This is a genomic window from Brenneria goodwinii (assembly GCF_002291445.1).
GTDB classification, from domain to species: Bacteria; Pseudomonadota; Gammaproteobacteria; order Enterobacterales; family Enterobacteriaceae; genus Brenneria; species Brenneria goodwinii.
In genome coordinates, this window is the sequence record NZ_CP014137.1 from 807,273 (window position 1) to 864,943 (window position 57,671).

At 54.0% G+C, this 57,671-nt stretch carries 46 protein-coding genes (2 of these 46 cut by a window edge); 37 read left to right on the forward strand and 9 right to left on the reverse strand.

Annotated features, from left to right (window positions below; all coding sequences use genetic code 11):
- Positions 1–287, reverse strand: the 5' portion of a protein-coding gene (locus ACN28R_RS03620; protein ID WP_145957956.1) for a hypothetical protein. The gene continues 190 nt to the left of window position 1, outside the view; only the first 287 of its 477 coding nucleotides appear in the window; its start codon is at positions 285–287; its stop codon lies off the left edge, out of view.
- A gap of 52 nt (positions 288–339) precedes the next feature.
- Here ACN28R_RS03620 and ACN28R_RS03625 point away from each other — a divergent pair, with 52 nt between their 5' ends.
- Positions 340–1,203 carry a MurR/RpiR family transcriptional regulator gene (locus ACN28R_RS03625; protein WP_048638180.1) on the forward strand — a complete coding sequence of 288 codons (864 nt, stop codon included), beginning with the start codon at positions 340–342 and terminating at the stop codon, positions 1,201–1,203.
- Between the two features lie 231 nt (positions 1,204–1,434).
- On the opposite strand, the gene iolB is transcribed toward ACN28R_RS03625, so the two are convergent.
- Both iolB and ACN28R_RS03635 read right to left on the reverse strand, forming a co-directional pair.
- A complete protein-coding gene (gene iolB / locus ACN28R_RS03630; RefSeq protein ID WP_095833607.1) occupies positions 1,435–2,256 on the reverse strand; it encodes a 5-deoxy-glucuronate isomerase in 822 nt (273 codons plus the stop codon).
- A 300-nt stretch (positions 2,257–2,556) separates the two neighbouring features.
- Positions 2,557–4,068, reverse strand: coding sequence for a CoA-acylating methylmalonate-semialdehyde dehydrogenase (locus tag ACN28R_RS03635; protein WP_095835716.1), 1,512 nt, complete (start codon positions 4,066–4,068; stop codon positions 2,557–2,559).
- Positions 4,069–4,121: 53 nt separating this feature from the next.
- Between ACN28R_RS03635 and ACN28R_RS03640 the strand changes: the two genes are divergently transcribed.
- The 12 genes from ACN28R_RS03640 to ACN28R_RS03695 all read left to right on the forward strand — a co-directional run bounded on the left by ACN28R_RS03640 (position 4,122) and on the right by ACN28R_RS03695 (position 26,842).
- Positions 4,122–4,349 (forward strand): hypothetical protein, encoded by a 228-nt coding sequence (locus ACN28R_RS03640; RefSeq protein ID WP_048638182.1) that lies wholly within the window; start codon positions 4,122–4,124, stop codon positions 4,347–4,349.
- Positions 4,350–4,708: 359 nt separating this feature from the next.
- Positions 4,709–6,637, forward strand: coding sequence for a bifunctional 5-dehydro-2-deoxygluconokinase/5-dehydro-2-deoxyphosphogluconate aldolase (locus ACN28R_RS03645; protein WP_048638183.1), 1,929 nt, complete (start codon positions 4,709–4,711; stop codon positions 6,635–6,637).
- A gap of 822 nt (positions 6,638–7,459) precedes the next feature.
- Positions 7,460–8,464 (forward strand): inositol 2-dehydrogenase, encoded by a 1,005-nt coding sequence (gene iolG, locus ACN28R_RS03650; RefSeq protein WP_095833608.1) that lies wholly within the window; start codon positions 7,460–7,462, stop codon positions 8,462–8,464.
- 1 nt (position 8,465) lies between these two features.
- Positions 8,466–9,425: a sugar phosphate isomerase/epimerase family protein gene (locus ACN28R_RS03655; RefSeq protein ID WP_048638185.1), complete on the forward strand. Its 960-nt coding sequence runs from the start codon at positions 8,466–8,468 to the stop codon at positions 9,423–9,425.
- A 452-nt stretch (positions 9,426–9,877) separates the two neighbouring features.
- On the forward strand, positions 9,878–10,540 hold the full coding sequence (locus tag ACN28R_RS03660; protein ID WP_048638186.1) for a GntR family transcriptional regulator: 663 nt from the start codon (positions 9,878–9,880) through the stop codon (positions 10,538–10,540).
- 131 nt (positions 10,541–10,671) lie between these two features.
- Complete coding sequence (locus ACN28R_RS03665) at positions 10,672–11,544, forward strand: ABC transporter substrate-binding protein (RefSeq protein ID WP_095833609.1); 873 nt, start codon at positions 10,672–10,674, stop codon at positions 11,542–11,544.
- A gap of 179 nt (positions 11,545–11,723) precedes the next feature.
- Entirely contained in the window at positions 11,724–13,241 is a 1,518-nt protein-coding gene (locus ACN28R_RS03670; RefSeq protein WP_095833610.1) for an amino acid ABC transporter permease/ATP-binding protein, read from the forward strand.
- A gap of 18 nt (positions 13,242–13,259) precedes the next feature.
- Entirely contained in the window at positions 13,260–13,652 is a 393-nt protein-coding gene (locus ACN28R_RS03675; RefSeq protein ID WP_095833611.1) for a RidA family protein, read from the forward strand.
- A gap of 22 nt (positions 13,653–13,674) precedes the next feature.
- Positions 13,675–14,757: an acetamidase/formamidase family protein gene (locus ACN28R_RS03680; RefSeq protein ID WP_095833612.1), complete on the forward strand. Its 1,083-nt coding sequence runs from the start codon at positions 13,675–13,677 to the stop codon at positions 14,755–14,757.
- Between the two features lie 424 nt (positions 14,758–15,181).
- On the forward strand, positions 15,182–16,105 hold the full coding sequence (lpxL, locus tag ACN28R_RS03685) for an LpxL/LpxP family Kdo(2)-lipid IV(A) lauroyl/palmitoleoyl acyltransferase (RefSeq protein ID WP_095833613.1): 924 nt from the start codon (positions 15,182–15,184) through the stop codon (positions 16,103–16,105).
- 273 nt (positions 16,106–16,378) lie between these two features.
- Positions 16,379–24,970 (forward strand): glycoside hydrolase family 94 protein, encoded by an 8,592-nt coding sequence (locus ACN28R_RS03690; protein WP_095833614.1) that lies wholly within the window; start codon positions 16,379–16,381, stop codon positions 24,968–24,970.
- Between the two features lie 147 nt (positions 24,971–25,117).
- Positions 25,118–26,842, forward strand: coding sequence for a tannase/feruloyl esterase family alpha/beta hydrolase (locus ACN28R_RS03695; RefSeq protein ID WP_095833615.1), 1,725 nt, complete (start codon positions 25,118–25,120; stop codon positions 26,840–26,842).
- Between the two features lie 82 nt (positions 26,843–26,924).
- Here the strand turns inward: ACN28R_RS03695 and ftrA are convergent, their stop codons facing one another.
- Positions 26,925–27,884 carry a transcriptional regulator FtrA gene (gene ftrA / locus ACN28R_RS03700; protein WP_095833616.1) on the reverse strand — a complete coding sequence of 320 codons (960 nt, stop codon included), beginning with the start codon at positions 27,882–27,884 and terminating at the stop codon, positions 26,925–26,927.
- 143 nt (positions 27,885–28,027) lie between these two features.
- On the opposite strand from ftrA, the gene ACN28R_RS03705 reads away from it, so the two are divergent.
- Positions 28,028–29,032, forward strand: coding sequence for a DMT family transporter (locus ACN28R_RS03705; RefSeq protein ID WP_183096809.1), 1,005 nt, complete (start codon positions 28,028–28,030; stop codon positions 29,030–29,032).
- A 13-nt stretch (positions 29,033–29,045) separates the two neighbouring features.
- Here ACN28R_RS03705 and ACN28R_RS03710 read toward each other — a convergent pair whose 3' ends face one another.
- A complete protein-coding gene (locus ACN28R_RS03710; protein WP_095833618.1) occupies positions 29,046–30,017 on the reverse strand; it encodes a D-2-hydroxyacid dehydrogenase family protein in 972 nt (323 codons plus the stop codon).
- Positions 30,018–30,318: 301 nt separating this feature from the next.
- On the opposite strand from ACN28R_RS03710, the gene ACN28R_RS03715 reads away from it, so the two are divergent.
- The 3 genes from ACN28R_RS03715 (at position 30,319) to cybB (ending at position 32,482) form a co-directional block, all read left to right on the forward strand.
- Entirely contained in the window at positions 30,319–31,113 is a 795-nt protein-coding gene (locus tag ACN28R_RS03715; protein ID WP_095833619.1) for a siderophore-interacting protein, read from the forward strand.
- A gap of 101 nt (positions 31,114–31,214) precedes the next feature.
- Positions 31,215–31,760: a PadR family transcriptional regulator gene (locus ACN28R_RS03720; RefSeq protein WP_095833620.1), complete on the forward strand. Its 546-nt coding sequence runs from the start codon at positions 31,215–31,217 to the stop codon at positions 31,758–31,760.
- 167 nt (positions 31,761–31,927) lie between these two features.
- Entirely contained in the window at positions 31,928–32,482 is a 555-nt protein-coding gene (cybB, locus tag ACN28R_RS03725; RefSeq protein ID WP_095833621.1) for a cytochrome b561, read from the forward strand.
- Between the two features lie 37 nt (positions 32,483–32,519).
- Here the strand turns inward: cybB and ACN28R_RS03730 are convergent, their stop codons facing one another.
- Entirely contained in the window at positions 32,520–33,923 is a 1,404-nt protein-coding gene (locus ACN28R_RS03730) for an aminotransferase-like domain-containing protein (protein ID WP_095833622.1), read from the reverse strand.
- A gap of 440 nt (positions 33,924–34,363) precedes the next feature.
- Between ACN28R_RS03730 and ACN28R_RS03735 the strand changes: the two genes are divergently transcribed.
- From ACN28R_RS03735 to ACN28R_RS03795, 13 genes are all read left to right on the forward strand, one after another.
- Positions 34,364–34,846, forward strand: coding sequence for an MSMEG_0572/Sll0783 family nitrogen starvation response protein (locus ACN28R_RS03735; protein WP_048638200.1), 483 nt, complete (start codon positions 34,364–34,366; stop codon positions 34,844–34,846).
- 13 nt (positions 34,847–34,859) lie between these two features.
- Complete coding sequence (locus tag ACN28R_RS03740; RefSeq protein ID WP_095833623.1) at positions 34,860–35,867, forward strand: Nit6803 family nitrilase; 1,008 nt, start codon at positions 34,860–34,862, stop codon at positions 35,865–35,867.
- Positions 35,827–36,996: an MSMEG_0568 family radical SAM protein gene (locus ACN28R_RS03745; RefSeq protein ID WP_095833624.1), complete on the forward strand. Its 1,170-nt coding sequence runs from the start codon at positions 35,827–35,829 to the stop codon at positions 36,994–36,996. Before ACN28R_RS03740 ends, ACN28R_RS03745 begins: the two co-directional genes overlap by 41 nt.
- A gap of 12 nt (positions 36,997–37,008) precedes the next feature.
- Entirely contained in the window at positions 37,009–37,572 is a 564-nt protein-coding gene (locus ACN28R_RS03750; protein WP_095833625.1) for an MSMEG_0567/Sll0786 family nitrogen starvation N-acetyltransferase, read from the forward strand.
- Complete coding sequence (locus ACN28R_RS03755) at positions 37,569–38,531, forward strand: sll0787 family AIR synthase-like protein (RefSeq protein ID WP_095833626.1); 963 nt, start codon at positions 37,569–37,571, stop codon at positions 38,529–38,531. Before ACN28R_RS03750 ends, ACN28R_RS03755 begins: the two co-directional genes overlap by 4 nt.
- 16 nt (positions 38,532–38,547) lie before the next feature.
- Complete coding sequence (locus tag ACN28R_RS03760) at positions 38,548–38,838, forward strand: MSMEG_0570 family nitrogen starvation response protein (RefSeq protein ID WP_048638204.1); 291 nt, start codon at positions 38,548–38,550, stop codon at positions 38,836–38,838.
- Positions 38,839–38,855: 17 nt separating this feature from the next.
- Positions 38,856–40,130, forward strand: a complete 1,275-nt coding sequence (locus tag ACN28R_RS03765) for an MSMEG_0569 family flavin-dependent oxidoreductase (protein ID WP_095835717.1) — start codon at positions 38,856–38,858, stop codon at positions 40,128–40,130.
- Positions 40,131–40,532: 402 nt separating this feature from the next.
- A complete protein-coding gene (locus tag ACN28R_RS03770) occupies positions 40,533–41,009 on the forward strand; it encodes a MarR family winged helix-turn-helix transcriptional regulator (protein WP_095833627.1) in 477 nt (158 codons plus the stop codon).
- Positions 41,010–41,187: 178 nt separating this feature from the next.
- Positions 41,188–42,774: an ABC transporter substrate-binding protein gene (locus ACN28R_RS03775; RefSeq protein ID WP_220701774.1), complete on the forward strand. Its 1,587-nt coding sequence runs from the start codon at positions 41,188–41,190 to the stop codon at positions 42,772–42,774.
- 19 nt (positions 42,775–42,793) lie between these two features.
- Positions 42,794–43,735 carry an ABC transporter permease gene (locus ACN28R_RS03780; RefSeq protein WP_048638207.1) on the forward strand — a complete coding sequence of 314 codons (942 nt, stop codon included), beginning with the start codon at positions 42,794–42,796 and terminating at the stop codon, positions 43,733–43,735.
- Between the two features lie 31 nt (positions 43,736–43,766).
- The gene (locus ACN28R_RS03785; protein WP_095833629.1) at positions 43,767–44,693 is read left to right on the forward strand and encodes an ABC transporter permease; all 927 of its coding nucleotides are present in this window, start codon (positions 43,767–43,769) and stop codon (positions 44,691–44,693) included.
- 3 nt (positions 44,694–44,696) lie between these two features.
- On the forward strand, positions 44,697–46,334 hold the full coding sequence (locus ACN28R_RS03790; RefSeq protein ID WP_095833630.1) for a dipeptide ABC transporter ATP-binding protein: 1,638 nt from the start codon (positions 44,697–44,699) through the stop codon (positions 46,332–46,334).
- Between the two features lie 79 nt (positions 46,335–46,413).
- Complete coding sequence (locus ACN28R_RS03795; RefSeq protein WP_220701773.1) at positions 46,414–47,886, forward strand: amidase; 1,473 nt, start codon at positions 46,414–46,416, stop codon at positions 47,884–47,886.
- A 166-nt stretch (positions 47,887–48,052) separates the two neighbouring features.
- On the opposite strand, the gene modD is transcribed toward ACN28R_RS03795, so the two are convergent.
- Positions 48,053–48,901, reverse strand: coding sequence for a ModD protein (modD, locus tag ACN28R_RS03800; RefSeq protein ID WP_048638210.1), 849 nt, complete (start codon positions 48,899–48,901; stop codon positions 48,053–48,055).
- Between the two features lie 415 nt (positions 48,902–49,316).
- Here modD and ACN28R_RS03805 point away from each other — a divergent pair, with 415 nt between their 5' ends.
- The 3 genes from ACN28R_RS03805 (at position 49,317) to argC (ending at position 51,975) form a co-directional block, all read left to right on the forward strand.
- Positions 49,317–50,216, forward strand: coding sequence for a hypothetical protein (locus ACN28R_RS03805; protein WP_145957957.1), 900 nt, complete (start codon positions 49,317–49,319; stop codon positions 50,214–50,216).
- 263 nt (positions 50,217–50,479) lie between these two features.
- A complete protein-coding gene (locus ACN28R_RS03810) occupies positions 50,480–50,827 on the forward strand; it encodes an ArsR/SmtB family transcription factor (protein ID WP_048639868.1) in 348 nt (115 codons plus the stop codon).
- A 206-nt stretch (positions 50,828–51,033) separates the two neighbouring features.
- A complete protein-coding gene (gene argC / locus ACN28R_RS03815) occupies positions 51,034–51,975 on the forward strand; it encodes an N-acetyl-gamma-glutamyl-phosphate reductase (protein ID WP_095833632.1) in 942 nt (313 codons plus the stop codon).
- A gap of 92 nt (positions 51,976–52,067) precedes the next feature.
- On the opposite strand, the gene ACN28R_RS03820 is transcribed toward argC, so the two are convergent.
- Both ACN28R_RS03820 and ACN28R_RS03825 read right to left on the reverse strand, forming a co-directional pair.
- On the reverse strand, positions 52,068–53,225 hold the full coding sequence (locus ACN28R_RS03820; RefSeq protein WP_095833633.1) for a M20 aminoacylase family protein: 1,158 nt from the start codon (positions 53,223–53,225) through the stop codon (positions 52,068–52,070).
- A 411-nt stretch (positions 53,226–53,636) separates the two neighbouring features.
- On the reverse strand, positions 53,637–54,638 hold the full coding sequence (locus ACN28R_RS03825; protein WP_095833634.1) for a uroporphyrinogen decarboxylase/cobalamine-independent methonine synthase family protein: 1,002 nt from the start codon (positions 54,636–54,638) through the stop codon (positions 53,637–53,639).
- Positions 54,639–54,932: 294 nt separating this feature from the next.
- Here ACN28R_RS03825 and ACN28R_RS03830 point away from each other — a divergent pair, with 294 nt between their 5' ends.
- The 4 genes in view from ACN28R_RS03830 to ACN28R_RS03845 are tightly spaced (at most 35 nt apart) and all read left to right on the forward strand, a layout consistent with a single transcriptional unit that may run on beyond the window.
- Positions 54,933–55,673, forward strand: a complete 741-nt coding sequence (locus ACN28R_RS03830; RefSeq protein WP_095833635.1) for an amino acid ABC transporter ATP-binding protein — start codon at positions 54,933–54,935, stop codon at positions 55,671–55,673.
- 23 nt (positions 55,674–55,696) lie between these two features.
- A complete protein-coding gene (locus tag ACN28R_RS03835; RefSeq protein WP_048638225.1) occupies positions 55,697–56,392 on the forward strand; it encodes an ABC transporter permease subunit in 696 nt (231 codons plus the stop codon).
- Positions 56,393–56,404: 12 nt separating this feature from the next.
- Positions 56,405–57,097 carry an amino acid ABC transporter permease gene (locus ACN28R_RS03840; protein WP_048638226.1) on the forward strand — a complete coding sequence of 231 codons (693 nt, stop codon included), beginning with the start codon at positions 56,405–56,407 and terminating at the stop codon, positions 57,095–57,097.
- 35 nt (positions 57,098–57,132) lie between these two features.
- A protein-coding gene (locus tag ACN28R_RS03845; protein ID WP_095835719.1) for a transporter substrate-binding domain-containing protein crosses the window boundary here: on the forward strand, positions 57,133–57,671 show its 5' portion. The gene runs 343 nt beyond the window's last position; 539 of the gene's 882 nt are visible here — the first part of the coding sequence; its start codon is at positions 57,133–57,135; the stop codon falls past the right edge of the window.

Here is a 57,671-nt window from a genome sequence, read left to right on the forward strand (position 1 = left end):
TGTTTTTGTTTTTTAATGCGTAGAGAATAAATATTTCCATTTTTCACTTGAAATGAAATTTTATTTCTTAAGTTAGGCGATGCCTGATAGATTCCGCGTGTCGGTTTACTCGCGCGGTTGGGGGTTCTTGGTGAATGAAGGGGAATAAGGGCCGCCAAGGTTGGAGAGAAGCGGACCATGCCTATGGTAGACGCTTTTAGCCAAAACGCATCTTTCGCGCGTACAGTCTGATGTATGTAATAAAATGACGAGATATTTTCAATAATAGGTTGATTTGAATTTTTCAATCGTAATAATCAGAGTCAGCGCTTTTGCTGAAATTGATGGTGTGCCGTTTTCATGACAACTTCTTCTTCCCAACTTTCATCACTGCAGGATGATATACGTAACCGCTACGATACGCTCAGTAAGCGTTTGAAGCAGGTGGCGCGTTATATGCTGGATAATAGCACCAGTATCCCTTTCGATACGATTGCTTCCATTGCTGAAAAAGCTAATGTCCCGCCCTCGACGCTGATTCGTTTCGCCAATGCGTTCGGGTTTGACGGTTTCAATGAAATGAAACAGGTATTTCGCCAACATATCATGGAAGATACGGTCAGCTATACCGAACGCGCCCGGTTATTCCGCCAGGGCGCCGGCAAAGAGGCCGATGCGGCGGAAACGCCGATGGAAATACTGAATATGTTCAGCATGGTCAACAGCCTGGCGCTGCAGCAATTGCCGGGGCAGATCAAAGAAGAAGATTTGTCACGGGCGGTGCAACTCCTGGCTAATGCCAACACCATCTATGTTATCGGGCTGCGCCGCTCTTTTAGTCTCGCCTCTTACTTGACCTACGCCTTGCGGCATCTGGAGCGTCGCGCTTTTCTTATCGACGGGCTGGGCGGTATGTTTACCGAACAGCTGAGCATGGTGCAGCCCGATGACGTGGTGATCGCCATCAGCTATTCGCCGTATGCCCAGGAAGTGGTGGAGCTGGTTTCCATGGGGGCAAAAAGCGGCGCCAAGCAAATTGCCATTACCGATAGCCTGGTTAGCCCGCTGGCCGCGTTCAGCGAAGTCTGCTTTGTGGTGCGCGAAGCGCAGGTGGATGGGTTTCGCTCCCAGATCTCTTCCATGTGCCTGTCCCAGACGCTGATGCTGTCCCTGGCGATGCAAAGCGCCACCCATCTGTCCGACGATAGGCAAACAGCCGGCTGATGCCCCGTATAATAGCGTCGGGCGCGTGCTACGACATAGCATAGAAATAGCGGCATGGTGGCGCCCGAAACTGTCTCTGAGCCCGCATAAAAATGTGACCAAGAGACAGCCCTTGCTAGGGGGATAACCTATTAAATACGCGGGATTTTCACCCTCCCCTGGGAAGGGGAGAGTGGGGGTAGAACCAGAAGGTTTGCCATCAAACCATGCCGTTTTAGTCTTCAGAGGGAACTAAGGCTTCCTGGGATACTCCGCTGAGTTGATCCAGGCATGATCCTTTTCCCAGGTGAACTGCCATTTCCGTACCGGACCGGCCATAACATTAAGATAATAGCTGTCGTAACCTGCGATAGCGGCCACCGGATGATAACCGCGCGGGACTTTTACCACATCGCGATCGTACACCGGCAAACATTCGTCAAGAGATCGGTCATCGGTGTAAACCCGTTGCAGACAAAATCCCTGGGCTGGGTCGAGACGATGATAATAGGTCTCTTCCAGATAGGTTTCATGCGCCGAATTTTCCGTATCATGCTTATGACTGGGGTAGGAGCTGGTATCGCCTTCCGCGGTAAATACCTCTACCACCAGCAGGCTATCCGCCGGGTCGCTTTCCGGCAGGATATTATGAACCAGCCGTTGATTGCGTCCCTTACCCCGTTGTTCTACCCCGATATCATCCGGTGCGATAAGACGCGCCGGTAAATCGCCTTTGCCGGGCGCCCGGCAAACCGCGAGTTCCAAATCGGTTTTTGCGATGATATGCGCCTGGTCGTGATGAGGTACGTAAACCGAATAGGGCGGTATGCGCTCAAAAGGGCTCATGCGTTTGCCGATATCGCTGAATTCGGCATGGCGGGTGGTAATGGAGGCCACCCCAGCCACCAGTACCAGACAAAGCTCCTGATCGCCGCTGTCGAGATCCAACGTCTGCCCTTTTTTCAGCTGGTAGGCGTCAAAACCGACATAACGCCAGCCGGCATTGGCCGGGGTAATGTGCTGGATACGCCCGCTGGCGTCGCCGGCATGGTACTTTGATAATAATGTGGTCACACAATCCTCCTGTTCAAATCAACGCCACCGCCCCGACGTCCTGATTACGGCCGGCTAAGGCGAATAAGGGATCGTGGCGAACGTTGCCGAAAGTTTTATTACCATAGCTTTTTGGAATAAATATTTCAAATTTATTGTTATGAAATTTTAATTTAATGAGAGGCGCCGCACAATTTTGTTGGATAACCGGAAGTGAAGGAAAAAGGGGACGGCGCGGCTATCGCCATTCTCCAGCCGTTTCGCAAACGGGACAGCCACATGGCTGCCCCGTAACGTTGAACCCAACGTCAATAATGCCGATTAAATCGTGCCGTCCCAGGAGTCCACTTTTTCACGTTTACGCTCTTCCTCGTCAAACCAGCGGCTGGTGACGCATTTGGTTTCGGTATAAAAGCGCATGCCGTCTTTACCCAGACAATGAAGGTCGCCAAAGAATGAGTTCTTATGGCCCGAGAAAGGGAATACGCCGACCGGTACCGGAATACCCACATTGATGCCCACCATGCCGCCGTGAGTCCGTTTCTGAAATTCCCGGGCATAATGACCGTTCTGCGTGAAGATCACCGAACCATTGGCGAGCGGATTCCGGTTCATGACGCGCAGGCCTTCCTCAAAGTCTTTCACCCGTTTGAAACAGAGAACCGGTCCGAAAATTTCCTCGGTGCCGATGCTCATCTCCTCGGTTACACGATCGAATAGCGTCGGGCCGACATAATAACCGTTCTCAAAACCTTCCACTTTATAGTCGCGGCCGTCCAGCGCCAGCTCGGCGCCTTCTTCGATCCCTTTGGTTATCCAATTTTCCACCGACTTTTTATGTTCGGCGGAGATAACCGGCCCCATATCCGTCTCTTTGCGGTAACCCGGTCCTACCTTCAGCGTCTGCGCTTTTTGCAAAACGGCCGCAATCAGCCGATCGGCGATCTCTTCCTGGACCACCACCACCGGCAACGCCATGCAACGTTCTCCCGCGCAGCCGAAGGCGGCATTGATAATGCCTGCCGCGGTACGGGCGATGGGGGCGTCCGCCAGCACCAATGCGTGGTTTTTGGCCTCGCACAGCGCCTGGACGCGTTTACCGTGCGCCGCCGCTTTGGAATAGACTTGCAGACCCACCGAGGTCGAACCGACAAAAGAGACGCCGTTGACATCGGGGTGCGTCAGGAACAGGTCGGCCTCGTTGCGCGAACAGGTCACAATATTAATGACGCCGTCGGGCACGCCGGCTTCCTGGTAGAGCTTGGCGATTTCCATACAGGTTATCGGCGTCATGCTGGCCGCTTTAATCACCATGGTGTTGCCGGAAGCGATACACAACGGAGCCATCCAGCCCATGGGGATCATGGCGGGGAAATTGAACGGCACGATACCGGCGAATACGCCGATCGGCTCACGATACAGGGTGGTGTCAATTCCCGCCGAGGCGTCCATCAGGCTTTCACCGGCTAATAATGTCGGAATGGAACAGGCCAGTTCGGTTCCCTCTTTGGCCTTCAGCACGTCTCCCTGGGCATCGCCCCAGGCTTTGCCGTTTTCCGTGGCGACCAGTTCCGTCAGGCGCTCTTCATGTTTAATCAGCAGTTCGCGAACCTGGAACATGATCTGCGCGCGTTTAATCGCCGGGGTATTCGACCAGGCCGGGAACGCTTTACGGGCGGCGGCGATAGCGGCGTTAACTTCATCCTCGGTGCAGCAGGGCGCCTTGGCGATAATTTCGCCGGTGCTGGGGTTATGCACGTCCATAAAGCGGGTCGTTTTGGAATCGAGCCAGCGACCGTCAACCAAATACTGTAATGTTTTTACTGTAGACATATCCATTCACTCCATAATTTATTAAAGCTCTCTTTCGTTTGCCAGGCGTCGTCATGCTCAACGGCTTATACCTTGGCAGCCATGCGGTCCTGCTGCTTATTTTGAAAATCATTACCTTCGATTTTTTGTCCGGCCGGCCGGCGATCCGGCAGACCTTTCATTTACTGGTTTTCACTTTTTTGCCGGGCGGTTGGCTGTCGTTCCGGCTGATGAGATTTTCCGGCGCGCCGTGGCAGGTGCCGCGTTCGGGCAAATGCATCGCGCTACTGACGACATTATAGAGTTGTAATGTTTTATAAAAACCAATTTTAGAATAAAAATTCTATTTGTGGGAGGTTGATCAAAAAAATGAAATTTCCATTCCCAGCGCGTTCCAGTGAATGAAAAAGATCTGATTTTTCATAAAATAATCATATAAAACATTATGTTAATATTGTTTAGCGTATTTTTTTATATTGAGCCGTGCAATTGCCGGTTTTTTTAATAATGCTGGATATCATTCATTTATAATGAAATAGTCATATAGAGACCATCAACGGCATACATATTGTGAGGGGAATTTGTTTTAACGAGATTGAAAATGAAATTTTTATTCCTCATAATGTTCTCAGACTTTTTATTGATAAGGGGACTACACATTATGGGTACAGCGCAGCAGCAAAAGACGCTTGATGTCATTTGCATCGGGCGCATCGCACTCGATTTGTACGGCCAACAAATCGGCTCCCGACTGGAAGATATGACCACCTTTGCCAAATACCTGGGCGGATCGTCGGGAAATGTCGCCTATGGCACGGCGGTTCAGGGCCTGAAGTCCGGCATGCTGGCGCGGGTGGGCGACGAGCATATGGGCCGTTTCCTGCGCGAGGAATTACAGCGCGCCGGCGTGGACACCCGTTACCTCATTACGGACAAAGATCGGTTAACGGCGTTGGTGATTTTAGGCGTAAAAGATCAGGAAACGTTTCCGTTAATTTTCTACCGCGATAACTGCGCGGATATGGCGCTGAGCCCCGAAGATATCGACGAAGACTACATCGCCTCCAGCCGGGCGGTGGCGATAACCGGCACCCATCTTTCCCATCCCAATACCCGCGCCGCGGTGCTCAAAGCGCTGGAGTACGCACAGCGTCATGGTCTGCGCCGGGCGTTGGATATCGACTACCGGCCGGTGCTTTGGGGGCTTACCACCCTTGGGGACGGCGAAACCCGCTTTATCTCTTCCGATCGTGTTACCCGTGAATTACAGGACGTTCTGCACCATTTCGATTTGATTGTTGGTACCGAAGAGGAATTCCATATTGCCGGCGGCAGTACCGATACGCTGACGGCGCTGCGCAATGTCCGCCGGGTTAGCCAGGCGACCCTGGTTTGCAAGCGGGGCGCGCAGGGATGCTCGGTATTTGAAGGGGACATCCCGGCCGGTTGGGACGAAGTGGCGCTCTACAGCGGCGTCCGGGTGGACGTGCTGAATGTGTTGGGCGCGGGCGATGCCTTTATGTCCGGCCTGTTGCGTGGTTATCTCAACGATGAAGGATGGGAACAGGCCTGCCGTTACGCCAATGCCTGCGGCGCGCTGGTGGTGTCCCGCCACGGTTGTGCGCCGGCGATGCCGACCCGACTTGAACTGGATGACTACCTGTCGCGTGAGAAATCGGTGCCGCGGCCGGATAAGGATGTGCAGTTGAATCATCTGCACCGTGTGACCACCCGCAAGCAGCAGTGGCCCGAGCTATGCGTGTTCGCATTCGATCACCGCAAACAATTGGTGGATATGGCCCATGCCGCCGGGCGGGACGCGAGCGATATCCCTCGGCTGAAACTGCTGTTGCTGCAGGGGGCCAAGGCCGCCGCCGCCGAAGCGGGATTGAAAAATAACAGCGGCATTCTGGCGGACACGACATTCGGCCAGGCGGCCCTTAACGACATCACCGGCCAGGGATGGTGGATAGGGCGTCCGATAGAATTGCCGAGTTCGCGGCCGCTGCGTCTGGAACATGGCGATATCGGCTCGCAACTGGTGGGGTGGCCGCAGGAACATGTGGTGAAATGCCTGGTGTTTTATCATCCCAAAGATAGCGAGGCGATGCGGCTGGAGCAGGAGGCGCTAGTTTCCGAGGTCTATCATGCCTGCTGCCAGTCCGGCCACGAACTGTTGCTGGAAGTGATCCTACCGGAGGACAACCCGGACCGGGACGAAAAATACTACGGAGAGATTCTGTCGCGCTTTTATGCGCTGGGGATCCAGCCTGACTGGTGGAAACTGCCGCCGTTGTCTCCGGCTGGCTGGCAGGATATCGGCCAGATTATCGAACGTCATGACAGCTACTGCCGGGGTGTGGTGATTCTGGGGTTGGATGCGCCGGAAGCCTCCTTGAAAGCGGGTTTCGCCGCCGCGGCAGACGCGCCCTGGGTGAAAGGATTTGCGGTGGGAAGGACGATTTTTGGCGAGCCGGCCACTAAGTGGTTCAAGGGCGAGTTGGATGATGATCAAGTGGTCGAGGCGGTGAAACAAAATTTCCTCAAGCTTATCGGTTACTGGCGAATTTATCGTCCCGCAACACTCTAAAAGCGGCCGCAATGGCATCTCTTTGCGCGGGGCAAATCGTCGTCCCGCGCAATCTCCCCCCCTCTATAGCGCACATCTCTCTTCTATGCTCGGCTTCTATGGGCTGCCTGCGAAATCGCCATGAAAACAGCGGCGCAATTAGCGTTGTTTTTTAGCTTTAATTTTCTCTGTTGCTATTTTATGAAATAATAATTTCATAAGGCAGCATCACGGTTACCGGCAGATCTATTTTATGCGTGATACACATCAATAAAGGTGAGTGATTCGGTTTCAAGGACGAAAATATCCCCTCGGCTCCCGCGGGCCGGCGCCATTATGCCGCATGAAACGTGGTATGGATGCTTATCCCGTCGCCGCCAATCCTCGTTGACGCTTTACCGAACCGGCTGAAAATGGACCTTTTACCCAATACGTTGGAACACGTGTTGCAGTGGCTGGTGAAAGAAGAGTCTAACGTTTCCAATAGTTTGATCTCTCTCTCAAATTAAAATAATTTTTCCATAAATTAATTTTATGAAATTTTAATGCATATATACTCATTGCATTAAAGGTGAACGTTCCACCGAAACAATGATTCACGGTTATCTTAAGGTATCAGTTTATATTTCAATTGGTTGAATGTCGGCGGTGTTAGGTTTCTGATTCCGGGCATATTCAGGCCGGGGAGGTTGACGGTCTGGCGGAGTAATACCCCAATAGTTCGCGTTGCAGGAAGGTCAGAGCATAGGCGATTTGAAGTATGGCGGGTATAGCGCGTTGAAATCGTGGGGTCAGAATAATCACACCCTTTTATGGGATTAATTTTTTATTGTGAGGATCATCATGTTGAAAATTGCATTATTAGGCGCAGGGCGTATCGCCAAGATCCATGCTAATAATATCGATGCTCATCCTGATTCAACGCTGTACTCTGTTTCGGATATCAGCAACGAGGCCGCTCAGTCGTTGGCCAGCCAATATCAGGCCAGGGTTCTCTCTGTCCAGGAAGCGATAAATCATCCCGATGTGGATATCGTATTAGTCGCGACATCAACGGAAACCCACGCCGAGTTTTCTTTGCAGGCGGCTAGGGCCAGCAAGGCGATCTTCTGTGAAAAACCCATTGATTTGAACATCGATCGTGTGAAAGCGTGCGTGGCTGAAATCAAGCTGCTCGGCGTGCCTTTCATGATCGGCTTCAACCGCCGTTTCGATCCGAATCATGCCCATCTGCAGCGCGCATTGCGGGCGGGTGAAATCGGTGAGCTGGAACATCTGCAAATCAGCTCCCGCGATCCGTCGCCGTTACCCGATGATTATTTGCTGGCATCCGGCGGTATGTTCAGGGATATGACCATCCATGATTTCGATATGGCCAGATTCCAGCTTGGCGAAGAGCCTGTTGCCGTTTCGGCAATCGCATCCGCGCTGGTCAGTCCCTCGGTAAAAGCGGTCGGTGATATCGATACGGCGGTCATCACGTTGCAAACCGCCTCCGGAAAGATTGCGGTGATCAACAACAGCCGGCGGTCAGGTTACGGCTATGATCAGAGGATTGAAGCCCACGGCCAGAAGGGGGCTTTGCGTGTCGATAACGTTCCCACCACGACACTGGTCAAACTTACCGAAGAAGGCGGCGTACAGGCGCAGAAACCGCTGCATTTTTTCCTGGAACGCTATCACGATGCATTCAAGGATGAATGGAATGCATTTATTACCGCGCTCAAGACCAAGGCGCCGATGCCTACCACGGCCAGCGACGGTTTGAAAGCCTTAATGCTTGCCGAGGCGGCGATCGAGTCGCTGAAAACACAGAAGGTTGTTAAGGTCTCATTAGAAGGGATTTAACATGAAACTGGGTATCGTGTCAGACAGCCTTAGCCGGCTTTCAACGGATGAGGTCATTAAAACGGCGGCGGAATTGGGGTTGACCCGCATTGAATTCGCGACGGGAAACTGGTCGACCGCGCCGCATCTTAATCTTGAAGCGCTGTTGGCGAGCGCGTCGGCCCGGTCGGAATTAAAAAGCAAACTCAGTGATTATGGATTAAGCATCTCCGCCCTGAACGCGAACGGCAACCAGTTGCATCCCGGCGAGTCCGGAATCAAACACGCGGAATGCGTTGATAAGTCTATTCAGCTTGCATCGCTGCTTGAGGTTGAAAATGTGGTCATGATGTCTGGATTACCGGCGGCGCCGGGGGACAGCTACCCTAACTGGATCGTATGCGCATGGCCGCCTGAAACCCAGGTTATTCTGGAGCACCAGTGGGATGTCGCGAAGAGTTATTGGCAGGGGCTGTCGCAGGTCGCCAGGGAACGTGACGTCAAACTCTGCATTGAGTTGCACAGCCAGCAACTGGTCTATAATCTGCCGTCATTTTACCGCTTAAGGGATATAACGGGCGATATCGTTGGTATTAACCTCGATCCCAGCCATATTCTCTGGATGGGCGGCGATCCCATCGCCCTTATCCGTGAGGCCGGCAACATGATCTATCATGTTCATGCTAAAGATACCTATATCGATCGTTACAACCGGGCCACCACCAGCGCGCTGGATAACCGTCCGATGACGATGAGTAGGGAAAGAAGCTGGTCTTATGTCACGCTCGGTTATGGGCAGCCGGAAGACTGGTGGAAAGAGTTTTGCTATACGCTGGCGCATTTTTCCAACCCCGAGCTGACGTTGAGCATTGAGCATGAAGATATGAATTTGTCTTGCATGGAAGGGGTTAAAAAATCAGTGGAACTTTTGCATCGGACTGCAATGTTTGAGTCTTCTGATTACCAGTTGCCCGCTATTTAATTCCGAAGTAAATACGGTTTGCCGGCGTCTTGTACTGAAAACCGGCCTGCTGGACGCAGCGGAGCTTTGATAGCCTTAGTTTCCGTGACCAGTAAAGGCGAATTATCGTAGGTTCGAAGCCCTTATCGATGCTTGATAAGGGTTTTTCTTTTTTTATATCGCCAAACCGCTACACATTTCCGCCATAAGACAATATTCCATTTTGTATTATCCCTTCATTCCGCAGGGTTTCTCTGTTCACTGAATCACTTGCCGGTTAATCGCTGAATAATTCTGGTTAAATGTAAATTTGTTTCACTATTTTGATGCGGTCTGCTCAATAAAAATGCACCAGAATAAGGCGAATTCATTTATCAACGTTGAGGAGAAATGGGTTATCTCTCTCTTTCTTATAGATAAAATAAATATGGTATGGAATATGCTTTCTCTATGAGAAAAAACTGGATCCAGTTTTGGGAAATAACATTTTTTTGGGTAAGGCGATGGAAGAAACCACCGAAGAACAGATTTATATTCATATTAAAAATGCCATCCGTCAGGGCGATTACCCATCGGGGATGCGGTTGGTGCCCGAATTATTAGCGCAGTCCTGGGGCGTGAGCCGTATGCCGGTTCGTCAGGCATTAAAAAAATTGACGGCGGAAGGATTTGTTTCGCTATTACCGAACCGGCGATTGGTGGTATGCGAAATCGATCTCGAATCCATGAAAGAGATATTTGAAATGCGGGCGGTATTAGAGGGGCTCGCTATTCGTCTGGCCGTATCCAGAATGACCGACGAGCAAAAGCGCGAGATCGAAACGGATTTACAGAAAATGGAGAGGAATATTGGCCCGACGGCCCATTGGTGTTCGCTGCACCGGCGTTTTCACGAGGATATTTATCGGCATTGCGGTCGGCCGATGCTGTTACAGCAAATATCCAACCTGCTGACGATGGTGGAGCCCTATATGAAAATATGGGTAAGCAACGAGACTTTTCAGCAACATGCATTATTAGGTCACCGTGAGTTATTCAATGCCATAAATATAAAAACGGCTGAAGAATGCGAACAGATGATGCGGGAACATATTATGAATACGCTTCCTGATTTGAATCAGTTGTATTGTGAGTAAGTCATAAATGTAAAGTTGAAATAAATATACTCGTCATACGTCAAGTTGCCTGTGCGTTGGCCGCGTTCCTGCTGCTGGAATTATTTAGAGTATAGATAGTCATTATTGTCACAACACCAGGGGAATTAATTATGAAGAATCTCAAAAGCGTCATTTTGAGCGGGCTGCTCTTGGGCAGCGCCTTGCTGAGTTCCACCGTTTTCGCCGCGTCTGTGGCTGATTCCGAAGTTTGCAAATCGCTGCGAGCTGAAAATCCCGAGCTACAGGGCAAAACGCTGATCAACGCTCTTAATCCGCATACGCCGGGATATGAGGCGTTGGACCCCAATGACCCAAGCAAGTATATCGGCTTCGATATCGACCTCGGTGAAACCCTGGGGGAATGTCTTGGCTTTAAAGTAGAGTACAAGGCGGTATCTTTTGCCGCGCTGCTGCCTACCTTGCAAAGCGGACAGGCGGATTTCGTGATGTCTGATATTTACGCCACCTCCGAACGGGCTAAAGCGGCGGATTTTATTACCTATGCGAAAGTCTTTGACGGAGTATTGGTGGCGAAAGGCAATCCGAAAAAAATAACCGGTATCGATCTGTCATTGTGCGGCGCTACCGCGGCTGAGAATACCGGTTTTGTCGAAGTGCCATTAATTCAGGCGCTGGAGCAGAAATGTATCGAGGCCGGCAAACCCATTCCTTCCATTCAGCTTTATGATAATAATGCCACCTGTATTCAGGCGGTGCTGAACGGTCGTGCCGATACCTATATTAACGATATTAATACGGTGGATCAGGCGGTAAAAGCCTATCCGGACAAACTTGAAAAAGCCGTCGCCGTAACGCTGCCTTATTCCGTTGGTATTGCCATACCGAAAAATAAAGAGAAATTCAGAACAGCCATGATGAATGCGCTGATCGAAGTACAGAAGTTGGGTATTCAAACTGAATTACTGAATAAATGGTCGCTTGGCGAAAGTAATCTTGAAGCGCCGCGTCTGGTTCTGAACTAATTAATTACTGCGAATAAATACCCAATAGATTTCAAGACTCAGGCCGCCGGCAAATAAACAAACCCCAGACGCTTACGGAAATTAAGCGGCTGGGGCAGCCGACACGTCTGCAATTTGAAAGATGACGGGCATAGCGGTAGCGATTCTTTTACCGCTATCAGCACGACGAGAGAGTATCAATGGAACAGTTCCTTCATTATTTGACATTCAGTTACCTGCAGCAGGGGATTTATTATACTCTCCAGATTACGGTGTATGGGTTAATTGGCGGATCCATTATTGGCACGCTGTTGGCCTCGATGCAGCTGTCGCGTTTTAAATTACTGGCGGGTATTTCACGCGGCTACGCTATTATTTTTCGCGGTACGCCGCTGATATTGCAGTTGGTGTTTTTTTATAACGCCTTGCCTTATATCGGCATTAAACTGAGCGCGGTCATGGCTGGCGCGATTGCCTTGTCGGCTAATGAAGCGCCTTTTATTTCCGAAATCATTCGTTCCGCTATTTTATCGGTAAATAAAGGGCAGATCATCGCCGGCCGGGCATTAGGCATGCCGCCGGTGGTGATTACCCGAAAAATTGTTTTCCCCCAGGCTCTGCGCGTCATGATCCCCGCCTTCGGCAGCGAATCGGTTTCCGCGCTGAAAAACTCGTCGCTGGCGTCGTTTATTTCCGTGCAGGAATTGACGTTGAGAAGCACCCAGCTTGCCTCTTCCACTTTCGATTTCTTTTCCGTGTTCTGCGCCTCCGGGGTGATGTATTTGGTCTTGACCGGACTGATCGCCATCTTGCAGATCGCGCTCGAAAAACTGCTGGATTTTGATTTTAGAAACCAGCGTAAAGTCCGGCAAATCAGCGCCTGGCTGAATGCGATCCCACCGGATGCGGCGCCTTGCCCGGAAACGATCGCCGAAAAGCAGGATGAAGGAAAAACGCTTATTGAAATCAAAGATCTGCATAAATCCTATGGCAAGAATCAGGTACTGAAAGGGTTAAATCTGCGGGTTAAAAAAGGTCAGGTGGTGGCGCTTCTTGGGCCAAGCGGCTCCGGCAAGAGCACTTTGCTGCGCTGCATTAACGGCCTGGACACCTACGACATCGGCGAAATCTCCGTTAATAAGGAGTTGATGGGACAAGCCGAAGACGGGCGTTACCTGCTGGAAAAAGAGCTGGCGGTTCAGCGGGTGAAAAACAGGATCGGTATGGTGTTCCAGAATTTCAACCTGTTCCACCACATCAACGCGCTGGAAAACATCGCCATGCCGCTGATGTGGATCTACGGAAAAAGCCGCGAACAGGCTTACCAGCAGGCGTGGAGGCTGTTGAAGCGCGTCGGTCTGGAGGAACGTTACGGCGCATTACCCGCTGAGATGTCGGGGGGACAGCAGCAGCGGGTGGCCATTGCGCGCACGCTGGCTACCCGTCCCCAGGTGTTGTTGCTGGATGAGCCGACTTCCGCTCTGGATCCGGAACTGGTGGGCGAAGTGCTGGATATTATTCGCAGCCTGGCGCAGCAGGATGGACTCACCATGATCATCTCCACCCATCAGATTCGTTTTGCCGAACAGGTGGCGGACTACTGCGTATTCCTCGACGGCGGCGTGGTGGTGGAAGAGGGCGAAGCGAAGTCCGTTATCAATCATCCGCAGAATCCCCGCACCCAGCGTTTCTTATCGCTGATGGCGCAATCCCAATAGTTATCAATGAGGTCATCCATGCAAAAGAAAAGTTTTCAGTTTACGCAAGAGACCGGCGTGCCGCCCCAGGTCGGGCCGTTTTCCCACGCGACGCAGTGGGGCAGTATGCTGTTTGTCACCGGTCAGATGCCGACCGATCCCGACACGAGGAAAATAGTTTCCGACGATCTGGTGCGCCAGGCGCGTCAGGTAAAAGACAACTTGAGCGCGGTACTGAAGCCGTTCGGCGCCACGATGGACGATGCGTTGATGGTGCGGGTTTATCTCACCAACTTCGATGATTACGACCAATTCAACCGCGAATACCGGTCATGGTTCAGCGGCCCCCTGCCAAGCCGCACCTGCGTGGGCGTCACCGGGCTTGCGGTCGGCGCGCTGGTAGAGATCGATCTGATTGTCGGTCTTAAATAACGTATCACCCGGGAGGGGAAACATGTCATTAATCAAACCTGAAGCAGAGCGCTTACAGTCGGATCTGCCGCCGCGGACCCATGTACTGAAGGCGAGTCCGGAGACCGTGCACTGGGGCTATTTCGATGCCGGCCTCGACCCTAAGCTGACCATCGATTCCGGCGATATTGTCTGTGCTGAAGCGGTAACCCAGCATGCGGGGGACGCGCCGGAACTGATGATGGATGATGAGATCGGCAGCATCTATCGGGACGTGCCGGTGGCTGATCGTACGCCGGGCGTTCATATTATGACCGGGCCTATTTTTGTGCGCGATGCGCAACCGGGAGATATGCTGGAAGTGCGCTATCTGTTGATGAAACCGCGCTTTATGTACGGTTCGAACCTGGCGGCGCACTGGGGGCATCTTTATCAAGAAATGGGGGAGAAAGAGCGGGTCACCATTTATAAGATGGATGAGTTCAGCCAGACGGCCACGCCGATCTTCGCCTATGATTTTCCCGGCGCGGGGAAATATGAAGTGCCCGGCACGGTGACCGCCGCCTGCGACTGTTGCCGCGCGGAAGTCAAAGACGGCATCCGGGTGCCGGTGCGTCCCCATCTGGGTACGGCGGGCGTCGCCCCCAATGTTCCCGGCCGCGTGAGCACCGTTCCGCCGGGAGAGCATGGCGGCAATATTGATAACTGGCGTATCGGCGCCGGCGCGACCATGTATTATCCGGTGCAGGTGCCGGGCGCGCTGTTTTCCATCGGCGATCCGCATATTTCTCAGGGCGACGGTGAAATTAGCGGTACGGCCATTGAAGCCTCCCTGAATGTCATCATGCAGATAAAGGTGCGCAAAGATTTTCACTTTCCGTCGCCGCTGCTGGAAACCGCGGATTTCTTTATTACCCATGGCTTTAATGAAGATCTCGATTTGGCTATGCGTCAGGCGAGCATCAATATGCTGTCGCTGCTGACCGACCATTTCGGCATGACGCGCGATGATGCCTATTCGTTGATGAGCGTGGCGGTGGATTTTTCGGTGACGCAGGTGGTGGATGGCCGGCAGGGCGTACACGCGAAAATTTCGCGCACGCTGCTTAAAGAGCGTATCGCCTGAGGTAAATATGCGCGATGCGCCAGCGAGCCTTGGACACGGGCGCATCGCCATAACGCGTTACCCCATCCCATAACGCGTTACCCCATCTGAGAGGGGTCGATGGATTCCCCCAAATAGCCGCTGCCGCAGTTAAATTTGAATTAACCCGCCTGGATGGAGTCCAACTTAGACAAAAAATGTCCCCGGCTTAGTAAACATTCCGGCGAACTCTACTTCCCGTCATTCCCGCGCAGGCGGGAATCAGCCGATGGATATTTACGGTTTCCGCAGGCGATCCCCGCCAACTACCGCGGGGATGACGAGGGAGAGGGGGATGACGGGGTGTATTTCATCGCAGGTTATGGCAATCTCACCTTCATAAAAGCGTGTTATTAAATGATCCCCGCAGAAAGACTGCTCGCTAATAATTAGAGACGTATACTATATGCTTAATACATGGGGGAAAATTTCACTCTATGCTCATCCCAGGCACTGGTTATTATGGCTTGGGCTGGGAGTTCTGTTTTTGCTGGTTCAGTTGCCCTATCCCGTGCTGGTTAAATTGGGAGGGGGGTTAGGCCGCCTGTCGATGCGTTTTTTAAAAAGACGGGTGGCGATCGCCAGACGTAACCTGGAACTCTGTTTTCCCGACGACGACGCGCAACAAATCAATGCCAGAGTAACCGATAATTTTTCCTCCCTTGGCATCGGGCTGCTGGAAACCGGTATGGCGTGGTTCTGGTCCGACAAACGGATAAAAAAGTGGGTTGAGGTTGTCGGGCTGGCGAATTTGCAGACGGCGGAGAACAAACAGCGCGGGGTGATCGTTATCGGCGTACATTTTATGACGCTTGAACTCCATTTCCGCATTCTGGGACATTGTAAGCCAATGACGGTGATGTATCGGCCGCATAACAGCAAAATCATGGAACTGGTGCAAAAGAAGGGGCGTTCAAGATCGGGGAACGAACTGATTAGCCGGAAAAAATTGGTGGGCATGGTGCACAAATTAAAACGCGGCGGCGTGGTCTGGTTCGCCCCGGATCAGGACTATGGCCCCAAAGGCAGCGTATTTGTGCCCTTTTTGGGCGTGGAGCGGGCGGCAACCACTAACGGCACGTTTATTATCTCCAAGCTGGCCAGGCCGGAGTTGGTGACCGCGGTGGTGATCCGTAAACCCGGCGGGCAGGGATACCAATTGATCATTTCTTCCGGGTTGGAAAATTATCCCTATGACGACAATCTGGCCGCCGCCAGCTATATCAACCGGATTATCGAACGCGAAATCATGAAAGCCCCCGACCAATATCTTTGGCTGCACCGCCGTTTTAAAACACGTCCAGCGGGCGAGGCATCCTTGTATATTTAATGAGCTGAATAAATACCATGGATATTATGGCGTTACCCAAAACGTTCCGTTCCGCCACGCCATAATCTTTAACGGTCGGGCGTTTTATCGACTACACTTGTCTTCTCTCTACATGCCTTTCTTAATGTCGCTCCCGACATGAGCGAATACGAATCGTTGACGCATTTCCCATACTAAGTGCCGACATGCCTGCGCCAATAAGGTTTGCCAGTTTTCTGGACGGTACCTTCAATATCGCCTGCGCGGATTTTACGTTCAGGCTAAAAGGCGATTATGAAAATATTTCCCCGCGCGCTGATCTTTCTGCGTAAAACTCCGCCGATCTGGCATGATATTCTGCCGGTAAGAGGCGAACTGTTCGGCATGGAACGCCTGGAACAGCATGGTCGAACGCTTGCCGTCGCTCAGCCTGTTACCCTGTCGCCGCCCACCGTCATGTCTTTACACCATCGTCTGAATGATAATGCCAAAGTGCTATTGGCCGCTTACCGCGCCAGCGCCGCTGAGTTGGAAAAAGGCGGCAGCGTGGTGCCGGCCGCGGAGTGGTTATTGGACAACTACCATCTGGTTGCCGCGCAGATTCGGGAAATTCGTGAAGATCTTCCTCCGCGCTATTACCAGCAGTTGCCTAAATTATCGCAGGGGCCGTTTGTGGGGTATCCCCGGGTATTTGGCCTGGTATGGGCTTTCATCGCTCACACGGACAGCCATGTCGATCCTGAAGCGTTGCGCCGGTTCATTATGGCCTATCAGGGCGTGCAGCCGCTGACGATAGGGGAACTGTGGGCGGTCGCCATTACCCTGCGCATCGTGCTGATAGAAAATCTGCGCCGTCTGGCCGATCAGATGACCGCAGGACGCGAGGCGCGCGCCGAGGCTGAGCTGGCGGCGAATAATCTTTTGCAGGCGGATGACGGACAGGCCGCCCTGGCGAAAGAGATTGCCCGTCATACCGATGCGCCGCTATCCGAGACGTTCGCGGCGCAGTTGGTGAAGCGGTTACGCGATCAGGATCCCCGCACCACTCCCGCGCTGGGGTGGCTGGAACAGCGCTTGAACCAGCAGGGGAGTTCGACGGATGACGTCGTGCAAAAGGCGCAGCAGCGCCTGGGGGTGTCCAACGTCACCGTGCGCAATATTATTACCAGCATGCGGTTGATTTCCGATATCGACTGGGCGACGTTTTTTGAACGCGTCAGCCTGGTGGATGCGCGCTTGCGGGACGACAGCGCATTTGCGCAGATGGATTTCATCACGCGTAATCTCTACCGCAGCGCCATCGAACAACTTGCCCGGCAGGCGACCTGTACCGAACTGGATATCGCCGAAAAAGCGCTATGGCTGGCGCAAAACGTGCCTGAAGCGATACCTGCCGACGGCCTTGACGATCGCAGACGCGAGCCCGGCTATTACCTGATCGCGGAGGGGCGGCCGCAGCTTGAAGCGGTCATCGGATTTCGGCCCAGACCATTACTGCGTTTCAACCGCCTGACGCTGCGTCTGGGCGTGGCGGGCTACGCGGGCGCCATTGGCTTCTTCACCGCGCTGCTGCTTGCCGGCGCGCTATGGGTGTTGTCATCGTTGGCGGTCTCAACCGTCTGGCTGACCATTATTGGTCTTATCTGCCTGATTCCGTTCTCTGAAGTCGCCACGGCCTGGGTTAACCGGCTGGTGGCCTGGTTGTTCGGCGCCGCGCCGTTGCCCGGGCTGGAATTTCTGCAAGGGGCGCCGACGCACTGCCGGACGATGGTGGTGATCCCAACTTTACTCTCCAGCGAACGGGATATTCTGCAACAGGTGGAGCAGTTGGAAGTGCATTATCTGTCCAGCGGGCAGGGGGATATGACCTTTGCTCTGCTGACGGATGGCGTTGACGCCGAAACGGAAACCCTTGCCGGCGATAGCCATATGCTGACGCAGGCATCTCTGGCGATACAGCAGCTTAATCGCCGTTATGGCGCCGGGGCGGCCGGCGATCGCTTTTTACTGCTGCATCGCAGAAGGTTGTTCAATCGCAGTGAAAACGTGTGGATGGGCTGGGAGCGTAAACGGGGGAAGCTGCATGAGCTTAACCGGTTGTTGCGCGGCGCCGTCGATACCAGTTTTATCCCGGTTGAAGGGCTTGCCGCGGGCGTTCCGGCCGATGTTCGCTATGTCATTACGCTGGATGCGGATACCCGTCTGCCCAGAGACGCGGCCTTAAAACTGATTGGTAAAATGGCGCATCCGCTGAACCAGCCGCGCTGGGATGCCAGCGGACAGCGTATCGTCGCCGGTTATGCCATTTTACAGCCCCGTATCACGCCCTCGCTGCCTGCCGGCCACGAAGGATCGCTGTACCAGCGTATTTTCTCCGCGCCGGGAGGCATCAACCCTTATGAAGCCTCGGTGTCCGATGTCTATCAGGATCTGTTCGGCGAAGGCTCCTATACCGGCAAAGGGATTTACGATGTCGATGCCTTTGAACGGGCATTACAGCATCGTATTCCGGAAAACAGTCTGCTGAGCCATGATCTGTTTGAAGGCATTTATGCCCGTTCGGGCCTGGCGTCGGATGTCGAACTGGTCGAGGCGTTTCCCTCCCGCTACGACGTTATCGTGAAGCGGCAACACCGCTGGACGCGCGGCGACTGGCAACTGTTGCCGTGGATTCTGGGGCTGGCGCGTACGGACTCAGGCAAAGCGGCGCGGATATCCGCGGTCGGGCGCTGGAAAATGATCGACAATTTACGCCGGGCGTTATTGGCGCCCAGCCTGCTATTGATGCTGTTTTCCTGCGGCGTGTTGCCGTTATCGCTGGCGTGGAAAGGCTTTGCCATGGTGCTGTTGGTGCTGGCGTTTCCGGCCTGCCTGCCCGCACTATGGGATGTGTTTTCCCGCTGCTGGCGGGGGCTGACGGGGCAGCAGCCGTTTAATCAAAGCCACCCCTTCAGACACCTGTTCAGCGATCTCAAATTGGCGTTTATGCAGGTTTTCCTCTCGCTGGCGTTTCTCGCCGATCATGGCTGGCGGGCGCTGGACGCCTTGATTCGCACGCTGATCCGGCTGACCATCACCCGGCGGCGCCTGTTGGAATGGACCACGGCCGCTCAGTCGGGGCGCCGTCCGCGGCTGACGCTGGCGGGATTTTATTGGCAAATGCTGGGCGGTCTGTTGCTAAGCGCGGCGGTGGCGGGATGCGCGCTGGTGGTCTCGCCGGCAAATTGGCCGCTTTGGCTGCCGCTCGCGCTGTTGTGGCTGGCGGCGCCGGCGTTGGCGCTGTGGGTTAGCCGGGTACGTCCGATTTCGCGGCAGGAAAATATTGATGAGTCCAACAAGCTGTCGTTGCGGCTAACCGCCCGGCGAACCTGGCGCTTTTTTGAAACCTTCGTCACCGAACAGGAACACCACCTGCCGCCGGATAATTTCCAGGAGCAGCCTAAACCGGTTATTGCTCACCGAACCTCGCCGACCAATATCGGCCTGTATTTACTCTCCACGGTGGCGGCGCGGGATTTCGGCTGGCTCGGCATCGTCAATGCGATCGAGCGTCTGGAAACGACATTGAATACGATGGACCGATTGCAGCGTTTTAAAGGCCATTTCCTTAACTGGTATGACACGCGGGATCTGCAAACGCTGCTGCCGGCCTATGTCTCTTCCGTTGATAGCGGAAACCTGGCCGGAAACCTGATCGTACTGGCGAATGCCTGCGAGCTATGGCAGGAAGCGCGATGGGAACAAGATATTCGCGAGCCGTTGGCCGACCACCTTCAACTGATCCGCGAGTCGTTGCCGCTGTATCAGGAAACGCAGGGAGATGCGGTGTTGCTCCAGCGGTTGGGCAAACTTGACGCCCTGTTGCACAGTAAGCTGTCGCCGGAACGCCTGTTATCGGAATCGGTTCTGCAATTGGATCAGCTGTCGCAGCGGGCGAATACGCTGTTGCCGCAATGTATTGACGATCCTCTCGCCGACCCGCTTTTCTGGCTGAATGCCACCCGGCTGATGCTGATGGCGCATGCAAAAGAGCAGACCTGTACCGTCGCCGAGCGCGAAGCGTTGACCCTACGGTTGCAGGCGCTGGCTGTGCGTTCACGCAAGATGGCGATGGAGATGGATTTCGCGTTTCTTATCGATCCGGAGCGGAAGCTGCTGTCGATCGGCTATTTGATGGCGGAAAATCAGCTTGATGTCAGTTGTTATGACCTGCTGGCGTCTGAGGCCCGGCTCGCCAGTTTGTTCGCCATCGCCAAAGGCGATGCCAGCACGCGCCACTGGTTTCGCCTGGGGCGCGCGGCGGTGCTGACCGGTCGCGGGGCGGCGCTGATGTCGTGGTCCGGTTCGATGTTCGAATACCTGATGCCGTCGTTAGTGATGCGCGCGCCGGTGGGGAGCTTGCTGGAGCAGACGACACGCCTGATCGTTGCGCATCAGCAGGCTTACGGCCGCGCCCTATCGGTTCCCTGGGGCATTTCCGAATCCGCTTATAACGCCCGTGATATAGATTTCACTTATCAGTATTCGAATTTTGGCGTGCCGGGTTTGGGATTGAAGCGCGGTCTGGCGGATAATCTGGTGGTGGCGCCTTATGCGACCGGGTTGGCGACCATGATTGATCCGCTCGCCGCCTGCCAAAACTATCAACGTCTGGCGGGGATAGGGGCTTCGGGCCGTTATGGCTTCTATGAAGCGCTCGACTTTACCCCTTCGCGTTTGCCGGAAGGGAAAAAGGTGGCCATTGTCTACAGTTTTATGGCGCACCATCAGGGGATGACGCTGGTCGCTATCGCCAACACCTTGCATGACGGCAATATGCGCAGCCGTTTCCACCGCGAGCCGATGATTCAGTCCTGCGAACTGCTGTTGCAGGAAAGCCTGCCCGCGCATGTCGCCATTGCTGAACCGCAGCCGGACGATGTGAAAGCCAGCGGGGAAGAAAATCGTAATGAAGCCGCCGCGCTGCGGCGTTTTTCCGCCACGCCCGCCGGAGCGCCAATCACCCATTTACTGTCCAACGGCCGCTATGCGGTGATGCTGACCACCACCGGATCCGGCTATAGCCGCTGGCGTGATTTGGCGGTTACCCGCTGGCAGGAAGACGCTACTCGCGATAACTGGGGCAGCTTTGTGCTGTTGCGCGATAGTCGCAGCGGCCGGATCTGGTCTGCCGGGGAACAACTTCAGTTAAGTGAATCGGCGGGCAATCTCCCGGCGACGTCCGGTATCATCAGCAGCAAAATCGGCGTGCCGATGCATCGCTATGATGTGGTTTTCGGCGAGGATCATGCCTCTTTTGTGCGCCACGAACGGACGCTGACCACCCGGCTGGATGTGCTGGTGTCCGGGGAAAGCGATGGCGAAGTGCGGCGGGTCACCCTGACCAACAGCGGACGGCGGAAGCGGGATATTGAGTTGACCTCCTATGCGGAAATCGTGCTGGCGCCCCCGGCGGCCGACAGTGCGCATACCGCATTTTCCCGACTGTTCGTGCAGACGGAATATCTGGACGAATTCTCCGCATTGATTGCCACCCGACGGCCCCGTTCGCCGCATGAACAGCCGGTGTGGGCGGCGCATTTCGTGGTGCTGGAAGGCGCTATCGGCGGCAAAATACAGTATGAGTCGGACCGGGCCCGTTTTATCGGCTATGGCAAATCGGTGATGACGTCCGATGCCATTTTAGGCCATCAGCCATTATCCAACACCACCGGAACCGTGCTCGATCCCATCTTTTCACTGCGACAGCAGGTGAGTGTCCCGGCGGGCAAAACGATTCGTCTGGCGTTTTGGACCGTGGTTGCCGCCTCCCGTGAAGAATTGATCGATGTGATTGATAAGCATCGCGATCGCAGCGCCTATGAGCGTGATAAAACCTTTGCCTGGACCCAGGCTCAGGTGCAGTTGCGCCATCTTGGCGTAAAGGCCGAGGAGGCCGCGGAGTTTCAGCGTTTGGCGGCCCCGGTGCTGTATGCCGATCCGCGTTTCCGGGCGCCTTCCGAATTGATAGTGAACGGCGCGGGAGTGCAATCCGGCCTGTGGCCGATGTCCATTTCGGGCGACCTGCCGATCGTGCTGTTACGTATTGATGATATTGACGATATGGCGCAGGTTCACCAGTTATTGCGGGCGCATGAATACTGGCGCCTGAAGCTGTTGAATGTGGATCTGGTGATCGTTAATGAGCGCTCATCCTCCTATATTCAGGACTTGCAGATCGCCATCGAAACGGCGATCCGCAGCAGCCAGTCAAGGCCCAGACTGGGAAGCGCCTCGACGCGCGGCGAGGTCTTTGCGCTACGCGCCGATTTAATGTCGACGGAGTCCAGAGCGCTGTTGCTATCGGTTGCCCGGGTATCGTTGCTTGCCCGCCGGGGACCGCTCTCTCATCAGTTGGCGTTAATCCCTTATTCGCCTCCCCATGCGCGCCTGCCGCATCTGCTGAAACCGAGCGTGCCGGACAGAATGCCGCCGCCCGAGGAGCTTGAATTTTTTAACGGTATCGGCGGGTTTGCCCGTCAGGGGCGCGAATATGTCACGCTACTGGATGCCGAACACACCACGCCCGCGCCATGGATCAATGTCATTGCCAATCCCACCTTCGGATTTCAGGTGTCGGCGCAGGGCAGCGGATACACCTGGGCGGAAAACAGTCGTGAAAATCAGCTGACGCCCTGGGGAAACGATGCGGTGGGCGATCCCGGCGGCGAAGCGCTGTACGTGCATGATGATGTCAGCGGCGTACTGTGGACGCCGACGGCGTGGCCGATCAATGACGGCGGACGCTACATTGCCCGCCACGGGTTTGGCTATAGCCGCTTTACCCATCATGCCAATGATATCGAACTGACGTTATTGCAGTTTGTCCCGCTGGCGGATCCGATAAAAATATCCCGTCTGAGTTTGCGCAATACCTCCATGCAGACGCGGCAACTGACGATCACAGGCTATGCCGAGTGGGTGCTGGGGGCGTCGCGCAGCGGCAGCGCGCCTTATCTGTTAAACCAGGTGGATACGCAGACGGGAGCGATGCTGGTCAGCAATCCCTGGTCCGGCAGTTTCCCCGGCCGCGTCGGTTTTGCCGATCTCTCCGGTTGGCAGTCGTCGTTCACCGCCGACAGAACGGAGTTTCTGGGACGTAACGGGCATATGCGGGCGCCGGCCGCGTTGGTCGAAGGACGGAGACTGTCAGGCAATACGGCTGCCGGATACGATCCCTGCAGCGCACTACAAACGCGCATCAGCATGGAACCCGGCGAGCAGGTGGAGATCGTCTGGCTTATCGGTCAGGACGCCAACGTTGAGCAGGCCCGAAACCTGATTGAGAAGTATCGGGAGATCGACCTGGAACAGATTCTGAGCGAAGTTGAAGCGCACTGGCAGGCGGTAACCGGCGCGATACAGGTTAAAACGCCGGATCGCGCGATGGATATCATGCTCAATGGCTGGTTGCTCTATCAGACGCTTTCCTGTCGTATTCAGGCGCGCTGCGGTTTTTATCAGGCGAGCGGAGCCTATGGCTTCCGCGATCAATTGCAGGATGGCATGGCGTTCACGTTTTCCCGTCCGCAGGAGACGCGGCGCCATCTGCTGCGCGCCGCGGGCCGCCAGTTCGCCGAAGGGGATGTGCAGCACTGGTGGTTGCCCCATACCGGCGCCGGGGTGAGAACGCATATCTCTGACGATCGCGTCTGGCTGGCCTTTGCGACGGCGACCTACGTGCAGGTCAGTCAGGACGACAGCGTGCTTGCCGAGCCGATCGGTTTTCTGGACGGGCCGCCCGTCGCGCCGGGCGAACACGATGCCTTCTTTCAACCTATGCCGTCGGCTGAATCCGCCTCGCTGTTCGAACACTGCGCCCGTGGGTTGGATCAATGCCTGCTGCTGACTGGGGCGAACGGTTTACCGCTTATCGGCGGCGGCGACTGGAACGACGGCATGAACCGTGTCGGGGAGGGCGGAAAAGGGGAGAGCGTGTGGCTTGGCTGGCTGCTGATTCGCACTATCGCCATCTTTGCCCCGCTGGCGGATACCCGTGACCCGACGCGCGCCTCACGCTGGCGCGCGCATGCCGAATCGGTACGGCTGGCGATTGAACATTCGGCATGGGACGGCGCCTGGTATCGTCGCGCAACCTTTGATGACGGCGTGTGGCTTGGCAGCCGCGACAGCGATGAGTGCGCCATTGATGCGATCGCTCAGTCGTGGGCAGTGCTTTCCGGCGCGGCCGACCCCGAACGCGCGGCGACGGCAATGGCCTCTCTGGAGGAACATCTGATTCGCCGGCAGGACGGTCTGGCTTTGCTGTTCACGCCGCCGTTTGATCGTACCGCGCACGACCCCGGTTATATCAAAGGCTATCCGCCCGGACTACGCGAAAATGGCGGCCAGTACACCCATGCGGCGATGTGGTCGGTGCTGGCGTTCGCCCAATTGGGGCAGGGCAATAAGGCCGGGGAGCTGTTTGCCTTGCTTAACCCGATTAATCATGGGTCGACGCCGCAGCAGGTTTCCCGCTACCGGGTTGAGCCGTATGTCATCGCCGCCGATGTTTATTCCGTGGCGCCGCATGTCGGGCGCGGCGGCTGGACCTGGTATACCGGTTCCGCCGGATGGATGTACCGGTCGGGCATTGAGGGCATTCTGGGTATCCGCCGGCAAGGCAATCAACTGCTGCTTAATCCGTGCATACCGGATTATTGGCCTGATTTTGAAGCGGAAATCAGGCTGGGAGAGTGCCATTATTTTATTCGCGTGGTGAATGATTATCACCGCTGCCGCGGCATTTCGCTGGCGACATTGGATGATGCGCCAATCCCGATTGATGAAGGAAAGGTAAACATTGAACTGGAAAAGGGCGATCATCATCTGGCGCTGACGTTATAAAACACGCCGTAGAGCCCGCGCTGGCTGAATGATCAATTATTACATTTCCTGTTCTAAGCTTTACGCCAGGGTGCGGAATCTCTCGGTATCAATGTAATGTTTGTCTTTATACTGCCAGAGCGATAATACCAGCATAAAGGGAATATTATGGATCTTAGATTAGTTAGATATTACGGGAAAATAGGCGTTCTCGCGCTTTCGCTGTTGCCGTGTTTTTTCACCACGGCGCAAAGCGCGGAATCAGCCAAACCGGTCGAGTTGAATATCGTCAAACCCGCGGTAGCCTGTTCGGCGCTGACGCAATTTGATTTGACCAAGATTGGCGGCGCAGGAAGCCAGATTACCTCGGCGCAGGAAATGTCGATGAACGGCGCGGCGTTTTGTGTCGTGGAAGGCGTCATGATGCCGGAAATTACGTTTAAGCTGATGCTGCCGGTGGAAAGCTGGAGCCAGCGTTATATGCAAATCGGCTGTGGCGGACTGTGCGGTCAGATTAATCTTCAGGTCGGCGCCGCCGCCGGCTGCGAAGCGCTCAAGGCCGATGGTTTTGCGATGGCCGCAAGCGATATGGGCCATAAGGCGGCTGAACAGGATTTCGGTAACGATGCGCAAAAACGCAAAGATTTCGCTCACCGTTCGGTTCATCTCACGGCCGTCGCGTCCAAAGCGCTGATTGAGGCCTACTATCAGCAGCCCGCCGCCCATTCCTATTTTAACGGCTGTTCCGACGGCGGGCGGGAAGCCTTAATGGAAGCGCAGCGCTATCCGCATGATTTCGACGGCATCATTGCCGGTGCGGCGGCGATGAACTTCCAGGTGCAGAATGCGCTGTATCACTCCTGGCAGGCCATCAGCAATACCGGACCGGATGGCAAAGCCATTATTACCGCCGCGGAACTTCCTTTGATCCACCAGGCCGTGCTGGCGCAGTGCGATGCCCTTGACGGACAGAAAGATGGTTTAATCGCCGATCCGCAGGCCTGCCATTTCGACATGAGCGTGTTGAAGTGCGACGCGGCGAAAGCCGGCGGCCAGTGTCTGACGGAGACGCAACTTACCGCGCTGGGCCGGCTGTATGAAGGGCCGAAAGACAGCGCAACCGGTGAACGGCTCACCGTGGGCGGGCCGCAATACGGCTCTGAACTGGCCTGGGCCGGAGTGTTTGTGCCGCAGCAGGCGACTGACCCGATTTTCAGTCAGATGATTGCCTTGCCCGCGCTGAGATATATGCACTTTGTGAAAAATCCGCCGGAAACGTTTTCATTAAAGGATGTGAAATTCACCGCCGCGACCTTTAATGAGTTACGGCCGCTTCACCCTTTTTATGACGCCACCAACCCCGATCTCAAGGCGTTCGCCGCCGCGGGAGGAAAGCTGATTATCTGGCACGGCTGGTCCGATCCGCATATTTCTCCGCTGAACTCGATCGCCTATCACAATGCGGTCGGTCAGTTTATGGGCGAGGCCAATCGTGACAAATTTGAACGCCTGTACCTGCTGCCCGGCGTTTATCACTGTTCCGACGGGGAAGGTCCGAGCCTGGTTGATTTCCTGACGCCGATGATGAACTGGGTGGAAAAAGGCATTGCGCCGGACAGCGTGATTACCTGGCAGGCCGCTACGGATGAGAGCAACAGTTTTGGTCAGCCGGTAAAAGACGAAAAACCGGATCGTAACGGCCTGCATCTGGAAACCATCCCGGCAAATGCCGCGTCGCGCCCGGTATTCCCGTATCCTTACTATGCGGCATACGACGGCAAAGGCGACGAGAAATCCGCGGCTTCCTACGTTCGCAAACCGCTGCTCAAAACCTATGACCATTATTCGTGGCTGGGTGAAAATTTCTATCAACCCTATACCTTCATCGACTAAAAATTCGCAGGGCGGCGTTAATGCTGCCCTGCGTGCTTCCTTTTTTGCCCGCAGCGCCCGCAAGCCGGTTCTGCCGTTGCGGCTACCGATGCCGGTATTGGGTGGGACTGCATTTTTCGTAAACCCGGAAATAGTGGCGCAGCGTGGCTTCCGACGTATGGCCGGATAACTCGGCGACTTTTTCCACCGACCAGTCGGTATCGCGCAATAATTCCTTGGCATAGGTCAGCCGGCGTTGCGCCAGCCACTGCATGACCGACACGCCGGTGGTGTCTGAAAAATGGCGCTGTAAAGAGCGTTCCGACATCATCATGCGTCTGGCCAGTGAACTGATGGTATGCGGCTCGGTAAAATTCCCGTCAAGCCAGTCCAGCAGTACGGCCATGCGATTTTCCCCTTGTTCCACAATCCGGCTTTGCGCCTGCTGGCGGTGTTTACCCGCACGCAGGAAAGGGATCACCATTCTTTCCGCCACCATATTGGCTATGCGCGCGCCGTGGTCGCATTTCACCAGATAAAGCAGCATATCCAATCCGGCCGCCGATCCCGCGGAAGTGAGGATTTGTCCCTCATCGATATAGAGCGCGGAAGTCGACACATTGATGTCCGGGTATTGCTGCGCCAGCAGGCGGGCATGGTGCCAGTGTGTCGTAACCCTCTTGCCCTGCAACAACCCGGCCGCGGCCAGCACAAAGGCGCCGGTACAGATACTGCAAATTCGTACGCCGCGCCGCCAGGCCTCGCGCAGCGCTTGCAGCAAGGCTTCCGGCGGCTGGTCGTGAATATTGCGCCAGGCGGGGATCACGATGGTATCCGCGGCGCTCAGTATTTCCAGCCCGTAGGGAACCCTGACTTCAATGCCGCCGGCCGCCTTCAGCGTGCGGGATTCCGCCGAACAGACCGAAAACCGATACCAGTCGGTTTTCAACTCCGGGCGTTCAACGGCAAAAAACTCCACGACGCAGCCAAATTCAAACGTGCGCAGCCCGTCATAAGCGACGGCGACGACATGGTGTGCTTTTTTGGCGTTTTTTTTACGCATTTTGGCTTTTCTCTGACTGGTTTGATGAAGCAGTGCTATATGAAAATGCCATAAGTTTCCTGGGAATTCACGTTATTTGATTTTTTTTGCCGATCGTAGGTTGGCGTATTTGTGACATTACTATGCTCCTAGTAAACAGGAACATGCCTCTAATTATTGGCCTCGGCTATCAGCGCGGCCGGCTTAATCAATCAGGAGTGGCGGCGATGAACGGCAGAATTTATGTGAAACTGATGCTGTCGGCATTTTTCTGGGGAAGTTCGGTGGTCGCGGGGAAATACGCATTACAGATTTATCGTCCGTCGGAGATCTCGTTTTTCCGATTTTTTATTGCCGCGGTGATTATGTTTTTCCTGGTGAATCCGAAAAAGGCGATATTCGTCATTAGCCCGCGTAATCATCTGCGGCTGTTTATACTCTCTTTGGCGGGCGTAACGCTGTGCTACTACTTTTCTTTCAACGGGCTGCATTTAAGCTCTGCGTTTAATACCGGCATTATCGAAGCGACCACGCCGCTGCTAACCCTGCTGATTGCCGTGGTGTGCGGCATGGAACGTATGACCTTTAATCAACTGGCCGGGCTTATCACGGCCTACCTGGGCATTGGGATCACCATAAGCAACGGCAACTGGCAGGCGCTGGTCAATGCCGACTATAACCGCGGCGACATTCTAATATTGCTCAGCACACTCTGCTTTGCCATTTACAATATCCTCACCCGAAAATGGCAGCTTGCCATTCCCGATCGGGTGTTTATGTTTTACTTTTTCTTTTACGGTTGCCTGGCGCTGCTCCCCTGGCTGATTCTTGATGCGGGAAATCGGGTTGCGATCCCCTGGTATGACGCGCTGCGGCCGCTGCCGCTGTTCTCCATCCTGTTTATGGCGGCCGGCGGGTCGGTAGTCGCCTATCTGTTTTTCAATCAGGGCATCAGCGCTATCGGGGTATCTAAAGCGGCTTCTTTCATTAATCTGGTGCCGCTGGTTACCGTGTTTCTCTCCGTTGGTCTGCTCGGCGAAACGGCCGGGGTTTCCCAGTGGTTGGGCGCCGTTATCATCCTCGCCGGGGTATTCCTGGCAAATAAAGACATTGCGAAGAAAAAAGGCGCTATGTTGCTGGCGAAAAAACCGTTGAAGAGTCTGAAGTGATGGACGCGGGCGGCTACGCCAGCACACGCAGCGGTTTCCCCGCCAGAAACGCGTGAATATCTTCAACGGCCTCGGTGAAATAGGTTCGATAGTTGTCGTCGGCTACATAGCCGAGGTGCGGGGTCGCCAGAACATTGGGCAGGGAGCGGAACGGGTGATCGGCGGGGAGGGGTTCCTCCTCAAAGACATCCAGCCCGGCGCCGGCGATTTGCTGCGTGCGCAGGGCATGCAGCAGCGCGGCGTGATCGACAATCGCCGCCCGCGAGGTATTAATCAGCAACGCGCAGGGTTTCATCTGCGCCAGTTCCGCCGCGCCGAGCAAACCGCGCGACCGCTCGCCAAGCACCAGATGAATAGACACGATATCGCTGTCGCGCAGTAAAGCCGCTTTTGATTCGGCCAGGGAGACGCCGTGTTCCGCCGCGCGTTCCGCCGTCAGATTCTGGCTCCAGGCGCTGACGTCCATGCCGAAGGCCCGCGCAATCAGCGCCATTCTTTGCCCGGTTTTGCCTAATCCCAACAGCCCCAGATGTTTACCGCTTAATCCGATGCCTAGGGTGCTTTGCCATGCGCCATTCTGGCGTAACGCGGTGTTCTCGGCCACCAGATGACGGGCCAGGCCGAGGATCAGCGCCCAGGCCAGTTCAACCGGCGCCGCCGACCCGCTGCCGGTGCCGCAAACGGTCACGCCGTGGGCTTTGGCCGCGGCCAGGTCGATGGCCGCATTGCGCATGCCGGAGGTGATCAGCAGTTTAAGTTTGGGCAGACGGGAAAACAGCGCAGCGGTAAACGGCGTGCGCTCGCGCATGATAACCACGATATCCGCGTCGGCCAGCGCGGCGGTCAATAGGGTTTCGTCGGCAATAGGTTGCGTCAGCGAACGGCACGTTACCTGCGGCGCCAGTCCCGGCCAGTCGGCGAGCGACAGCGCCACATTTTGGTAATCGTCAAGAATGCAGCATTGCAACGGTGCGGATGCGGGCATAGCGCGGCCTTATCAGTAACAGAGGAACACTGATTAAGGGTTATAGCATCAATGCGCAAAATCCAACAGTGCAGTACGCGCGTTGGTAATCATTCATACAGGGAATGTAATTAAGTATGTAAGACCGGCGGGGCATATCGCGTCTCCTGCCGCTATCCGCGGCATTTTACCACCGCGGCGGCGCACAAACTGCTACTGTTTAACCTCGCTATTCATGTTTACATCTTGCATCTAAGATATATCATGAATATGTTTTGGGTGTTGAATGAGAATGATTTCCGCTTACTGAAGGAGAACGATTTTGCGTAATAGCAATGAAGAAAAAAATAGCCGTATTCCACAACGCGTGCGTAACGAATTACGCATTCGTCCTATTGAAGTGGTCAGTAAGCACAAGGTTGCAGACTGTTTCTACCGTATTGAATTTACGGGAGAAGCGCTGGCAGGTTTCACTTCCTTAGGTTTTGACGACCATATCAAAGTATTTTTCCCCGACCCGCAAACCGGTGAGCTGCATTTACCCGAGGTGACCGCGCAGGGCGTGACCTGGAAAGATGGCGTGCGCCCGACCGGCCGCGATTATACGCCGCTCTATTTTGACGGGCAGCGCAATAGCCTGACCATCGATTTTTACATCCATCAGGGGGGCGTCGCCAGCAACTGGGCGACGCAGGCGCAGCCTGGCGATCCGTTGGTGGTGGGCGGGCCGCGCGGCTCGCTGGTTGTTCCAACGGACTATGCCTTCCAGCTCTATGTTTGCGATGAAAGCGGTTTGCCGGCCTTTAAACGCCGCCAGCCAAGCATCCAGGCTGAACATGTCAAACTGTTTGCCTTTACCGACGAAGCGGCGGGCCGCGCCTATCTGGACGACCTGAGCGGCGTAGCAACGAGCTGGCTGGGCAGCGGCCAGATGCGGTCGGAAAACCTGACGGGGTTGATCGCCGCGCTGGATAATATCGATCTGCCGGCCGAGGACTATTTTATCTGGCTGACCGGCGAGGGCGAAGCGGTTAAAAAGCTGAGTGACTATTTCATCGAACAGCGCGCGCTGGACCCCGATTTCGTTCGGGCGGTCGCCTACTGGCATCAGAAATAATGCTGCCGGCCTGATGCTCCGAACCATAGCGCCGCCTGCGTTGAATTTTGCCGGGCGGCGGACTACCATCAACCCCTTTTACTTTTTGGCTTAGGCAGGCGATGAAACATCCGCAATCTTCCCCTTCATGGCAATCCGATGATGATGAACGGCGTTCGGCATGTGTCAATATGCGCAGAAAGCGTCGCGATAAAATGCTGGATGCCAATGATATCCGTTTGCTGATCCTCTACTTCCTGTCGCAAGGCGCAGCGCATGGCTATGAGCTGATTAAGTCCATTGAAGATCTCTCCAAGGGCGAATACACGCCAAGTCCGGGGATTATCTATCCCAATCTTGCTCTGCTGGAAGAGATGGCGTGTATTCATGCGCTGGACGATCGGGCCACGCGCAAAGCCTATAGGCTGGAAGCGCAAGGCCGGATTTTACTGCAACAGAATCAGGATAATTTAACCGTCATTATCGAGCGCTTAACCTCACTGGCTATTCTGGTGAATAACCGCAGTATTCCGGAAGTTGAACGCGCTATTCATAATATGAAAACGGCGCTGAATTCCCGCCTTTCCAAACAAAACCTTTCCCAGCAAACGCTCCATACCATTATTGATGCGATGGATGAAGCCGCCAAGAAAATAGAGCGGAGTTGATGTTCTGACTTTTATTTATTGCCACGCCGGTTCGGCATTATCTTGCCGGAATGTTAAATTCTATGCCGATCGGTCTTGGTGTAATTTTAAATTAATGTAAAATTTTTGCTTTATCGAAAAAGACATGGGTATTGTGTGGGCATATCATTGTTGAGAGAGACCCTGCCATGTCGAAGTCAGACCGCTTTTCCGGTGTGCAGATTGCGTTGCACTGGGCCGTATTTATTCTTCTGATCGTGACTTACGCCACCATCGAACTACGTGGTTTGGCTCCGCGGGGAACCCTTGCCCGTCAGATTGTGATGGGGCTGCATTTCAGCTGCGGCTTTACCATTCTGCTGCTGATGGTCGCCCGTCTGTTTTATAAGATGAAATACGCCACGCCGCCCGTCGAACCGCCTTATCCGCGCTGGCAGCACTATCTGGCGCACCTGACGCACGGACTTATCTACGCGCTTTTTCTGACGTTGCCTGTCCTGGGGCTGTCCTCTCGCTATTTGCGCGGCAATGACTGGGCGCTTTTCGGCATCGGGATGCCGGTGGCGTCGACGCCCAATGCCGAGTTGGCGAGCTCCCTGATTGATATTCATGAAACGCTGGCGCCGTTGGGATATTGGCTGATTGGCTTACACGTCTGTGCGGCGCTGTTTCACCACTATTTTATGCGTGACAATACGCTGCTCAGAATGATGCCCGCCGGTAAAAAACGCACCTCGACGTAAAGCGTTCCGGGGCGGTTTATCCGGCGGGGCGCGAGACTTACAGCGCCCCGCTGGTAAAATGCTCCGGGTATTCCATCAGGTCGGCGACGGTGATCAAATTTTCCTCACAGATCTGACGGCTGTAAGCGCCGCCGAGACAAAGCCGCAGCGCGGCGGGCGGATTATTATCGGTGCTGAACGCCGCGCTGGATACCGCGCTAACCCCCTGTTCTCGAAGTCTGATCGCCACATCGGAAGGGTTCCAGTGCCAATGTTTGGGCAGATGGAGCCACAGGTGAAAGCCGTCGCTATCCGCCCGATAGTGAAATTTATGCAGGTATTTGGCCGCCAGCCGTTGACGCAGGCGCGCTTCATGTCGGATGGCCGCCAGCACGGTATCGGCGGTGCCGTCGCCAATCCACTGGGTCGCCAGCGCATTGGTTATCGGGCTGGACATCACGGTTAATGCCCTGAGCGCTCCCGCCAACAGCTGGGTGGAACGTTTGCCCGGACCCTTGACATAGGCAATGCGCAGACCGGCGCCAAAACATTTCGACAACCCGGTGATATGCCAGGTCAGTTCCGGCGCCAGTTCGGCGAAGCTGGTTATGCTGTGTGCGGGCAGCGCCGAGTAGGCATCGTCTTCAATAATCGGCACGCTATAGCGCAACGCGATATCGGCCAGCGATTCACGGCGGCGCAGCGGCACCGTCAGCGTCGTGGGATTGTGGATGGTCGGATTGAGGTACAGCGCGCCGACATGATTCGTCTGGCACTGATTCTCAAACGCGCGCGGCAGCGGGCCGTCGCCGTCGCATTCCAGCGCCTGTAACGGGATGTTCAACTGACTGGCGATGGCTTTCAATCCGGGATAGACCAGATTCCCCACGCAGATTACGCCGCCTTTACGCCCGAGCAGCGTAGCCAGCCCCACCAGCGCACTGTGGATCCCCGGACAGACCAGCACCTCGTCCATTTCCAGTTTCGGCAGCCGTTTCCCCAGCCAGATCATCGCCGCTTCTTTATCGCCGACCGTACCGCCAAAGTCCTGATAACGCAGCAGGCTGTAAATATCCTTGTGAGCGAACAGATTGAGGGCGCCCTGGCGGATGGCTTCCGCGATACCCGGCGCTTCCGGTTCGATCGGCGAATTCATGGTCATGTCGTAGCTGCTGCCGCTACTCAGCGGAATGGCGGGCACTTTCCCGCGAATAAAACTGCCCAGCCCCGGGCGCGAGTCGATCAAGCCGCGCTTTTTGGCTTCGGCATAGCCGCGCGTCACCGTGGTGTAGTTGAGCGACAAGACCCCCGCCAGATCGCGCAGCGGCGGAAGGCGGTCGCGCGCCTGAAATTCGCCGTTGTTGACGCCGTCGGCAATCAGATCGGCGATCAGCAGATAGGCGGGGCGTTGCGTTTGCTGACGCAAACAACTGGCCCAACGTTCGTAAATGCGGTCAATCATGGTGTCGGTTACCTCTTGATGACATTGCGTTGCTGTCGTTATCCCGCGGCGGCAGGCGGCGATCCCCGGCAACGCGGATGGCTATAAACAGGCTGACGCCACTTTAGGCTGAAAAACAGGCAGTAATCAATCATTGAATAGTTGATTGCATCATTGATCGCATATTGATTTTTTATGTGTGCATTTATAGTGCATTAAAGCATCAAAATAGTGCGTAAGAACTATGAATTGTTCGCGTATTGTGTGCGGTTTGTGAATGGTAATAGGTGAAAGTAAATTTTTTTGCCGAGATTTTGAGCGAATGATTTAGCAATGATTGCATCGCTCATTTTTGGGCTGGCACAGGCTTTGCTCTGGTTATGACGTCGCGCTATTTGCGGGATACATCGCAACGGGAAGCAGCAGTTTTCCCACTTATAACAGACAATGCGGAGCACACCATGCCAACAGTCACTTTACCTGCCCATAAAACCGGTGATTTTCTGGTCGATTACGAAGAGAAGGTGTTTGAAGACGTCAAGGCCGAGCCGGGACAGAAAGCGCTGGTAACTTTTCATACCGTCGCGTTTGAAGGATCGATTGGTTTCGTCAATATGTTGCAGGCGACACGGTTACAGCGTAAAGGCTTTGAAACCTCAATATTGCTCTATGGTCCCGGCGTGACGCTGGGCGTGCAGCGCGGTTTTCCGACGTTGGGCGCGGAAGCGTTTCCCGGTCATCAGAACTACAACAACCAACTGACCAAGTTTATGGCGGAAGGCGGCAAGGTGTATGCCTGTCGCTTCGCGCTGCAGGCGTTGTACGGTCATGGCGAACCGTCGCTGATTGAGGGCATCCGGCCGATCAATCCGCTGGACGTCCTGGATCTCAAGCTGCTGCATACGCGCGATAACGCACTGATTATCGATACCTGGACGATGTAAGCGGAGGCGCGAGATGGCTCAGTCACGTACGGTTCGTGCGGCTGCGGTACAGATCGCGCCAGATCTCCATGAGGCCGGCAAAACGCTGGCCCGGGTTCTGGACGCCATCGATCAGGCAGCAGTCAAAGGCGCGGAGATAGTGGTTTTCCCGGAAACCTTCGTTCCCTATTATCCCTATTTCTCTTTTATCACCCCGGCGATGACGGCGGGCGCCGCCCATCTGCGGCTCTACGACCAGGCGGTGCGGGTACCCGGCCCGATCGTTCAGGCGGTGGCGGAACGGGCCAGACTGCGGGATATCGTGGTGGTGCTGGGCGTCAACGAGCGGGATGGCGGCACGCTGTACAACACGCAGCTGATTTTTGACGCCAGCGGCAAGCTGGCGCTCAAGCGGCGCAAAATCACCCCGACTTACCATGAACGCATGATCTGGGGCCAGGGCGACGGCTCCGGGCTAAAAGTGGTGGAGACCGCCGTCGGGCGCGTAGGGGCGCTGGCCTGCTGGGAACATTACAACCCGCTGGCGCGCTACAGCCTGATGACCCAGCACGAAGAGATCCACTGTAGTCAGTTCCCCGGTTCGCTGGTGGGGCCGATTTTCGCCGAGCAAATGGAGGTCGCCATTCGTCATCATGCGCTGGAGTCCGGCTGTTTCGTGATCAACGCCACCGGCTGGCTGAGCGATGCGCAGATCGAGGAACTGACGCCCGATCCCGCCTTGCAAAAAGGACTGCGCGGCGGTTGCCACACCGCCATCATCTCCCCTGAAGGCCGGCACATCGTGCCGCCGCTGACCGACGGCGAAGGCATTCTGATCGCCGATCTGGATATGCATCTCATCACCAAGCGCAAGCGCATGATGGATTCGGTGGGGCACTATGCCCGGCCGGAATTGCTGAGTCTGCGTCTTGACGATCGCCCGGCGCGTTATGTGGTGCCCGGCTACACCGATTCCGCTCGTGAAAGTGAAGGAGACCGTGATGACGACTTCCAGCCAGTCCAGACAACAACTGATCACTGAATTGCTGACGCAGGGCGTCAATGTGGTGAATCCGTCGGCGCAGCACGTCAGCCGGCACGGCGGCGCCGGTCCGTCGGATCATCAGGCGGTGACGATCGACGGCGTGACGGTCATGGTGCCGATTTACACCCAGACGGCGCGCCACTCGGCATGGCAGGTCAAACACGCCGGACAGGGAAAAACCACCCTGCTGAAAGACAGCATTCCGGTACGGGATATTACCTTTGCCCGCAAACCGAAGTTCTACGATTTGCAAACCGAGGATGGCGTCCCGTATTCCCATATCGCCACGCTGCACGGTACCGATGTGCTGGCGACCACGGTGCTGCAAACCTGCATCCGCTATGAGAACCGCCGCAAGGCCTGCCAGTTCTGCGCTATCGGCCAGTCGCTGGCGGCGGGGCGCACCATCGCCCGTAAAACGCCGCGGCAACTGGCCGAGGTCGCTAAAGCCGCCGTGGAGCTGGACGGCGTCAAGCATATGGTGATGACCACCGGTACGCCGTCCGGCAGCGATCGCGGCGCGCGTATTCTGGTGGAGAGCGCGCTGGCGATCAAAGCCGCCGTCGATCTGCCGCTGCAAGGCCAGTGCGAGCCGCCCGGCGATCCGCGGTGGTTCAACCGAATGAAGGAGGCGGGCATTGATGCGTTGGGCATGCATTTGGAGGCGGTAACGCCCGAGGTGCGCGCCCGCATTATGCCCGGCAAGGCGCAGGTCACCATTGAACAGTACCTGATCGCTTTCGAACAGGCGGTGGCGGTTTTCGGGCGCGGCCAGGTCAGCACCTACATTCTGGCCGGCATGGGGGATACGCCGGAGGCGATTCTGGCGATCTCGGAGAAGCTGATTGCGCTGGGCGTCTATCCGTTCGTGGTGCCGTTCGTGCCGATCAGCGGCACCCCGCTGGAGCATCATCCGGCGCCCAGCAGCGCGTTTATGACATCGATCCTGGAACCGCTTGGCCGCATGTTGCGCCAGGGGCAACTGCGCTCTGCGGATATTAAGGCCGGCTGCGGCCGTTGCGGCGCCTGCTCATCCTTATCCAGTTATGAAAAGTCCAGCTATGAAAAGGCCGGCGATGAGCCGCTCGGTTATCAACCGTCCGGTTTTGAACGGGCCAGCGCCTGAAGGAGAAAGAGGATGTCCGGTTATCCTGAATACACGATTAAGTGGGTCACCCTGCCTTGGGAACGCCGTCAGGCTTACGCCCTGCGCCAGCGCGTGTTTTGTCAGGAGCAGGGGCTGTTTGAACAGCACGATCTCGACGAGATCGACAGCCAGGCTAAATTACTGGTGGCGTTGGGAACGCTGGCGGGCTGGCATGAAGAAGTGGTGGGAACGGTGCGCATCCATCAACCGCGGCCCGGCATCTGGTTTGGCTCGCGGCTGGCGGTGGACGATCGTTTTCGCCGTCAGGGACAGCTTGGCCCGATGTTGATCCGTCTGGCGGTCAGCAGCGCGCACGCGCTGGGCTGTAAGGAATTTTATGCCCATGTGCAGCAGCAGAACGAACCGCTATTCAAGCGCATGCACTGGCGCACGCTGGACAGCATAACCTTACGCGGCATCCCCCATGCTTTTATGCAGGCCGATCTGACGCATTATCCCCCTTGCCACGATCCGCTTAGCGGTATGGTGCTGGGCGGCCGCCTGCCGCGGGTGCCGGCGGAGCTGGCGCCGCTGATGATGAGGGTCGCCGGATGAGCCTCGCCTTACCTGATCTCCTGGATGCCGTACGGCGCGCCAGCGGGATCGCGCATAAACGCGATATTCAACTGGTCGCCAGCTCGCTGCGGGAGGCCTGGCCGCAGCATCCCCATCCGAACGGCGATGACTGCGCGGTAATCGACGCCGCCGGAGGCTTTAATCTGCTGGCGATGGAGGGCTTCATCAATGGCTTTGTGGAGCAGGATCCGTGGTTTGCCGGCTGGTGCGGGGTGATGGTCAATCTCAGCGATATCGCCGCGATGGGCGGACGCGCGCAGGCCATCGTCAATGCGCTGTGGAGCGCGCAGGACGATCGGGCCGAACTGATTTTACAAGGCATGGCGGCGGCCTCGCGCGCCTTTCAGGTGCCGATTGTCGGCGGGCATACCAACCTGCGCAGTAACCAATCACAGTTGGCGGTGGCGGTATTAGGCCACGCCCGACGGCTACTGAGCAGTTTTGCCGCAAGGGACGGGCTAACGCTGGTGGCCGCCATCAATTTACAGGGGCGCTGGCATCCGCCCGGCCTGAACTGGGACGCGGCGACCCGTGCCGATCCCGCCGCGCTGCGTCAGGCGTTGGCGATTCTGCCTGAACTGGCGGAGGCGCAATGGGTGACGGCCGCCAAAGATATCAGCCAGGCCGGACTGTTGGGCACGCTGGTGATGCTGCTGGAGAGCGCGCGACTCGGCGCCAGCATCGATCTTGACGCCATCCCCAAGCCGGACGAATGCGACTGGCAATCCTGGCTGTGCGCCTTTCCCAGCTTCGGCTTTCTGCTGGCCGTTGAGCCGCGGCGGGTTGAGACGGTTATCGCCCGCTTCAGCGCCGCGGGGATCGGTGCGGCGGCCATCGGGGCGTTTGACGATTCGCGCCGCCTCACCGTCTCCCGCAGCGGCGAACGCGACTGCTTCTGGGATTTGAACACCACACTATTAACCGGCATGGGCTGGTAACTTTCTGGAGGTAAACATGCCTGCAATGAACTTTGTCGTGCGCTGGCCGGACGGCAGCAAAGAGACGTGTTATTCCCCGTCCACCGCCATCGAAAAGCACCTTATCGTCAACCATCCCTATACGGTGGAGACGTTTGTGCGTATCGCCCAGGCCGCGTTGCACGAAGCCAGCGACCGCGTGGCGGCCAAATTCGGCTATGCCTGTTCCAGCGCCATGGATCAGTCCCACGCCATTGAACAGAAAGCCCGGCAGTTTGCCGCCGCCGATCCGGTGGTGGTGGAAGAAATTACCGTTATCGGTCAATGAATCAGGTGGATATCAACATGCAGCGTAAAGATTTTCCGGTGGTGATTATCGGCGGCGGACAGGCGGGTCTTGCCATGAGCTACTGTCTGACCCAGCGTCGCATCGATCATGTGATCCTTGAACGGCACCGGCTGGCCTGGGCATGGCGCGAGCAGCGCTGGGACAATTTCTGCCTGGTAACGCCCAACTGGCAGTGCAAGCTGCCGGGGTTTCCCTATGACGGCGACGATCCCGACGGCTTTATGGTGAAAGATCAGATTATCGATTACATCCAGCGCTATGCGGACAGTTTCAACGCGCCGCTGCGCGAGGGCATCAGCGTCAAGCTCGTCAGCCGGGACGGCGAGGGATATCGGCTTGCCACCAGCGACGGCGATTACCACGCCAAACAGGTGGTGGTAGCGGTCGGCAACTATCACCGCCGGCGTTTTCCCGCTATTTCAACGCGTTTACCGGCGTGGCTCACCCAGGTACATTCGGCGGATTACAAGTCCGAACGGCAGTTGCCGTCAGGCGAGGTGCTGGTGATCGGCTCCGCGCAGTCCGGGGCGCAGATTGCCGAGGATTTACACCTCGGCGGGCGTCAGGTACACCTGTGCGTCGGCAGCGCGCCGCGCGTGTCGCGCTTCTACCGCGGGCGCGATGTGGTCGCCTGGCTGGAGGACATGGGACATTACAAACTCACGGTTGACGATCACCCGCTGGGCGAGGATGCCCGGCGTAAAACCAATCATTATGTGACCGGGCGCGATGGCGGGCGGGATATCGATCTGCGCGCCTTTGCGCTACAGGGCATGCAGCTATACGGCCGACTGACGGATTACCGCGACGGCAAGCTCATCACCGCCGACGATCTGGCGCATAATCTTGATGCGGCCGACGCCACTTCACAGAAAATCAAAGACAGTATCGACGAGTGGATCGCGCAGCAGGGCGTCGATGCGCCCGATGAGCCGCGCTACCAACCGCTGTGGCGGCCGCAGAATCCGCCGAAGGAAATCGATCTGAATAAGACAGGGATAACCACTATTATCTGGGCGGTCGGGTTTGAGACCGATTTCAGTTGGATCGATGTGCCCGCTTTTGACGCCCGCGCATATCCTATCCATACCCGCGGACGTTCAACGTCGCCGGGACTGTATTTCCTCGGCCTGCCGTGGCTGTGGACCTGGGGATCGGGACGTTTCGAAGGCGTGGGCGAAGATGCCGAATACCTTGCCCGCAATATCGCCGAACGTAACGGCGTTATTGCATCCCAGGCGAAGGTGGCGACCAATGACGATGTCCTGTGATAAGGCGTCATTTTACTCAATCTTATTTCTTAAATAAGATGTGGTTTCCCGCCATAAATAAATGGATTATCCGTGAGTTAAGTAAATATTCTGACATGATAAGCATTATTCCTCCGCCATAATAAAATCTGGCCTTAATAGGCTAGATTGGAATTAGCTCACTCATCCTTTATTGCACTGTTATAGAACAAATGCACTAATTTGGTGGTGCGTTTTATTGCAATAACAACAAAAAATGTCACCCTTACCCCATTTTGCCGCATTGCGTTATTTCTATTTTTAAAAGTGAAAACATGCAGTTAATTTTTTTTAGCCTAAATATCGAACATGTGGCACAAAGCATGCTTGAATAGAAATATAGTTGCTTTTTGCAACTAATTGGAAAGGAAAATAAGATCTGGTATGGCAAATAAAACAAAAATATTAATTGATTATGTAACATTTAGGCTCGATATCCTGGTTAATTTCGCCAAACAAGAAGCCACGGAAAAATATGAGCAAGCCAGCGGCGTAAATTTGCGTGAGCTGCGGATCCTGCGCTATGCGGCGATAAAGCCCGGGCTCTCGCAGCGTAATTTAGCGGCGTTATGCTATTTGGAAAAAACCCAGATTTCAAAAATGGTATCCGGCCTGGTTAATCGCGGATTGTTATTACAGATGAAACGAAAAAGCGATAGCCGGACGGCTTCATTATGGTTAACCGATGCGGGCCAAGAGGTAGTGAATATATGTGACCAGATTGGTACGCGTCTGGAAAATGAAATGATGTCGGTGCTTACCAAAGAGGAGGAAAAGATTTTTAGACAGAATATTGAAAAGATTATCAATGGATTAGCGGTAAAGAACACAGAAAAAAATAAAGGAAAAAAACGAGCTTGATGGCAAAATCTTAATCAATAAACTCGTCATTTCTGATAAGAATTAAATCTTTTTAATCAATTTGTTAGGTGCAAGTTGGCTATCGAGCTGCTCGCCTGTCAGACGATTTTGTCAATCGTCTTAATCACCATAAATTTTTTATTTAAATCATTGAGCGTCAATATCGGGGGATTATTTCATGCATAGTTCAGGGGTAAAAAAATTATTAGCGTTGATGGTAGGCGTCTGTCTTATTAGCGGTGGAATGGCCTACGCCCAAGATAATAACAAGACATTGCGTATTGTTCCGCAGGCCGATCTTAAAATTCTGGATCCGATTTGGACAACGGCGTTTTCTACCCGTGCATACGGCTACATGGTTTACGACACGCTGTTCGGTATGGATGCGCAAAATAAAGTACAGCCGGAAATGGTGCAGAAATATGAAGTGAGCGACGATCGGATGGTCTGGACATTCACTCTACGCGATAAACTTTTTTTCAGCGACGGCAATCCGGTGACCAGCGCCGATGTTATCGCCTCGCTCCAGCGCTGGGGACAGCGGGATCCGTTAGGGCAGCGTATGCTGGCGGCCGTCGACAAGTTTGATGCCGTTAGCGATTCCACGTTCCGCATCACGTTAAACCATCCTTTCGGCATGGTGCTGGATGCGCTGGCGAAACCGTCGTCGGTGCCGGCATTCATTATGCCGGAACGGGTCGCCAAAACGCCGGCCAATCAGCAAATCAGCGAGACCACCGGCTCCGGCCCCTACATGCTGAAGAGTGATGAGTACCGTCCGGGTGAAAAGGTGGTTTTCGTCAAAAATCCGCACTACGTCGCCCGTGATGAAGCGCCGTCCGGCACCGCCGGCGGTAAACACGTCTATGTCGATCGCCTTGAATGGATCATTTTGAAAGATGCGCAGACGCAGGCCAACGCCTTGAGTAACGGCGAAGTCGATATGATCGAATGGCTGCCGTCGGAGCAATATGCGGCAATGCAGGCCAACCCGAAAATTACGCTGGAAAGCCAGACCGGTTTGTCGGTGGGGACGCTGCATATCAACCATCTGATCCCGCCGTTCAATAACCCCGATATCGCCAAAGCGGCGCTGATGGCCCTCAATCAGGAGGCGATTATGCGTGCGCAGCAGGTACATAAGGAACTCTACTCGACCTGTGTGTCCATTTATCCGTGCGGAACGGAATTTGCCTCCGATATCACTAACGGTTTTACCGGTGAGCCGCGTTTCGATGAAGCCAAAGCGCTGTTGAAAAAAGCCGGTTATGACGGTACGCCCGTGGTGCTGTTACAGGCGGCGGATTTTTCCATGATTAACAAATATCCCCTGGTGGCGGCGGCGCTATTGCGGCAGGCCGGTTTCACCGTGGATCTGCAATCGATGGACTGGTCGTCGCTGGTTACCCGGCGAACCAATCAGGGCGGCATCGCGCAGGGGGGATGGCACATATTCATCACCACCTGGGGCATGGCGGACAGCCTTAACCCGATGTTTATGCCGCAGTTGACGGGCAACGGCACCAAGGGCTTCTTTGGCTGGGCCACCGATCCGCAGCTTGAGCAACTGAAAGATAAATTCCAGGCCGCCGCCAGCGAGGAAGAACGCAAAGCATTGGCTACCCAGATCCAGCAGCGGGTGTTCGACGCGGCGATATTTGCGCCCATTGGCAATTTCCGTCCGATGGTGGCTTACCGTAAAGGCGTGGTTTCTGGTCTGGTTCCGGCGCCGGTCACGGTACTGTGGAATTTGAAAAAGAACTGAAAGGGCACAGGAGCGAATTATGCTGTTATTTCTCGTACGCAGGATCCTTGCCACCATTCCGGTACTGGTGATTGTCGCGCTGATTGTTTTTCTCATGCTTCGGTTGGCGCCTGGCGACCCGGCCGCGGTGATTGTCGGTAATAACGGAACCGCGGAGGATATGCTACGGGTGCGTAACGCGCTTGGGCTGGACTCCTCGCTGCCGGTACAGTTCGTCCGCTGGGGAGAACAGCTGCTTAGAGGCAACCTGGGCGAGTCCTTTTTCGTCAAGGAAAAGGTCACCGTACTGATTGCGCAACGTCTGGAACCCACAGTCTCTTTGGCTCTGATTACCTTGCTGTTCACCATCCTGATAGCCGTTCCCCTGGGCGTTATTGCGGCGTCCCGGCGGAACGGCTGGTTGGATAAAACGCTGATGAATCTTTCCGTACTGGGTTTCTCCATCCCATCATTCATCATCGGCTATGTCCTGATTAATTTCTTTGCCCTTAAATTTCAGTGGTTTCCCGCTCAGGGATATTCCCGTTTGGCTGATGGCGCCTGGCCCTGGTTCAAGGGGTTGATATTGCCGTCGCTCACGCTCTCGACGGTGTATATCTCCCTGATCGCCAGGGTTACCCGGGCCGCCGTGGTGGAAACGTTGGCGGAGGATTACATTCGCACCGCGCGCGCCAAGGGGATTTCCGCGCGCCGGGTACTGATAAAACATGCGCTTAGCAACGCCGCCGTGCCGATCGTGACGGTAATCGGTATCGGTATCGCATTACTGATTGGCGGGGTGGTGGTCACTGAAAATGTCTTTGCCCTGCCGGGGTTGGGGCAGTTGACCATTGATGCGGTGATGTCTCGCGATTTTCCGTTGATTCAAGGAATTACGCTGTTCTTTTCGGTGATTTACGTACTGATAAATTTATTGATCGATCTGAGCTACCTGCTATTCGATCCGCGCATTCGTTATTAACGTTTGAACGAATGTCATAAGGAAACGCTGTATGGCTACACAGATTTTTCAACCTGAGAGTGTGGCGATCGTAAAGCCGATCGCCGGTATCTTTCGTCGTATTCTTGCCAATCCGCTGGTGAGGCTTGGCGGGAGCGTCTTGTTGTTATTGATTGTGATGGCAATCTTTGCCCCCTGGCTGGGCACGATCGATCCCACGGCGATGGATCCGGTCAGCGCCAATCTGCTGCCCTGGACCCGCGCCGAATTCAACAGCCTGACCGGCGAGGTGTTTACCCATCATTTTTATATGGGATCCGACAGCCTGGGGCGGGATATCTACAGCCGGGTGATCTTCGGCAGCCGCATCTCGCTCACTATCGGTATTTCGGTGGCGCTGATTGCCGTTGTGCTGGGCATGCCGCTGGGTTTAATCAGCGGTTATTTTCGCCGCGTCGACAGCGTCATCATGCGCACCATGGACGGCGTGATGGCGATCCCCAGCATGTTGTTCGCCATCAGCCTGGTGGCGCTGTTCGGCGGCAATCTGCTAACCGTGGTGCTGGCGATAGCCATTCCCGAAGTACCCCGGGTGGCGCGGCTGGTTCGTTCCGTGGTGCTGAGTATTCGTGACGAGGCCTATGTGGAAGCGGCGCTGATGCTGGGAACGCCAATCAGAAAAATCATCTGGCGGCATATCCTGCCTAACGCCGCCGCGCCATTGATTATTCAGGGAACCTATATTTGCGCCACGGCGATTCTGGTCGAAGCGATTCTCTCCTTCCTTGGCGTGGGATTACCGGCCGAGATGGCGACTTGGGGCAATATCATGGCCGAGGGGCGCGCGCAATTTAATCAATATCCGCATAACGTCTGGTTCCCCGGTCTTTTCCTGGCGCTTACCGTGTTGGCGGTAAACATTCTGGGCGATGGGTTACGTGACACGCTGGATCCCAGATTCAATAAACGCGGAGGCTAAGCCATGACGAACACTTTACACGATCGCCCGGCGGCGGTGCTGTTGGTAAAAAATTTGTCGATCGCCTTACCCGCCGGCGCGGACCGGCCGGATGCGGTGCAGGACATTTCGTTTGACGTTTATGCCGGTCAGACGCTGTGTCTGCTGGGCGAGTCGGGGTCGGGCAAGTCGGTGATCGCCAGCGCGGTGATGGGCCTGATGGCGCCCGGCCTGTACGCCAGGAGCGGTGAAATCCGCTTGCAGGGCGAGGATGTGCTGGCGGTTAATGAAACGCGCTTGCGCCAGCTACGTGGCGCGGTGGCGTCCATGGTCTTTCAGGAACCGATGACCGCGCTTAACCCGGTTATGCGCTGCGGCGAACAGGTGGATGAAATGCTTGCCGCACACGTCGACGAGAGCGGCGCCGAGCGGAAAAAACGTATTCTGGCACTGTTCGCGCGAATCCGTCTGCCGGAGCCGGAGCGGATTTATCAATCCTATCCGCATCAGTTATCCGGCGGGCAGCGGCAACGTATCGTTATCGCCATGGCGCTGATCCTTAAACCGGCGCTATTAATCTGCGATGAGCCGACTACGGCGCTGGATGTGACGACGCAGGCGGAGATTCTTAAATTAATCAAAGAGCTGCAGGCAGAGAATAACACTGCGGTACTGTTTATTACCCATGATTTCGGCGTGGTGGCTGAATTGGCCGATCGGGTGGTGGTGCTCAGGCTGGGTGAAATGATTGAGCAGGGAGATAAGGCGGAAGTGCTTCAGCATCCTGCGGAATCTTATACCCGGATGTTGATCTCGGCGGTGCCGGAACTGGCGCCGGCGCAGCGCCGCCAGGTCGCGAAAGTTTACCCGTTGCTGGAAGTCAAGGATCTGAGTAAAACCTATGTCAGCGGAAGTTGGCCGGGAAAGCGGCGCGAAGTGTTTGCGGCCAAAAGTATCTCCTTGCTGGTTCGCCCCTCGGAAACGGTTGGGATTGTGGGCGAATCGGGATCCGGCAAATCCACCGTGGCGCGCTGTATCGCGCGTATTATCGAACCCAATAGCGGCGATATCTTTGCCGACGGCCATTCGGTCGGCCAGGTTAGCGGCCGTGATTTGTTGCCGTTTCGCAAAACGGTGCAAATGGTTTTTCAAGATCCTTACCGCTCTCTTAATCCACGCCAAACCATTGGCGACTCCATTATGGAAGGCCCGCTGAATTTTGGCGTGCCCCGAGCCAAAGCCTGGGCGAAAGCGCAGGAGTTGATGGGGCTGGTGCGGATGAAACCGGAAGCGTTGTATCGTTATCCTAATGAGTTTTCCGGCGGGCAGCGACAGCGGATTTCTATCGCCCGGGCGCTGGCTTGCGAACCGAAAGTGCTGATTGCGGATGAAGCGGTATCGGCTCTGGACGTATCGGTGCAGGATCAGATCCTGAAATTGCTTGATGAGATTCAACAGCGGCTAGCGCTGGGCATCCTGTTTATCACGCACGATCTGCGCGTAGCCAGCCAAATTTGCGATCGCGTTCTGGTGATGCGCGCGGGAGAAATCGTCGAGCAGGGCGATATCCAGGATGTTTTCTTTAATCCGCAACATGCCTATACGCAGAAATTGCTGGCCGCGGCGCCAGGGCAGGGATTTATCTTTGCAAAACATGCCTGATCGCGCCCGGGAACCGGTGGCTTTCCGCCGCCGGTCAAGGCGGGTCGCAGGGGAGTTTATGATCTGATGGAGAATGATGTTGTCTTATTCAACTAATAATATTTCGCATGATGAGGCGGCTGGTATTGTCGATCTGAGCGCTTTGGCGCTTGCCGAACGGATCCGGACGGCAACGCTTTCCTGCCGCGAGGTTATGGAAGCCTACCTGGCGCATATCGATCGATTTAACCCTCGGATTAACGCGATTGTTTCCCGCGTTGAGTCTGCGGAATTACTGGCGCAGGCCGATCGATGCGATGCGGAACTGGCGCAAGGGCATTATCGCGGTATTTTGCACGGCATGCCCCAGGCGCCTAAAGATTTGGCCGCCGTAAAAGGTATGGTTACGTCGATGGGTTCGCCGATATTCAAACATCAGGTGCCCGCCCGCGACGGGCTGAGTATTGAGCGGATACGCGCGGCAGGCGCTATTTTTATCGGGCGCACCAATACGTCTGAATTCGGTTTGGGTTCCCATAGCTACAATTCGGTACACGGGGTGACTCGTAATCCGTGGGATCCCGATCGTTCGGCCGGAGGAAGCAGCGGCGGCGCGGGTGCGGCGCTGGCGGCAAGAATGCTGCCCGTCGCAGATGGCAGCGATATGATGGGATCGTTGCGTAATCCCGCCGCTTTCAACAATGTTTTCGGCATGCGGCCATCGCAGGGACGGGTGCCGTATGGCCTTGGCGGCGAACTGTTTTTCCAGCAGCTTTCCACCGAAGGGGCCATGGCGCGCACCATCCCCGATGTGGCGATGATGCTGCAACTGATATCGGGTCCCGATCCCCGCATCCCCTTGTCGCTCAGGAGCAAACCGGAGGATTTCAGCCTTAGCCTGACGCGCGATGTTTCCGGCGTCCGCATCGGCTGGCTGGGGGATCTGGACGGCTATCTGCCGATGGAACGCGACGTGCTGACAACATGCGCCGAGGCGCTGACCACGTTCGCCGATATCGGCTGCCGGGTGTCGGCCGCCGCTTTGTCCATGTCGGCGGAGGAATTATGGAACAGCTGGGTAACGCTGCGCTCATTTCTTATTTCGGGCAATCTTGCCGCCTGTTACGACGATAAGGACAAGCGCGCGCTGCTGAAACCGGAGGCGATCTGGGAAATCGAGCAGGGGCTGGCATTATCCTCCCGCGATATTTATCGCGCATCCGTCATCCGCAGCGCCTGGTATCGGCGGTTGCTGGATATGTTCACGCAGTATGATTTTCTGGCGATCCCCAGCAGTCAGGTCGCGCCTTTCCCGGTGGAGCAGCACTGGCCGTCGCAAATTGGCGATCGCCAGATGGATACCTATCATCGCTGGATGGAAGTGGTGATATTGGCCTCGCTGGCGGGCGCGCCGGCCTTAAGCGTGCCGGCCGGCTTTACCGCCGCTGGATTGCCGGTGGGGTTACAGATTATCGGCCCGCCGCAGGCGGATTTTTCGGTGCTGCAACTGGGGCAGGCTTATGATCGGGCCAGCGGTTGGAGTCAGCGGAAGCCGGTTTTATCCGACCATTAAAACGGCGAGCGCCGCGTCACCGGCATCCTTGTCCGTCGGTTTTTCCCGCGCGTCCGGCGTAATGCGCCTGCTTAGGGAAGACGAAGCGGGATTGTCCGCATCGTGAGCGGGCAAAAGCAGATTACGCCGTTGGCCGGCCGCTGATGATCCCCTTCACCCGCGTTGATCAACTTTGGGCAATCAGCTGCGTTTTTATATCGGCGGGCGGCGCGTAGTAGGGTGAGGAGGTTATCAGCAGCGAAACGCCGGTACGGGCGTAGGCTTCAATGCTCTCCAGATTGATCCCGCCGGCCAGCGCCAGACGGCATGAGGGCGCGATCTGCGCGGCAAGCGCTTGCAACGGCGAGATAGCCTCAATGGCGAACTTGTCCAACTGCAGGATATCGGGAGCGGCTTGCAGCGCGCGTTCGGCGTCCTGCAAGGTATTCGCCTCAACGACGAGCGTTTTTTCAGGGGCGTTGCGGCGTAGGGCGGCGATCATTCCCGACCAGTCTTCCCGATCGCGCCAAAATTCGCGATGGTTGGCGAACAGCAGAATGCTTTCCGCCGTACCCAGTCGGTGGATGATGCCGCCGCCGGCGATAACGGCCTGCGTGGCCAGCAGCTTGGTGCCAGGAATGGTTTTGCGCGTACAGGCGATTTTCCCCTCCGCGTTGTGGCGCCGCAGGATTTGCATCATCCTGAACATATAGTCGGTTACGCCGCAGCTCCATTCCAGAATGTTTTGCGCGGTTTTCCAGCCCTGATGCAGCGCATCCGCCCGGCCTTTGGCGACCAGCAGGATATCGTCGGCTTCCAGGAGCTGTCCGTCCTCGGCGGCCGTTTCGATCTTCAGACCCAACCGCAACAGTACGCGCCGGGCGGCGTCGATGCCGCTGACGCATCCGCCCTGACGGTGCTGATAGACTATCTTTCCCCGCCGTGAGCCGATTCCCAGCGCCCGCGTGGTCAAATCGCCGCCCTGAATATCATCTTGCAGCCATTGTTCGAGTTGAGAGTCCGGTAGAAAAACCATTCTGAGCCCCTTGCAACGCCGATGTCTGTGAGGAATAAGAATAAACGCGCCGGGAGAATTACGCCATCGCAGCCTCTCCTCGGTAGCGCCGGGGTTCTGGCATCATAGTCGCCAACATTGTGGTCAATGCGGCTTTCTTTTCATCGTCCATTTAGGTTGCCTGTATGAGAGTCTCTGATGCTTTTCCGTTACTTGATATGGCATGGCGGCAGGGATGCCATACCGATGGAGATCGGCTAAGATGACGTTCAAATCATGACGGGAGATCGCCATCATACTGAATGTTCTTACGGGATTACTGTTACCCATGATAGCCATGTTTTTTGTGCCGCAACCGCTAATGTGGGCGATGGGGTTCTGGTGTTTGCTGTCAGCATCTCGGGCGATGATGTGGTGTGTGTTCAGATCGAGTCGGTTGGAAACGCTGATTCCATCTTGGATATTGGGGGGCATTCTGGCGATTATTTGCGCTATGTTCCTTACGCTGTCCGGCTGGTTTTTCCCTCTGCTGGCCAGCGTAGCCACCCTTGCCGTACTGCTAATATTGACCACGTACTGGGAAGATAAAGTCGGTCTGCTTGATCTCGAATCCTCCCATCATTTACAACCCTCGCCCCGTTCGATATTGCGAATGACTCATGAAACCTTTACCAGTCCCACCACCCGAGATATGTCGCTATCGGAAACGGAGGTACGCATGCTGGTCGAGCGAGAGCGGATTGATGGGCAGGTCTATGACTATGAATGTCTACTGCCGGAAAAACAAGTGATTAGCTGGTCCGGCTCTCCTATCCGTTTTTCTGCGGATGGACGCTATGGTATCGCTGCGCTTATGCAGGGTGGTTTATACATCTGTGACAGGAAGCATTATCTGCAATTCGAATTGTACGGCAAATCGTTGCCGGCAGCGCAGGATATCGCCTTGTGTCCCGGTGAGTCCGGGCGGCTAACCTTACAACAATTTTTTTATGAGCTGAAGTCTATCCGGCCCTATCCTCAGATAAATCTGCGCAAGTTTGCTCCCTACCATCGCTGTGATTACATTGTCGCCGAGGATGAAGACCTGATAGCGGTTTCCGGTCAGGCCGCCAGATTTATAGGAAAACCGATTGACGAGTTGTTTGACAGGATAGGACGACGCATCAGCGATGACATAGACAGCGATAAAGGTTTTGGTACTTATGAATGGCATACCGCCACCAAGATACTCCAAGCTAGGTCATCGTCGAACATCATCACAAGTATAGGAATTTCAGACCGTCCGCTGGACGCCGGTGAGAGAAGAGCAGTAAAACCTTCCCGCTCCAGCGGATAAGCGCCAAACGTCTTTCCTCCTTTGGCTGCGACAACCTGACTGATGTTGCCACACTTCAGACAGGCAATGGTGCCCTAACTGGAAGAGACCCCCACTTCCCCGTCTATTACGTATGGTACCGTCAGAAAGTTCGGCATCTACGTCAATGTTCAGGAACAAGGCGCCAATTTGCCGCATATGAGGCGTTTTTTTACCGGGAATTTCTCCGTAAAACAGTGGATAAACTGTTTGACTGTCCGCGTACTAACGGATACATTGCGGCAATGATGATAAACCACCCCGATCGCGATCAGATTCGACTGGAAAATGTGCTAGCTGCGCTGGGCAATCCCTTGCGGCTGACGGTGGTGCGCGTACTGGCTAACGGCGGCGAGTTCGCATGCAGTGCGGTGTTGAAGGGGATTCCGAAATCGACGCTGACCCATCATTGGCGTGTGCTGCGCGACAGCGGCGTTATCTGGCAGCGTCCCTACGGGCGAGAAAACTTGCTCTCGCTGCGCCGGGACGATCTGGATGCGCGTTTCCCCGGACTGCTTGACTCGCTGCTGAATGCCGTTCAGCAAGATCCCATCACCGAAGAGTCGACGTCAAGAAATCTGCCCTCTGCCTGAAGGTCGACGCCATTTTTCGATTAATTGCCCCCTTTTTCTATCCCTTCCGCGCCGGCGATATCAACAAATCGGCTGATGGAATAAATCGCACAATTCGGACCGATTTATCTTCAAATAGTATATTATTTGTCAAATCCGTTTATACCCCGCGGCTGGAAAGGCTACGGGGTATATAGAGCTTTTTATCCACTCAGAAAGACAGGTCTATGAGCAACAAATATCGTGTATTTATTGACGGTCAGGCGGGCACCACCGGGTTGCAGATACAGCAACGCCTGGTCAACCACCCTCATATCGAACTTCTCAACATTGAAGAGGATAGACGTAAAGAGGCTGAAGCTCGTCAGGAGATGATGTCCACCGCCGATATCACTATTTTGTGCCTGCCGGATGCTGCCGCGCGTGAAGCGGTTGCGCTCGCCGATGCGGTTGGCGCGCGGGTATTGGATGCCAGCTCGGCGCACCGCACCGAAACGGGCTGGGTTTACGGTATGCCGGAACTGGCCGACGATCAGCGCGAAAAAATCCGTCAGGCCAGCCACGTTTCCAACCCGGGCTGTTATGCGACGGGCGTCATCACGCTACTGGCGCCGCTGGTAAGCAAAGGGCTAATCGGCGCGGAGACTCCGCTGTCGATTAACGCCATCTCCGGCTATAGCGGCGGCGGCAAAGCGATGATTGAACGTTATCAGCACGATGCTGCCGGCTACGCCGCTTATGGACTGGGGTTCGATCATAAGCATCTGAAAGAAATGCAAAAATGGAGCGGACTCGCTACCCGGCCAATATTTCAGCCGGCGGTAGGCAACTACGCCCAGGGGATGCTGGTATTTATCCCGTTGAATATGGATGTGGACGGCAATAGCGTTTACCGTGCGTTGAATGAGTTTTATGACGGTGAACAGTTTATCAAGGTGAAAAGCCTTAACGCCGTACCGGAAGAGAGCGCGCCATATCTGATGCCGGAAACGCTTAATAACAGCAATATGCTGGAGCTGTTTGTTTTTTCTCATCCTGAATATAAACAAACCATGCTGGTATCGCGTTTGGATAACTTAGGTAAGGGGGCGTCGGGCGCGGCGGTTCAGAACCTGAACGTTATGCTGGGGCTGCCGGAAGATATCTGCGTCAATCTGTCCGTTTTATAAGATACCTTGGGTAAAACGTAATAACCGGGGGTGGATTTCCACTCCTGGGGTTATGTCATAAACAGGCCTCGGTAAGAAAAGGGACGATGCCGTCAGGATTTAGGCAGCAATTTCTCAACCAGCGACGTCCATGATTCGACGCCGGGCTTAATTAGTTCGTCATTAAAATCGTAATAGGCATTATGCAGCGGTTTGGAGGGTGTTGAACCATCGGAGCCCAGCCAGAAATAAGCGCCGGGGCAGCTTTCCAGCATGCAGGCGAAATCCTCGGAAGCCATGGATGGGTTGATTTGCCAATGCACGTTGGACTCGCCTAATGCATGACTGAGGGCGTCACGAACATTTAGCGCTTCCTGTTCGTGGTTCAAAGTTACCGGATACCCCGGATAGTAGGATATTTCGCCCGTTACGCCGAAAACGCGGGGAAGATTGGTAACAAATTCATCAATCAACGCTTTAACCTTAATTCTTACATCGGTTTGTAAACATCGCATGGTTCCCCGCAGCGTGACTTTCTCCGGGATAACGTTAATCGCTTCTCCGCCGGCAATCTGGGTAATGCTGATCACCGCGGAAGACTGGGGCGACAAGCGGCGGGCGGAGATCGTTTGCAGGGACAGTATCAATTGGGACGCGGCGACGATAGGGTCTGCGCCGTTCTCCGGCATCGCGGCATGGCAGCTTTTCCCGGTAAGAACAATTTCGAAAGAGTCCAACGAGGCCATCATGACGCCGCTGCTTAAGCCAACATGGCCGACCGGTAATCCGGGCCAGTTATGCAGAGCGTAAATCCCGTCCATCGGAAAGCGTTCGAATAATCCATCGGCCACCATTTTGTAGGCGCCGCCAAGATTCTCTTCGGCGGGTTGAAACACAAAATGTACGGTGCCACTGAAATTACGGGTTTCGCTTAAGTGCCTGGCGGCAGCGAGTAAAATCGCCGTGTGCCCATCATGGCCGCAGGCATGCATTACGCCTCGGTTGCGGGATTTGTAGCTGATGTCGCTGAGCTCGGTAATCGGTAACGCATCCATATCGGCGCGCAGTCCAATGGTCGGCCCTTGGCCATTCTCCAGCGTCGCCACGATACCCGTGCCGCCCAGCCCGGTATGAACCTGAAGACCAAATGAAGTAAGCAATTCGGCTACCCGTTTAGATGTAGCGTGTTCTTCATACCCTAATTCGGGAGCAGCATGAAACTCATGACGCCATGCGGTGGCTTCAGCGATTAAATGTTGTGAAATAGGCATCAGGTTATTCCTCTACAGCACCATGATTAAAACCAAACTTTGTCTAGCCGCCGGACGGCCATATATGCGCAAAGACGGTGACGTGAATCGGGTTATCGCCATTGATGCGGAATGTGCTGGTGCGCTTTCCTGCATGGAACGGACATGCCAGACATGGTCTGGGATTATCGATCGGCCCGACTTCGGCCGTTTATCTTCCGGATTGCCAACATGATTTTGGCGGAAGCTCCGGCTAAATCGGAAATGAATTTTTCGAATATCGTATTCCTAACTGATAGGTGCGAAACCGGCGCATTTCTGGTTTGTATGGCCTGTAGGGCGTCTTACCGGGCCGTCGCGACCATAAATCTAATAGATTTTGAGGTTCGGGCCTGAAAACAACGCATCTATTCTTTCAGGCCGTAGGCGGTGTTAAATCTGGTTTGCTATTGTTGCAGCCAGTTTTATGTTTTTAAAATCAATGTCTTTTGGTACGCTGCAATCGGCGCCTAGCAGCAATCCGGCTTTACCATTATGGGCGATAATGTCACGGGTCTGTTTTTCAATTTCATCGGCAACGCCTTTATATAAGGCGCCTTGGGCCGTATTGTCAAAACCGCCCAGAATCGCTTTGCCAGGAAAAATTTTCTTGCCTTCTTCCAGCGTGACGTTTTCTACAAAGGTCGCCCAATTCACGGCCTTAACCGGATAGTGGGAAAAGTGCTGTAAATCATTTACACGCCCTTCGAAACCACAAATATGCAGTACATTATATTCGCTTAATTGATTAGCCGCATTTAACACGCGTAATTGACTTGGCTCGATATATTTACGGTAACTTTCTTCACTAAAAGAGGGGTTCTGTACGCTTTGCACACAGAGATAGATGCCATCAATCCGTGCTTCCTGAATGAGCTTTTCTACTAATATAGTAATGTCATCGGCTATTTTTTCTAAAGCTAACGAGAACAAATAGGGATCTTCTTCAACGAGATGGGGAAATTTATGCCTATCTTTATCGACCATGTCAAATTTCAGCCGAAAATAATATGCGGGTGCGAAAATATTATATATTGATGCGATGTCGCCATTATACGAAGAGACGATTTCTTTTACCGCGGCGACCTGTTTTGTTATCCATTCGTTATTTTTCCCTATGGAAGCTATTTTTTTGAAATCCTGAACGCTATTGATTTCAGTGTTGAGGACTGAGGGATGAATGAGAAATGCATCGCTCATTATTTTCGTAAAGTCAGGTTGGTTATTTTTGTAAAATTCCTGTTGTGCAATAACGCTTTTTTTGATGACTTTATCATCTTTATAACCATAAAGTTGTTCGTCATTATTTAAGAAATGATGCCAAACACTGGCTAGAACCTCTTTGTTTTTACGCTCTAATGAATCAAAAAAAGACTGCCGTTTGTTTGTCGTCATTATCGTATTTTCCTTTAAGCGTATATTTAAATAAATATTACTTACATAATATTCTCTATTCATTGTCTGATTTCAATAGCAGAATATATACTCTTATATTATTTTGTAAACTATATATATTCGGTAATATTATATAGTAATAATGGTTGGCAATGTTAGTATCCAAAAACGAAGGTTCAATATGTATCATTTTGAATGACTAGGGTAGAACATCAACGAAACGTTTTGTTCACATTATGAAAAAGACATTGTTACCTATTAATGGCGACTTCATAAGTAGCATAGGAAATATTAATGATTAGGTTAGAAAATATCCATAAGCGTTTTGATGATGAAGAGGTTTTGAAAGGCGCATCAATAGATATCAAAAAAGGTCAGGTGGTTTGTCTTATTGGGCCGAGTGGTTCAGGGAAAACAACATTATTAAGATGCATCAATTTTCTGGAAAAAGCCGATAAAGGGCGTATTACCATTGGTTCAGTCTCTGTGGATTGTGAAAAAGCAAGTAAAAAAGATATCGAAAATATCCGCGCTAAAACAGCGATGGTATTCCAGTCATATAATTTGTTCAATAACAAGACTGCATTAGAAAATGTTATGGAAGGGCTGATTTACGCTAAAGGAATAGCCAAAAAAGAAGCCAAAGAGATTGCTGAAAATTTGCTTCGCAAAGTGGGGTTGGCGCATAAACAGGATACATACCCAAGTAAGCTATCCGGCGGGCAAAAGCAGCGCGTAGGCATCGCCAGAGCACTGGCGATGAATCCTGATGTTCTCCTTCTGGATGAGCCGACATCAGCCTTGGACCCGGAAATTGTGGGTGAAATATTAAAATTAATTAGGGAAATTGCGCAGGAAGGGCAAACCATGATTATTGTTACCCATGAAATGAGCTTTGCTAATGAGGTTGCTTCAAATGTAATCTTTATGGAAAAAGGGTTGATCGTTGAAGAGAATATTCCCCGTGAAATATTCAGTAATCCGAAAGAAAGCAGAACGAAAGAATTTTTGGAACGAATCAACTTCACGATATAAATCGGTAAAATGAGACTATTATAATGGACAGTAAATTTATTGATATATCTCAAATTATTGAAATTTTTCCTAAGTTATTAGAGAATTTATCAGTAACTTTGTATATTTCTATCACTTCGCTGGTCTTTGGTTTATTACTTGGTCTGGTGCTGACCGTGATGCAGGGAAGTAAGCGTCTTTTGATAAGGGGAACGGCATCAATTTACATTGATGTGATGCGCAGTACGCCGTTATTATTATTAATCTTTTTGGTTTTTTTCGGTTCAAAGGTTCTTTTGACTCAGCTAGGCGTCAGCCAGAGATTATTTAGCGATAGTTTTTTTGCGATCCTGGCAATCACGTTAGGAATGAGCGCCTATTTTTCTGAAATGATGCGTTCAGCCTATAACTCCGTTGACAAGGGACAGCTTGAGGCGATAAATAGTCTGGCTATTCCGGTTGTCGGCGGATTTATCCGTATCATTTTGCCACAGGCCACAATCATTGCCATCCCTAATCTGGGAAATTTAATGATTAATATTGTTAAACTTACCTCATTAGTCAGTTTAATTGGTATTGTTGATGTATTTGGCCGAGCTAAAAAAATCTCAAACAGCAATTACGGAGTAAACCAGCTAGAGGCCTTTATTTCAGTAATTATTATTTACTGGATAATTAACGTGTTAATTGATGTTGCCATGAAATTCTTAGAAAAGAAATATCGGTATCTATTAGATTAAAAGGTATATATTGTGTTCAGCTTAGACTTCTTCATTGTTAACTTTCCAGTTGTTTTACAAGCTGTTCCGTTGACATTAGGCATTGCCTTAGCATCAGTTATATTATCGACGCTGTTTGGAGCTATTCTTGCTGTTATAAAAATAAAACGCATACCTGTACTTTATCCTATCGCGTCTATATTCATGTCATTTAGCCGCTCGGTGCCGAATTTGGCTGTCCTCTATTTTCTATACTTCGCATTTCCTTACTTTGTCGGTGCGCTAAGAGGGGATTACTCTATTGCTCTGGGCGCCAATAAATTAAATCCTAATCTGGTGGCAATAATAACCTTTACTATTACATTCAGCGTCTATTTTGCGGAGGTTTTTCGTTCAGCGTATTACTCTGTTGATAAGGGGCAATTTGAGGCGGCCTGGTCAATTGGTTTACCCACGAGAACTTATTTACGCCGAATTATTTTTCCACAGGCAACCATCCAGGCCTTACCTAATTATACCAGCGTTGTAATCGATTTAATTAAAGATACGTCTTTAGTTTATACCATCTCGGTGATGGATATTATGGGAAAAGCGACATTTGTCGCGGCCAGAGGATTCCACTACATTGATGCTTACCTGATCGCGTTTGTGATCTACTTGATTATTTGCTTCACCATCTCAAAATCATTGCGTTATTTAGAAGTTAAACTGAGTTGTTACAGATGACAAATTATAATTTATCACAGGAGTTAGTTAATATGATGAGTAAAAAATATTTATATACAATAGTTGCAGCTCTCGCCATTGGTTTATCGGGATGTGATAATTCATCTGAGTCTGCGAATACCGCGACAAGCAACGGAAATGCGCCGGCAAGCAGCCAGGTGAAAGAGGTTGAAATTGTCATTAATGAAAATTCCTTCCCATTCTCTTTCGTTGATGATAGCGGTAAATTTTCAGGCTATGATGGCGAACTGCTTGCTATCATCGATGAAAAGCTACCAGAATACTCATTTCATTTTAATGCCGTATCCAGAGACGCGATGTTGGTTGGTCTATCAACAGGGACTTATAACTTAGCTGCAAATCATTTCTATATTAATAAGGAGCGCGCTGAAAAATACGATTACTCAAAAGAACCCACTGGCTTAAGCGATTTACGGCTGATCGTCAGAAATAACGATAGCGAAATAAACTCTCTGGCTGATTTTGCCAAGTCGGAAAAACGGCTGGTTCCTATCCATGTCAGTGATGCGCGTTATCAAGTTATTGCCGACTACAATGCGGCTCACCCTGATAA

Bases quoted from the DNA above. Each gene is read 5' to 3' on its own strand.
- ACN28R_RS03710 (WP_095833618.1), bottom strand. From the start codon at position 30,017: ATGCCCGCATCCGCACCGTTGCAATGCTGCATTCTTGACGATTACCAA.
- ftrA (WP_095833616.1), bottom strand. From the start codon at position 27,884: ATGCGTAAAAAAAACGCCAAAAAAGCACACCATGTCGTCGCCGTCGCT.
- ACN28R_RS03730 (WP_095833622.1), bottom strand. From the start codon at position 33,923: ATGATTGACCGCATTTACGAACGTTGGGCCAGTTGTTTGCGTCAGCAA.
- ACN28R_RS03675 (WP_095833611.1), top strand. From the start codon at position 13,260: ATGCAAAAGAAAAGTTTTCAGTTTACGCAAGAGACCGGCGTGCCGCCC.
- ACN28R_RS03635 (WP_095835716.1), bottom strand. From the start codon at position 4,068: ATGTCTACAGTAAAAACATTACAGTATTTGGTTGACGGTCGCTGGCTC.
- modD (WP_048638210.1), bottom strand. From the start codon at position 48,901: ATGGTTTTTCTACCGGACTCTCAACTCGAACAATGGCTGCAAGATGAT.
- ACN28R_RS03680 (WP_095833612.1), top strand. From the start codon at position 13,675: ATGTCATTAATCAAACCTGAAGCAGAGCGCTTACAGTCGGATCTGCCG.
- ACN28R_RS03665 (WP_095833609.1), top strand. From the start codon at position 10,672: ATGAAGAATCTCAAAAGCGTCATTTTGAGCGGGCTGCTCTTGGGCAGC.
- ACN28R_RS03695 (WP_095833615.1), top strand. From the start codon at position 25,118: ATGGATCTTAGATTAGTTAGATATTACGGGAAAATAGGCGTTCTCGCG.
- ACN28R_RS03640 (WP_048638182.1), top strand. From the start codon at position 4,122: ATGCTCAACGGCTTATACCTTGGCAGCCATGCGGTCCTGCTGCTTATT.
- ACN28R_RS03760 (WP_048638204.1), top strand. From the start codon at position 38,548: ATGCCTGCAATGAACTTTGTCGTGCGCTGGCCGGACGGCAGCAAAGAG.
- ACN28R_RS03755 (WP_095833626.1), top strand. From the start codon at position 37,569: ATGAGCCTCGCCTTACCTGATCTCCTGGATGCCGTACGGCGCGCCAGC.
- ACN28R_RS03705 (WP_183096809.1), top strand. From the start codon at position 28,028: ATGCCTCTAATTATTGGCCTCGGCTATCAGCGCGGCCGGCTTAATCAA.
- ACN28R_RS03720 (WP_095833620.1), top strand. From the start codon at position 31,215: ATGAAACATCCGCAATCTTCCCCTTCATGGCAATCCGATGATGATGAA.
- ACN28R_RS03735 (WP_048638200.1), top strand. From the start codon at position 34,364: ATGCCAACAGTCACTTTACCTGCCCATAAAACCGGTGATTTTCTGGTC.
- ACN28R_RS03820 (WP_095833633.1), bottom strand. From the start codon at position 53,225: ATGCCTATTTCACAACATTTAATCGCTGAAGCCACCGCATGGCGTCAT.
- ACN28R_RS03790 (WP_095833630.1), top strand. From the start codon at position 44,697: ATGACGAACACTTTACACGATCGCCCGGCGGCGGTGCTGTTGGTAAAA.
- ACN28R_RS03740 (WP_095833623.1), top strand. From the start codon at position 34,860: ATGGCTCAGTCACGTACGGTTCGTGCGGCTGCGGTACAGATCGCGCCA.
- ACN28R_RS03810 (WP_048639868.1), top strand. From the start codon at position 50,480: ATGATGATAAACCACCCCGATCGCGATCAGATTCGACTGGAAAATGTG.
- ACN28R_RS03655 (WP_048638185.1), top strand. From the start codon at position 8,466: ATGAAACTGGGTATCGTGTCAGACAGCCTTAGCCGGCTTTCAACGGAT.
- ACN28R_RS03775 (WP_220701774.1), top strand. From the start codon at position 41,188: ATGCATAGTTCAGGGGTAAAAAAATTATTAGCGTTGATGGTAGGCGTC.
- ACN28R_RS03745 (WP_095833624.1), top strand. From the start codon at position 35,827: ATGACGACTTCCAGCCAGTCCAGACAACAACTGATCACTGAATTGCTG.
- ACN28R_RS03690 (WP_095833614.1), top strand. From the start codon at position 16,379: ATGAAAATATTTCCCCGCGCGCTGATCTTTCTGCGTAAAACTCCGCCG.
- ACN28R_RS03750 (WP_095833625.1), top strand. From the start codon at position 37,009: ATGTCCGGTTATCCTGAATACACGATTAAGTGGGTCACCCTGCCTTGG.
- ACN28R_RS03835 (WP_048638225.1), top strand. From the start codon at position 55,697: ATGGACAGTAAATTTATTGATATATCTCAAATTATTGAAATTTTTCCT.
- ACN28R_RS03645 (WP_048638183.1), top strand. From the start codon at position 4,709: ATGGGTACAGCGCAGCAGCAAAAGACGCTTGATGTCATTTGCATCGGG.
- ACN28R_RS03770 (WP_095833627.1), top strand. From the start codon at position 40,533: ATGGCAAATAAAACAAAAATATTAATTGATTATGTAACATTTAGGCTC.
- ACN28R_RS03765 (WP_095835717.1), top strand. From the start codon at position 38,856: ATGCAGCGTAAAGATTTTCCGGTGGTGATTATCGGCGGCGGACAGGCG.
- ACN28R_RS03825 (WP_095833634.1), bottom strand. From the start codon at position 54,638: ATGACGACAAACAAACGGCAGTCTTTTTTTGATTCATTAGAGCGTAAA.
- lpxL (WP_095833613.1), top strand. From the start codon at position 15,182: ATGCTTAATACATGGGGGAAAATTTCACTCTATGCTCATCCCAGGCAC.
- ACN28R_RS03625 (WP_048638180.1), top strand. From the start codon at position 340: ATGACAACTTCTTCTTCCCAACTTTCATCACTGCAGGATGATATACGT.
- ACN28R_RS03780 (WP_048638207.1), top strand. From the start codon at position 42,794: ATGCTGTTATTTCTCGTACGCAGGATCCTTGCCACCATTCCGGTACTG.
- argC (WP_095833632.1), top strand. From the start codon at position 51,034: ATGAGCAACAAATATCGTGTATTTATTGACGGTCAGGCGGGCACCACC.
- iolG (WP_095833608.1), top strand. From the start codon at position 7,460: ATGTTGAAAATTGCATTATTAGGCGCAGGGCGTATCGCCAAGATCCAT.
- cybB (WP_095833621.1), top strand. From the start codon at position 31,928: ATGTCGAAGTCAGACCGCTTTTCCGGTGTGCAGATTGCGTTGCACTGG.
- ACN28R_RS03670 (WP_095833610.1), top strand. From the start codon at position 11,724: ATGGAACAGTTCCTTCATTATTTGACATTCAGTTACCTGCAGCAGGGG.
- ACN28R_RS03830 (WP_095833635.1), top strand. From the start codon at position 54,933: ATGATTAGGTTAGAAAATATCCATAAGCGTTTTGATGATGAAGAGGTT.
- ACN28R_RS03785 (WP_095833629.1), top strand. From the start codon at position 43,767: ATGGCTACACAGATTTTTCAACCTGAGAGTGTGGCGATCGTAAAGCCG.